The following is a 57,671-nucleotide window of genomic DNA, read 5'->3' as shown; positions in this document are numbered from 1 at the left end:
CGTCTCGGGTGAATTCAGCGACGATCAGGCCTTCGATCATCTGAAACAGACCATCGACACCCTCGATGCCGAACGCGGCACCATGGGAAACTACGCGTTCTACCTCTCGGTGCCGCCGAAGGCTTTCCCCTTGGTCACCGAGCAGCTGCGTCGATCGGGCCTCGCCCACCCTCGAGACGGGCAGTGGCGCCGAGTCGTCATCGAGAAGCCGTTCGGCAGCGACCTGAAGACGGCCCGAGAGCTGAACGACGTCGTCGAGTCCGTCTTCGCCCCCGACTCGGTCTTCCGCATCGACCACTACCTCGGCAAGGAGACGGTCCAGAACATCCTGGCGCTCCGTTTCGCCAACCAGCTCTACGAACCCATCTGGAACGCGAACTACGTCGACCACGTGCAGATCACGATGGCCGAAGACATCGGCGTGGGCGGCCGGGCCGGCTACTACGACGGCATCGGCGCGGCACGCGACGTCATCCAGAATCACCTTCTTCAGCTCCTTGCGCTCACGGCCATGGAAGAGCCCATCTCATTCAACGCGGCCGACTTGCGCGCAGAGAAAGAGAAGGTGCTCGCGGCAATCAGACTGCCGAAAGACCTCGCCAAGCACACCGCTCGCGGACAGTACGCCGGCGGTTGGCAGGGTGGCGAGAAGGTGACCGGCTTCCTCGAAGAAGACGGCATGAATCCCGAGTCCCTCACCGAGACCTATGCGGCGATGCGGCTCGACATCGGCACTCGTCGGTGGGCCGGCGTTCCGTTCTACCTTCGTGCCGGCAAGAGGCTCGGTCGCCGCGTGACAGAGATCGCGGTCGTGTTCAAACGCGCGCCGCAGTACCTGTTCGCCGACAGCCAGACCTCTGCGCTCGGCCAGAACGCGCTCGTGATCCGGGTGCAGCCCGACGAGGGCGTGACGATCCGGTTCGGCTCGAAGGTTCCGGGCGCGGGCATGCAGGTTCGCGACGTGACCATGGACTTCGGCTACGGACACGCCTTCACCGAGGCGAGCCCCGAGGCCTACGAGCGTCTCATCCTCGATGTCCTCCTCGGCGACCCCCCACTGTTTCCTCGCCAGGAGGAGGTCGAGCTCTCTTGGAAGATCCTGGACCCGATCGAGGAGTTCTGGACGACGCAGGGACAGCCCGATCAGTACCGCCCCGGAACCTGGGGCCCCGACTCCGCAGACGAGATGCTCGCCCGCGACGGAAGAACCTGGAGGCGGCCATGATCGTCGATCTGCCCGATACCAACACGAGCAAGGTCTCCAAAGCCCTCGTGAAGATCCGCGAAGAAGGTGGCGCCGTCGCGCTGGGTCGAGTCCTGACCCTCGTCATCCGCACGGCCCTCGGCCAAGAGGAAGACGCCATCGAGGCGGCTAACGACGCGTCGCGCGAGCACCCGATGAGGGTCATCGTCGTGTCGACCGATGCCGACGACGGCGTGAACTCCGGTCGCGGTGCGAGGTTGGATGCGCAGATCCGGGTGGGTGGCGACGCCGGCGCGAGCGAGGTCATCCTGCTTAAGGCCTACGGTGCCGCATCGAGCGACGAGGAGGGCCTGGTCACGGGCCTGCTCCTGCCCGACGCCCCGGTGGTCGTGTGGTGGCCGGGCGACGCGCCCGAATCTCCGTCGACATCCGATCTCGGCCGTATCGCCCAGCGTCGCATCACTGACTCGTCGAACAGCACCAACCCCAACGAGACCCTGCGCACGCTGTCGAAGAACTACTCGCCCGGCGACACGGACTTCGCCTGGACCAGGCTCACGCTGTGGCGTGCCCAGCTCGCCGCAGTGCTCGACCAGCCCCCCTTCGAGCCGGTTATGGCCATCGAGGTCTCTGGCGCGTCGGATTCGCCGTCGACCCTGCTGCTGGCCGCCTGGTTGCGCCATCAGCTCGAGGTGCCCGTCGACTACGGAATCTCCTCGCGGGCCAACGGGTCGAGCGGCATCCACGGGGTCAAGCTCTCCCGGTCGTCGGGTGTCATCGAGCTCGAACGTTCCGTTCCCAATGTGGCGACGCTTGTTCAGCCCAACCAGCCCCTTCACGACCTGGCACTCCCCCGCCGGTCCCTCCGGGACTGCCTCGCAGAAGAATTGCGCCGGCTCGATCCAGACGACCTCTACGGTGAGGTACTCACGCAGGGCGTCCTCGAATTGGGCGAGCCCGATTCGGATTCTGCGCCCGGGGCCCCGCACCCGACAACAGAGGTGCGCTAAGCGATGACGAACGAACGCCGTGTGCTGATCCATCCCGACAAGGCTTCCCTGTCGGGTTCCGTGGCGGCGCGATTCATCACGAAGACCATAGACCTCCTCGAAGATCGGGATGCCGTCAACGTCGTTCTGACGGGTGGCTCTGTCGGAACGGCGGTGCTCGCGGCCATCAATGCCTCGCCGGCCCGCGACAGTGTCGATTGGAACAGGGTGAGCTTCTGGTGGGGGGACGAGCGTTTCGTTGCGAGAAACGATCCCGACCGCAATGAGCTGCAGGCGCGCGAAGCACTCCTCGACCACATCGATGTGCCTGCCGCCCAGGTGCACGCGTTCCCCTCGAGCGACGAGATCGCCGATATCGATGAGGCCGCGGCCGTGTATGTGCGCGCGCTTCGCGAGGCGGGCGACGGCCATGACTACCCCACGTTCGACATCACGTTCTTGGGTGTCGGACCAGACGGTCACATCGCTTCGTTGTTTCCCGGACAGGATGCGGTTCGCGTGAGCGATGCGACCGTGGTGGCCGTGCGGGAGTCCCCCAAGCCGCCGCCGCAGCGACTGAGCCTCACGCTTCCCGTCATCCGTTCCTCCGACCGCATCTGGCTCGTCCTCGCCGGGGCAGACAAGGCATCCGCCCTGGGCTTGGCTCTCGCGGGCGCCAGTATCGACGAGGTTCCGGTTGCCGGAGCCGAAGGTCGACGACGCACGGTCTTCTTCGTCGACAAGGATGCGGCATCAGAGGTGCCGGAATACCTCATCACCCCGACGTATTACTGACCGGCTCGAATACACCAAGAAGCCCCTCGGTCTACTCCCAATCATCTTCTCGATGATCGGAGAGAAGCCGAGGGGCGTCTGTCGTACGAGTGCGGCTGAACTCGAGCTCTAGGCGGTGGCCGTGCCCCGTCGTGCGCGAAGCTGCGTCAGTGCGTCTTCGAGGAGCTGGGCCGCCTCTTCTTCGGTGCGACGCTCTTTGACGTACGCCAGGTGGGTCTTGTAGGGCTCGAGCTTGACAACCGAGGGTGGGTTCTCTTTGTCGCGCCCCGCAGGCAGACCCGACGACGGGCAGTCGATGGTTTCGGGAATCTCATCTTCGGGCAGGGTGGCCGCGAAGTACTTGACTGTCTCGTTGCCCAACGCGTCCCAGTAGGAGACCTTGATGCGATCGGCGTGGAAGCCCCGATCCTGCTCGCCCATCGGGCCTGCGCCGACCCGGGATCCACGAATTGCACTGCCGCCTGAAGCCATGCTGGTTCTCCTAGATTCCGGTGTCGAATTTGGTGATGAGGCCGAGAACGACGATGCAGACGACCCATACGAGTCCGAGGATCACCGTGATCCGGTTGAGGTTGCGTTCTGCGACACCTGAGGCACCGAGGTTGGATGTCACTCCGCCGCCGAACATATCTGACAGGCCTCCGCCGCGACCGCGGTGGAGAAGGATGAGGAGGGTCAGGAGGAGGCTCGTGATACCGAGCAGCACCTGGAGAACGACCTGAAGGATCTGCACGAATTGCCTCTCGAAAATGACGGCCGACCGGTGTGAAGCCAGACCATCGTCAATTATACCTGTACATCGGCGATGTGACGCGCCATGACGAGGAGCGACGCGGGTGGGGGGGCCCCGGGGCGCCCGCCCGGGGGGCCCCCCCGCCCCCCCCCCCCCCCCCCGACGCGCTGTCGTTTAGAAGGCGTGCTTCTGGTACCGGATGATGCTGGCGAACTCGGTCAAGTCGAGGCTTGCGCCGCCGACCAGTGCGCCGTCGACGTTCGGCTGCTTCATGAAGCCTCCGATGTTCGTCGACTTGACCGATCCTCCGTAAAGGATTCGAGTCTTCGCCGCCACGTCGGAGCCGAGTGTGGTCTCGAGCACGGAGCGCAGTGCCGCACAGACGGCCTCGGCCTGCTCTGGTGTCGCCGCCTGCCCCGATCCGATCGCCCAGACGGGCTCATAGGCCACGACGATATCGGATGCCGACTGCACCGACGACAAGGCTGCCGTCAGCTGGGCGACGGGCACGGCGGAAGGTCCGTGCTTCTCGAGGTCGTCGGACGTCTCTCCGACGCAGATGATGGGAACAATGCCGCTCGAGATGGCCGCGGCCGTTTTCGCGGCGACGACTTCGTCGGTCTCGGCGTGCAGCGTACGTCGCTCCGAGTGTCCGATGATGACGTACCGGCAGTCGAGCTGCTTCAGGAAGGAACCCGATATTTCGCCGGTGTAGGCGCCGCTCGAGTGCTGTGACACGTCTTGTGCGCCGTACGCGAGCTCGAGCTTGTCGGCAGAGATGAGCGTCTGCACACTGCGCAGGTCTGTGAAGGGCGGAAAGATCGCCGCTTCGACGTCGGCGTGGTTGTGTGCCGCGTCCTTCAAGCTCCATGCGAGTTTCTGCACGAAAGCGATCGCCTGAAGGTGATCGAGGTTCATCTTCCAGTTGCCCGCGATGAGCGGCGTTCTACCCTGCTTCTGATCGGCACTTACCATCCGAGGACCTCCAGTCCGGGCAGACGCTTGCCCTCGAGGAACTCGAGGCTTGCACCGCCACCTGTTGAAATATGACCGAACTGCTCGTCTGAGAAGCCCAGTGCCCGCACGGCGGCGGCGGAGTCTCCTCCACCGACCACGCCGAGCCCGTCGACGCGGGTCAGGGCGTCGGCCACTGCACGTGTGCCCTCGGCGAACGGCGCGAGTTCGAAGACGCCCATGGGGCCGTTCCAGAACACCGTCTTCGACTCCTCGATGATGCGTGCGAACGTGATGCCCGTCTCGGGGCCGATGTCGAGCCCGAGGCCGCTTTGGCCGAACGGCGTGTCCTCGATCGATTGCGCACTCGTCACGGTGTGCTCGGCGTCTGCACCGAACTTCGATGCCACGACCACATCGGTGGGAAGAACGATGCGGATGCCGCGCTCTTTCGCCTCGGCGAGATAACCCTTGACCGTGTCGATCTGATCGCTTTCGAGCAGGCTGCCACCGACGCGAAAGCCCTGGGCCGCCAGGAAGGTGAAGAGCATGCCGCCACCGATGAGCAGGGTGTCGACCTTGGGAAGCAGATGTCCGATGACGCCGAGTTTGTCGGAAACTTTGGAGCCGCCGAGCACGACAGTGTAGGGCCGTGCCGGACTCTCTGTGAGCTTCTCGAGCACGTCGAGTTCGGCGGCGATGAGCAGGCCTGCTGCGCTCGGAAGCGCGGATGCGAGTTCGTAGACGCTCGCCTGCTTGCGATGCACCACTCCGAATCCGTCGGAGACGAAGGCGTCGCCGAACTCCGCGAGCCGGGCCGCGAACGACGATCGGTCGTCGGGGCTCTTGCTCGTCTCTGCGGCGTTGAACCGCAGGTTCTCGAGCAGTAGGACGTCGCCGTCTTCAAGGGAGTCGACAGCATCCCGAGCACTCGTGCCCACCGTGTCGCCGGCGAAGGCGACGGGTTTGCCGAGCAGTTCGGACAGTCGCTGGGCGACCGGCTGCAGGCTGAACTGGGGATCGGGTGCGCCCTCGGGTCGACCGAGGTGGCTAATGAGGATCACCCGTGCGCCCTGGTTGACCAGGGCGTTGATGGTTGCCAGAGACGCTCGAACGCGTCCGTCGTCGGTGATGACCCCGTCTTTCAACGGAACATTGAGGTCGCACCGAACGAGGACGCGTTTTCCCGCAAGGGAGCCGAGCGAATCCAGAGTGCGCAGAGTCACAGTGGATTCCTCGATTTACAGGCGGTCGGCGACGTACTCGGTGATGTCGACGAGACGGTTGGAGTAGCCCCACTCGTTGTCGTACCACGAAGCGATCTTGACCTGGTTGCCGATCACCTTGGTCAGGCCGGCATCGAAGATCGACGAGTGCGGGTCACCCTGGATGTCGCTCGAGACGATGGGGTCCTCGGTGTACGACAGGATGCCTTTCAGCTCGCCTTCAGCGGCTTTCTTGTACGCCTCGTTGACCTGTTCTACGGTGACCGTGGAGCTGGTCTCGACCGTGAGGTCGGTGATCGAGCCGGTGATGACCGGCACGCGCAGCGCGTAGCCGTCGAGCTTGCCGACGAGCTCGGGGATGACGAGGCCGAGGGCCTTGGCCGCACCGGTCGACGTCGGGATGATGTTGGCGGCGGCGGCGCGGGCGCGGCGCAAGTCGCTGTGCGGGCCGTCCTGGAGGTTTTGGTCTGCGGTGTAGGCGTGAACCGTGGTCATGAGGCCGCGCTCGATGCCGAAGTTGTCCATGAAGACCTTGGCCAGCGGGGCGAGGCAGTTCGTGGTGCACGACGCGTTCGAGATGATGTCGTGGACGGCGGAGTCGTACGTGCCCTCATTGACGCCGAGAACCAGGGTCGCGACGTCTGAACCCGTCGCCGGGGCCGAGACGATGACCTTCTTGGCGCCGGCGGTGATGTGCTTGCGGGCATCGTCGGACTTCGTGAAGCGGCCGGTCGACTCGATGACGATGTCGACGCCCAGTTCTGCCCACGGAAGGTCGGAGGGGTCGCGCTCGGCCAGCACGAGGATCGGCTTGCCGTTGACGATGATGTTGTCTCCATCGAGTTCGACCGTGGCGTCGAGACGACCTGAGATCGTGTCGTACTTGAGGAGGTGCGCGAGGGCCTTGTTGTCGGTGAGGTCATTGACCGCGACGATCTCGAGCTCGCTGCCCTTGGCGAGGGCTGCGCGGAAGTAGTTACGCCCGATACGACCGAAGCCGTTGATACCGATCTTTACAGACACGTGAAGTTCTCCATGAATCGTGTGGCCCCGCGGGGCTGGGTGGCTGAAAATGAGGGCGTGCCGGGCCGCAGGGCCCGACACGCCGTCGTCGCTACGACAGTAGCAGGAGGCCCGAGGTCTTTTCGCGGGCCGTCTGGAAGCGCGTAGCCACGTTCTCCCAGTTGGCGATGTTCCAGAATGCCTTGACGTAGTCGGCACGGACGTTCTTGTAGTCGATGTAGTAGGCGTGCTCCCAGACGTCGAGCATCAGGAGGGGGACGGTGCCGGCTGCGAAGTTGGACTGCTGGTCGAAGAACTGCTGGATGATCAGGCGCTGCCCGATGCTGTCCCAGGCGAGCACCGACCAGCCCGATCCCTGGACTCCGAGAGCCGTGGCGGTGAAGTGGGCCTGGAACTTCTCGAATGAACCGAAGAACTCGTCGATCGCAGCAGCGAGTTCGCCGACCGGCTTGTCTCCGCCGTTCGGCGACAGGTTCGTCCAGAAGATCGAGTGATTGACGTGGCCGCCGAGATTGAAGGCAAGGTCTTTCTCGAGCTTGTTGACCGCGCCGAGGTTGTCGGAGTCGCGAGCCTCCGCAAGCTGCGCCAGGGCGGTGTTGGCCCCGGTCACGTAAGCCTGATGGTGCTTGGAGTGGTGAAGCTCCATGATCGTGCCGCTGATGCTGGGCTCGAGCGCCGAATAGTCGTACGCGAGCTCAGGAAGGGTGTAGTCAGCCATTGATATCTCCTCGAATAAGGCGCCGCTCCGAAAAACTCGGGCGGCTGTGAGTGACCTGATCAGTCTACTGAGGTCAACGGACAGCGCCCTGAAAACTTCCTCGCGCCTCGCGATTGCCCGGGATCTTCAGTTCAGTCGTCGAGATCCGGCGGCAGATTCGCGTCGGTGCCCGGTATTCCCAGGTCGCTCGCCTGTTTGTCGGCCATGGCGAGGAGCCGTCGAATACGCCCGGCGATCGCATCCTTGGTCATCGGCGGGTCTGCGTGGTGACCGAGCTCATCGAGGCTGGAATCGCGGAAGTTCAGCCGCAGATCGCCCGCATACTTCAGGTGGGGCGGCACGTCGGCCCCGAGGATCTCGAGTGCGCGCTCGACCCGGGAGCAGGCGGCGACTGCGGCCTGCGCCGAGCGACGCAGGTTCGCGTCGTCGAAGTTGACGAGCCTGTTCGCCGTGGCCCGAACCTCGCGGCGCTGGCGCAGATCTTCCCACCGCGAGACGGCGTCTGCGGCACCCATGAGCGAGAGCATCCGCGCGATTGCTTCGCCGTCGCGGATGACCACACGGTGCACTCCCCTGACCTCGCGGGCCTTCGCCTGCACGTGGAGGCGGGCAGCGGCACCCACGAGGGCCATGGCGGACTCGTTGCCGGGGCAGGTGATCTCGAGGGCAGCCGACCGTCCAGGATCGGTCAGGGTGCCGCTTGCGAGGAACGCGCCCCGCCAGACGGCGGACAGTTCTTCTTGGGACCCCGTCGTGAGGCGGTTCGGGAGCCCGCGGATCGGGCGGCGCCGCGCATCCAGCAGGCCTGTCTGCCTGGCGAGGGTCTCGCCGCCATCGATGACGCGCACGAGATACGATCCATTGCGCTTGGCGCCTGTGGCCGACACGTGCGACACTTCGCCGCGAATTCCGTAGAGCTCGGCTAGGTCGCGGCGGACTCGCTTCACGAGCTCGGGAGTGTCGAGCTCGGACTCGATCGCGATGCGGTGCGAAATCAGGTGCAGGCCACCGGAAAACCGCAGGATGGTCGCCAGTTCGGCTGCCCGGAGGGTCGTCTTCTTGGCGACGACGCGGGTCAGTTCTTCTTTGACATCGGCGGTGAGGGCCAATCTCTATCCATTCGTTCGTGTGGCCGATCTCGCCAGGATGCTCGTGGCATCCGTAGGCGAGAACGGTCGGTATTATTCGCGACCGAGGTCGCGATGCTTGACGTTGACGACGACGCCGGGGTACGACTCCAGCCGGTCTGCGAGGGCACGGGTGAGGGCGACGGAACGGTGCTTGCCCCCCGTGCATCCGATCGCCATGGTGGCGTGCCGTTTGTTCTCGCGTTGGTATCCGGCGAGGACGGGTTTGAGGGAGGTCGCGTATGACTCGAGGAACTCTGCTGCGCCGTCTTGAGCGAGGACATAGTCGCTGACCTCGCTGTCAAGTCCGGTATGGGCGCGCAGCTCCGGGATCCAGAACGGGTTGGGCAGGAATCGGGCGTCGGCGATCGAGTCGACATCGGTGGGGGTGCCGTACTTGAAGCCGAAGCTCATCAGAGTGACCTGCACACCGGGGGTATCGGTGGTGGAGAACCCCTCGGCGATACGCGTGGCGAGCTGGTGGATGTTGAGATCCGACGTGTCGATGACCATGTCGCTCGACTCGCGGATGGGGTGCAGGCGCACCCGCTCGCGCTCGATGCCGTCGAGAAGTGTTCCGTCGCCCTGCAGGGGGTGCGGGCGCCTCACCTGTTCGAATCGCCGCACCAGGGCCGAGTCGGTCGCTTCGAGAAAGAGAACGCGAAGCTGGCTGCCCGAGCGGAGCGAATGGATGATCTCTTGGAGGTCGCCGAAGAAGTCGCGCCCCCGGACATCGACGACGGCAGCGATGCGGGGAAGCGTCGAACCGGCCTTCTCGGCGAGGTCGACGAGGGGCCGCAGCATCTGCGGCGGCAGGTTGTCGACGACGTACCAACCCAGGTCTTCGAGGGCATTCGCGACGGTCGATCGGCCGGCTCCCGACATTCCCGTGACTATCAGCACTTCTTGGGGAAGTGGAGCGTCAGTCATGGGTTCGCCTTCGTGAAGAGTGCTGCCGGGGGTGAACGTCTAGCCTAGCGGCGAGGCTCGGAGACGAGCGCCGGTCCATCTGGATGGAGGTGTGCGAAAATCGTCTTCGCGAGAATCGGACCGACGCCGGAAACGGATGCGATCGCATCCGGTTGAGCCTGTCGCAGTTGCGACACCGACCCGAAGTGGGTCAGCAAGCGCTTCACCCGACTCGGGCCGAGCCCCGGGATCTCGCCCAGAATCGACGCGATGTCGCGCTTGCGCCGGGTGCGCTGGTGGATGATGGCGAACCGGTGGGCCTCATCGCGCAGCCGCTGCAGCATGAAGAGCGCCTCGCTGCCCCGGGGCAGTATGACCGGAAAATCACTGTCGGGCAGCCAGATCTCTTCGAGCCGCTTGGCGAGCCCGCAGAGAAATATCCCGTCGACGCCGGACTCGCGGAGGGCACGCGCGGCGGCCTGCACCTGCGGCTGGCCGCCATCGACGACGAGGAGGTTCGGCGGGTACGAGAACTTCTTCGACGCCGAATCGGACTCGCTTCTCTCTGTTCCTTCGCGGAGGTACGCGAGACGCCGCGTGACCACCTGGTGGATCGAGTCGGTGTCGTCGGTGGATTCGGCGATCGTGAACCGTCGGTACTGGTCTTTTCGGGGAAGCCCGTCTTCGAAGACGACCATGGATGCGACGATGTTGGTTCCGCCGAGATGGGACACGTCGAAGCACTCCATGCGCAAGGGCGCATCCGGCATGCCGAGCGCCTCTTGGATGTCGGTCATGGCCTGGCTGCGGGCGACGAAATCAGCACTGCGCCTCGTCTTGTAGAGCTGCAGCGCATTCATGGCGTTGATTCTGGCGGTCTGCATCAGCGCCGCCTTCTCGCCGCGTTGGGCCGTGCGGAGGCTCACCTTGCCCTTGTCTCGGCGGCCGCCGAGCCACGTCTCGAGCTCGGCCTTGTCTTCGGGCAGCTCGGGCACGATGATCTCGCGGGGCGGGATCGTGGTGCCGTCGTAGGCGGCCTGCAGGATGGAATCGACGAGTTCGGCGGTGCTGAGATCGAGCTCCTTGTCGACGACCCAGGCGCGCACACCGCGGATGCGGCCGCCCCGAACGATGAACTGCTGCACCGCGGCCGCGAGTTCGTCGTGCTCGACCCCGAAGAGATCGGTGTCGACATTGTCGCTCAGTACGACGGCGCTTTTCTCGAGCACGGCGTCCAAAGCCTGCAACTGATCGCGGTAGGTGGCGGCCGCCTCGTACTGCTGCCCGGCGGCGGCCTCTTTCATCTTGCGGGTCACCTCGGTGACGAAGCGGTTGTCTCCCCCGGCCATGAATGCCACGAAGTCGTCGACGATGGCGCGGTGCTCCTCGACTGTGACCTTGTGCGAGCAGGGTCCGCCGCACCGGCCGATCTGGCCAGGGAAGCACGGTCGCCCGGACTGCATGGCCTTCTTGTAGCTCGAGTCCGAGCAGGTGCGGATCGGGAAGGCCTTGACCATGAGCTCGATAGTCTCGCGCACCGCCCAGATCTTCGGATACGGGCCGAAGTAGCGCGCACCCGGGATGCGGGTGTTGCGCGTCACGATGACACGCGGTGCCTCGTCGGCCAGCGTGATCGCCATGAACGGGTACGTCTTGTCGTCACGGAACTTCACGTTGAACGGCGGATCGAATTCCTTGATCCACGTGTACTCGAGTTGCAATGCCTCGACATCGCTTGCCACGACGGTCCATTCGACCGAGGCCGCCGTCGTCACCATGCGACGCGTTCGTTCGTGCAGGCTGCGCAAAGGCGCGAAGTAGTTGCTCAGCCGGGCGCGCAGGTTCTGCGCCTTGCCTACATAGAGCACCCGAGAGGTTGCGTCACGAAAGCGGTAGACGCCCGGCTGGGTGGGGATCTCCCCCGCCTTGGGGCGGTACGGAACAGTGTCTGGAGAGGTTCGAACCATGTCTACTTCGCCTCGAGGATCTCCTTGAGGAAGAAACCGGTGTGGCTCTTCTTCACCTTCGCCAGCTGCTCGGGCGTGCCGGTCGCCAAGATTCGGCCACCGCCGGCCCCGCCCTCCGGACCGATGTCGATCAGCCAGTCGGCGCTCTTGATGACGTCGAGATTGTGCTCGATCACGATGACGGTGTTGCCCTTGTCGACCAGGCCGTTGAGCACCAGGAGGAGCTTGCGGACGTCTTCGAAATGCAGGCCCGTCGTGGGCTCGTCGAGCACGTAGACCGTGCGGCCGTTGGAGCGCTTCTGCAGCTCGGTCGCGAGCTTCACCCGCTGGGCCTCTCCCCCTGACAGGGTCGTGGCGCTCTGGCCGAGTCGCACGTATCCGAGCCCGACGTCGACGAGCGTCTTCAAGAAGCGGTGGATGGCGCCGATCGGCTCGAAGAACTCTGCGGCCTCGGTGATGGGCATATCGAGAACCTCGGAGATGCTCTTGCCCTTGTAGTGCACGCTCAGAGTGTCGCGGTTGTAGCGCGCCCCTTGGCAGACTTCGCATTTGACGTAGACGTCGGGCAAGAAATTCATCTCGATCTTGATGGTTCCGTCGCCCGAGCACGCCTCACACCGCCCGCCCTTCACGTTGAAGCTGAAACGACCGGCCAGGTAGCCGCGGGCCTTGGCCTCGGCCGTGTCGGCGAACAGGTTGCGAATGCGGTCGAAGACTCCGGTGTAGGTCGCCGGATTGGAGCGCGGAGTGCGACCGATGGGGTTCTGGTCGACGTGCACGACCTTGTCGAGGTTCTCGAGACCCGTGACCCTCTTGTGCTTGCCGGGAATCTTGCGAGCACCATTGAGCTTGTTCGCGAGCACCCGGTAGAGGATGTCGTTCACCAGCGACGATTTGCCGGAACCCGACACTCCGGTGACGGCGACGAAGGTGCCGAGGGGAAAATCGACCGTGACTTTGCGCAGGTTGTTCGCTTCGGCATCGATGACGGTGATCTGACGCTCGGGGTCGAGGGGACGCCGTGTCGCCGGAATCTCGATCTCCTTGCGACCGGAGAGATAGTCGCCGGTGAGCGATCTGGTGTTGGTGAGGAGGTCTGCGTACGACCCGGAGTGGACGACCTCTCCGCCGTTCACGCCCGCCCCCGGACCGATGTCGACGATCCAGTCGGCCGTGCGGATGGTGTCTTCGTCGTGCTCGACGACGATGAGGGTGTTTCCGAGGTCTCGAAGCTTGACCAGCGTCTCGATGAGGCGCCGGTTGTCTCGCTGGTGCAATCCGATCGACGGTTCGTCGAGAACGTAGAGCACCCCCGTGAGCCCCGAGCCGATCTGGGTGGCGAGACGGATGCGCTGGGCCTCGCCCCCGGACAGCGATGCGGCGGCTCGGGCCAGGTTGAGATAATTGAGGCCGACCTGTATCAGAAAGTCGAGGCGCAGTCTGATCTCGCGCAGCACCTGGGCCGCGATCGCCGCTTCTCGATCTGTAAGGACGACGTCGTGCATGAACGTCTGCGCGTCGGTCAGCGAGATGTCGGTGACGTCGGCGATGCTGCGGCCGTTGACTGTGACCGCGAGCACCTCGGGCTTGAGGCGCTTGCCGTTGCAGACAGGGCACGGTATCTCTCGGAGGAACTCCGACCAGCGCGCGCGCTGGGTGTCGGTCTCTGCCTGCAAGAACTGCCGTTCGATGTAGGGAACGACACCCTCGAATCCCGAGGAGTAGCTCACTTCGCGGCCGTAGCGGTTCTTCCAGCGAACCTTGACCTCGAAGTTGTTGCCGCGGAGCACCGCGTTCTGCACTTCGTCGCTCAGTTTGCCCCAGGGGGTCTTCAACGAGAAGTCGAGGTCACGGGAGAGCCCGTGAAGAAGCTTCTCGTAGTAGCTGAAGAGCCCCTTTCCCTGGGTGGTCCACGGAACGATGACTCCCTCGGCGATGCTGAGGTCGTGGTCTCCCAGCAGCAGATCGGAATCGACCGACATGCGGGTGCCGAGGCCCGAGCACTCGGGGCACGCACCGAACGGCGCGTTGAACGAAAAGGTGCGCGGTTCGATTTCGGTGAGGGCGATGGGGTGATTGTTCGGGCACGAGAGCTTCTCGGAGAAGGTCTGCCAGGCATCCGGGCCTTCGGAGTCGACGTAGTTGATCTGCACCAGGCCGTCGGTGAGCCGCAGGGCCGTCTCGAGCGAATCGGTGAGTCGGCTCAGGATGTCGGGCCCCGCGACGAGCCGGTCGACGACGACGGAGATGTCGTGCTTGACCTGCTTCTTGAGCTTGGGCGGATCGTTCAGCTGAACGACCTCGCCGTCGACGAGCGCACGCGAGTAGCCTGCGGCGGCGAGTTCTGAGAACAGGTCGACGAACTCGCCCTTCTTCTGCGAGACCACGGGGCTGGCGACCTGGTAGCGGATGCCGTCTTCGAGCTCCATGAGCTGGTCGGCGATCTGCTGCACGGTCTGCGACTTGATCGGTTCTCCGCAGATCGGACAGTGCGGAATTCCGATGCGTGCCCACAGCAGCCGCATGTAGTCGTAGATCTCGGTGATCGTGCCGACTGTCGAGCGAGGGTTGCGGTTCGTCGATTTCTGGTCGATCGACACGGCGGGGCTGAGCCCCTCGATGAAGTCGACGTCGGGGCGGTCGACCTGCCCGAGAAACTGTCGAGCGTAGGCAGAAAGCGACTCGACGTAGCGACGCTGCCCCTCAGCGAAGATCGTATCGAAGGCGAGGGAAGACTTGCCCGACCCGGAGAGACCCGTGAAGACCACGAGCGAGTCCCGGGGGATCTCGAGATTCACGTCGTGAAGATTGTGGACGCGGGCGCCGTGGACGCTGAGGACGTTGGAGGAATCTACCTTCGAAACTGACACCTCGAAAGTCTATGTGCGGCCACCGACGCTCCGTCCCGGTTCTGCTGACGGCGGAGGCGCGGGAACCAGTGTGCTACACGTCGAAGACGAGCAGGGTGCTCGATGCGGTCGCCACGGTGCGCCCGACGTCGGAATCGAGCGCGGTGCGCATGAAACCGCCATGAACCGCGCCGATGGGGTTGTAAACCGACTCGTCGGGAGAGCAGGTGAAGACGGCCGTTCCGCGGCTCGCAGAGACGAGTTCGAGATTCATGAGCACAGCGATCGGGGGTGGCGGGATGCGGCCCGCGATCATGGCGTTCAGATACTCGAGCCCGCCGAGTGTTCTCGCTTCGGCGGCCCCGATGTGCGGGTCTTGCCACTCGACGACCCGGCGGCGCGACGGCGCGACGGCGTCGGTCACGAGAGATGCCCGGCTGCCGACATCTGCCGCAGGTCTTTCTTCAAATCTCCGAGTTCGTCGCGCAGTCGCGCGGCCAGTTCGAACTTGAGTTCACCGGCCGCCTGGAGCATCTGTTCGTTGAGATCGGCGATGATCGCCTCGAGCTGGTTCGCTCCCTCGGCGGCGATACCCTCCCGGCGCAGGTTGGGAGTGGGCGACTTCTTCTTCGAGTTGTCACGGCCCGCGAGCAGTTGCGCCGTGTCGGCGCCTTCACGGGCGAGCACGTCGGTGATGTCGGCGATGCGCTTGCGCAACGGGGTCGGGTCGATGCCGTGCTCTGAGTTGTAGGCCACCTGCAGTTCGCGCCTGCGCGTCGTCTCGCTGATTGCGAAGGCCATCGAGTCGGTCACCTTGTCGGCGTACATGATGACCTGTCCGGACACATTTCGCGCCGCTCGACCGATCGTCTGGATGAGGGAGGTCGACGACCGCAGGAATCCCTCTTTGTCGGCGTCGAGGATGGCGACGAGCGACACCTCGGGCAAGTCGAGTCCCTCACGAAGCAGGTTGATTCCTACGAGCACGTCGTAGAGCCCCGCCCTGAGCTCGGTGAGCAGTTCGACACGGCGCAGGGTGTCGACGTCTGCGTGCAGGTAGCGAACCCGCACCCCGTGTTCACCCAGGAAGTCGGTGAGCTCTTCTGCCATCTTCTTCGTCAGCGTGGTGACGAGAACGCGCTCGTCTCTGCCGGCACGCACTCGAATCTCTTCGAGCAGGTCGTCGATCTGGCCGGTGGATGTCTTGATCACGATCTCGGGATCGATCAGGCCTGTCGGGCGGATGATCTGCTGCACGACGCCGTCTGCGATCCCCATCTCATATTTACCCGGGGTGGCCGAGAGGTACACCGTCTGGCCGACCCTCTCCTTGAACTCCGGCCACTTGAGCGGACGATTGTCGAGGGCGCTCGGAAGCCTGAATCCATGATCGACGAGGGTGCGCTTGCGCGACGAGTCGCCTTCGTACATCGCGCCGATCTGGGGCACCGTCACGTGGGACTCGTCGATGACCACGAGGAAATCGTCGGGGAAGTAGTCGATGAGGCAGTGCGGGGCCGCCCCCGGCGGCCGCACATCCATGTGCCAGGAGTAGTTCTCGATGCCGGAGCAGAATCCGATCTGCTGCATCATCTCGAGGTCGAAGGTGGTGCGCATGCGCAGCCTCTGCGCCTCGAGGAGCTTGCCCTCTTTCTCGAGTTGGCCGACGCGGAGTTCGAGCTCGTCTTGGATGGTGCCGATCGCGCGCTGCATCACATCGGTGTCGGTGACGTAGTGGGAGCCCGGAAAGACGGAGACGGAGTCGAGCTTGCGCACGATGTCGCCGGTGAGCGGATGCAGGCTGTAGAGGGCTTCGATCTCGTCGCCGAACATCTCGATGCGGATGGCCAGCTCTTCGTACTGGGGAATGATCTCGATCGTGTCGCCGCGCACGCGGAAGTTGCCGCGCGAGAAATCGATGTCGTTGCGGTTGTACTGCATCGAGACGAACTTGCGGATGAGCCAGTCCCTGTCGATGCGCTGGCCGACTTGCAGCGCGATCATGGCGTTCATGTACTGCTCGGGGGTGCCGAGGCCGTAGATGCACGAGACCGTCGATACCACCACGACGTCGCGTCGGCTCAGGAGCGAGTTGGTGGTCGAGTGCCGCAGGCGCTCGACCTCGGAGTTGATTGAACTGTCTTTCTCGATGAAGGTGTCCGTCTGGGGAACGTAGGCCTCTGGCTGGTAGTAGTCGTAGTACGACACGAAGTATTCGACCGCGTTGTTGGGCATGAGCTCTCGAAACTCGTTCGCGAGCTGGGCCGCGAGGGTCTTGTTGTGCGCCAGAACGAGAGTGGGGCGCTGAACCGCTTCTATGAGCCAGGCCGTCGTCGCCGACTTGCCAGTGCCCGTTGCGCCGAGGAGCACCACGTCGGTCTCGCCCGCGTTGATGCGAGCCGTCAACTCGGCGATCGCGGTGGGCTGGTCGCCGCTCGGAGTGTATTCACTGACGACTTCGAAGGGGTGGACGGAGCGGGTGGGTTCCATGCAATAAGTTTAGGTCGGGGTAGTGACACTGGTCCCTGCCTGGCAGCGGAAACGGATTCTTTCGAACAGGAGCGGCGCCATGCGCATCGGCATTCTCACCTCGGGCGGCGACTGTCCCGGACTCAACGCGGTCATCCGCGGCGCAGTTCTGAAAGGCACCGAGATCAACGGCCAGGAGTTCGTCGGGTTCCGCGACGGCTGGAGGGGTGTCGTCAACGCCGACATCATGGAACTCACCCGCCACAACATCCGCGGCATCGCCAAGCAGGGCGGCACCATTCTCGGTACGTCGCGCACCAACCCGTTCGAAGGCGAGAACGGCGGACCGGAGAACATCACCGCCAACATGGAACGCCTGGGAATCGATGCGATCATGGCCATCGGCGGCGAGGGAACCCTCGCGGCGGCGAAGCGGCTCACCGATGCCGGATTGAAGATCGTCGGGGTTCCCAAGACGGTCGACAACGATCTCGATGCCACGGACTACACCTTCGGGTTCGACACGGCGGTGCAGATCGCCACCGACGCCATGGATCGCCTGCGCACGACCGGAGAGTCGCACAGCCGCTGCATGGTCGCCGAGGTGATGGGGCGGCACGTGGGCTGGATCGCCCTGCACTCGGGCATGGCCTCCGGGGCGCACGCGATCCTCATTCCCGAACAGAAGACGAGCGTCGAGCAGATGTGCGAGTGGGTGCAGAGCGCGTACGATCGCGGCCGCGCTCCGCTGGTCGTCGTGGCCGAGGGCTTCATGCCCGACAGCATGGACGACCCGCATTCCGAGCGGGGCCTGGATGCGTTCGGCCGGCCGCGACTCGGGGGCATCGGCGAGCGGATCGCCCCCCTGATCGAATCGATCACCGGCATAGAGACCCGGGCCACGACGCTCGGACACATTCAGCGCGGAGGCGTTCCGAGCGCCTACGACCGCGTGCTCGCGACCCGCCTCGGCATGGCCGCAAGCGACATCATCGGCGACAAGGCCTGGGGGCAGATGGTCGCACTCAAGGGCACGGAGATCGTCACCGTCGGATTCGCCGAGGCCCTCGGCAAGCTCAAGACCGTTCCGCAGCACCGCTACGACGAGGCCGCCCTGCTGTTCGGCTAGTCAGTTCTCATCGACGCGCGCCCTGTCCTCGGCCCGTACGGCCAGGTCGATCCACAGCTCGTCAACTGAGTCGAGGGTGTGCTGCAGCGACGACGAGGTGTCGATGACGACGTCGGCGACGGCGCGCCGCTCGGCGTCGGTGGCCTGCGCCGCGATGCGCCGTTCTGCCTCGCCGCGGGTCATTTTGCGGTGCGCGAGCAGCCGCTCGATGCGCACCTCGGCAGGCGCTTCGCACACGACGATGAGGTCGAACCGGAGCTCCCGGCGGGCCTCGACGAGGAGCGGAACGTCGTAGACGATGACCGCCGCGGCATCTGCGGCCCCGGCCTCGGCGATCAGCTCCGCCGTGCGCGCGTGCACACGCGGGTGCACGATGCCCTCGAGACGGATGCGGGCCTCGGGATCGGCGAAGACGATGCCCCCCAGCGCCGCCCGGTCGAGCGAGCCGTCGGCGGCAAGAACCGAGGTACCGAACTCGCGAACGACCTCCGCCAGTCCGGGGGTGGATTCGTCGACGACCTCGCGGGAGATGGCATCCGCGTCGACGTGCACGGCGCCGTGCTCGACGAGTCGCCGGGCCACAGTAGATTTTCCTGACGCGATTCCGCCGGTGAGGCCCACGATGAACATGATTCAATGCTAGCTGCGAGGTGCCATCGCTTTCCCGTGTGTTCCTTAACGGCGGAACGGCCGCCCCGAAGGACGGCCGTTCTGCGGTGCAACTTAGGAGTTGCTGCTCGACAGCTTCTCGCGAAGCGCGGCGAGGGTCTCGTCGTCGGCAAGCGTGCCGGCTCCGGTCGACTCGCTCGAGAAGGTTGAACCAGCGCTGGCGCCGTCGCCCGTAGCGACCTCGGCGTTGCTCGTGGCAACCTGCTTCTTGTGGGCCTCCCAGCGAGCCTGGGCCGCAGCGTAGTCCTGCTCCCACTTCTCGCGCTGGGTCTCGAAGCCCTCGCGCCACTCGTTCGTCTCCGGGTCGAAGCCCTCGGGGAACTTGTAGTTTCCCTGGTCGTCGTACTCGGTGAGCATGCCGTAGAGGGCCGGGTCGAACTCGGTGCCCTCGGGGTCGACGCCTTCGTTGGCCTGCTTGAGGCTCAGTGAGATGCGGCGACGCTCGAGGTCGATGTCGATGACCTTGACGAAGACCTCGTCGCCGACCGAGACGACCTGTTCGGCGAGTTCGACGTGCTTGCCCGACAGCTCGGAGATGTGCACGAGACCCTCGATGCCCTCGGCGACGCGAACGAATGCGCCGAAGGGAACCAGCTTCGTGACCTTACCCGGGGCAACCTGTCCGATTGCGTGGGTGCGGGCGAAGACCTGCCATGGGTCTTCCTGCGTCGCCTTGAGCGACAGGGAGACACGCTCGCGGTCGAGGTCGACCTCGAGGATCTCGACGGTGACCTCCTGGCCGACCTCGACGACCTCGGATGCGTGCTCGATGTGCTTCCAGCTGAGTTCGGAGACGTGGACCAGTCCGTCGACCCCACCCAGGTCGACGAATGCACCGAAGTTCACGATCGACGAGACGACGCCCTTGCGGACCTGTCCCTTCTGGAGGTTGTTGAGGAACGTGGTGCGACTCTCGGACTGGGTCTGCTCGAGAAGGGCGCGACGCGACAGGACCACGTTGTTGCGGTTCTTGTCGAGCTCGAGGATCTTGGCCTCGATCTCCTGGCCCAGGTAGGGCGTGAGGTCGCGCACGCGGCGAAGCTCGATGAGCGACGCGGGCAGGAAGCCTCGGAGTCCGATGTCGACGATGAGTCCACCCTTGACGACCTCGATGACGCTACCGGTGACGACACCGTCTGCGTCTTTGATCTTCTCGACGTCTCCCCACGCACGCTCGTACTGAGCGCGCTTCTTGGAGAGGATCAGGCGGCCTTCTTTGTCTTCTTTCTGAAGGACGAGGGCCTCGACCAGGTCGCCGACCTTGACGACCTCGGTGGGGTCGACGTCGTGCTTGATGGAGAGTTCGCGCGAGGGAATGACACCCTCGGTCTTGTAGCCCACGTCGAGGAGAACCTCGTCGCGGTCGATCTTTACAACGGTGCCCTCGATGAGGTCTCCGTCGTTGAAGAACTTCAGTGTCTTTTCGACCGCGGCGAGAAAGTCTTCTGCCGAGCCAATGTCGTTGATTGCGACCTGCTTGGCTACTCTGTCGGTCGTTGCGATTGTCATAAAAGTAAATGCTCCAGGATGGACATATATCAGGCCGACGACAGACGAGTTCGAGGATTTCGAGCAGGACTGCTCTGCCGACGGCGAGCGGATGGGATGGCACAAAACGTGCCAAGTCATTCTAGCCCCGTGAATCCGCGCTCAGCAACACGTCGAGGGGCTTCAGCTCTCGCCTCGAAGCACGAAGTCGGCGAACTCCTCAGGATCGTCGAGGCCGCCCAAGTACTGCACGCCGTCGACGATGACGGTGGGCGTGCCGGAGAGCGTGTCGACGTCGGAGTTCGGAAGGGGACCCTTCAGCGCCCGGGCTGTCGCGTCTGTCACCCAGTCGATGAACCGGCCCGTGTCGATGCAGTCGGCGACACCGGTTCCTTCGAGCGCTTCGGCCTCGTCGACGAGACCGATCAGATCGGCGTCACTCAATCCCTCGGTGTTCTCTTCGGGTTGATTTTCGAACAACAACGCGTTGAACGATGCGAATCGATCGGGTGCCGAGTCGGCCACACAGGCGGCAGCATTGGCGGCGCGGGTGGAATACTTCGTTCCGAGCGACGAGCGGTCGAGGATGGCGATCGGATGCACCTCGAGTACGACGTCGCCGCTCTCCACCCAATCCGACAGCTGCCTGGCGTTGGTGGCCTCGAACTGGCCGCAAAATGGACAGAAGTAGTCGATGTAGGTGACGACACGAACGGCATCGTCTCCCCCGGAGCCGAGTACGATCCCGTCGCCCGTCGCTCCGCCGGGCGCCGCCGACGAAGCCGATGACTTTCGGGAAGCGCCGTCATCTTTTGTCGAGGAGCGCACAAGCGAACCGAGAACGCTGGTGAGGATCAGTACCGTCACTACGGCGATCGCCACCACGACTACTGCCGACCCGCCGAGGATCCAGGGCCAGATCGGTCGGGCGGTTCGTGCCGTCGCCGGCGCCGGTGACGGCGCACGATCCTGCGTCTGGTCGGTCCAGGCTCTGCCGTCCCACCAGCGCTCACGCGAGGAATCGGGCTCGGGGTACCAGCCGGCGGGTGTGGAGTCGGTCATGACACGGCTTTTTCGGACGCTTTCGGCGCGTCGACCAGCAGAAACCGCTGCAGGGTGTCGAGCCCGACCCCGCCCAGGTCGAGGGCCCTTCGGTGGAACTCCTTGGCGTCGTACGCGTCGCCCCGCTGCAACCGATAGTCGTCTCGGAGCTGTTCCCAGATGCGCTGGCCGACCTTGTACGACGGCGCCTGTCCGGGCCAGCCGAGGTAGCGATTCACCTCGAAGCGAATGAACGCGTCATCCATGTTGACATTCGCCCGCATGAACTCCAGTGCATAGTCGGCGTCCCACACGCCGCCGCCATCAGGGCGCTCTTTGCCGAGGTGCACGCCGATGTCGAGCACTACCCGGGCCGCCCGCATGCGCTGGCCGTCGAGCATGCCGAGCCTGTCGGCCGGATCGTCGAGGTAGCCCAGTTCGTGCATCAGGCGCTCGGCGTAGAGTGCCCATCCCTCGGCATGCCCGGACGATCCCGCCAGCTGGCGGCGCCAGGTGTTCAACGTGGCCCTGTTGTAGACGGCCTGACCGATCTGCAGGTGGTGTCCGGGAACGCCCTCGTGGTAGACCGTCGTGAGTTCGCGCCAGGTGTCGAACGTGGTGACGCCCGCGGGCACCGACCACCACATGCGCCCGGGACGAGAGAAGTCGTCAGTCGGACCCGTGTAGTAGATGCCGCCTTCGTCTGTGGGCGCGATCATGCACTCCAGGGCGCGGATCTCGTCGGGGATGTCGAAGTGGCTGCGCGAGAGCTCGTCGACCGCGCGGTCGCTCGTCTCCTGCATCCATCGCTTGAGAGCATCGGTGCCGCGAAGTTTTCGCGTGTCGTCGGCGTCGAGGTGCGCGATGGCTTCGTGCACGGATGCGCCGGGCAGGATCTCGTCGGCGATGGCCTCCTGTTCACGCGTCATACGTGCGAGCTCGGTGATCCCCCACTCGTAGGTTTCGTCGAGATCGATCGTGGCGCCCAGGAACTGGCGCGACCGCAGCGCGTAGATCTGCCGGCCCACCGCATCCACGGGCGTTGCCGACGACAGGAGTTCGTTTTCGAGAAAATCTGCGAACTGCGTGTATCCGCCTGCCGCGACGGCAGCCGCATCGATCAGCGAATCCGTCGCGGATTCGGGGGGAGCGCCGGTGGGAAGGGTGGCGAAAAAGCCGTCGTGGGACGCATTTTTGCGCGCCTGCGCCAGAACCTCGATGACCTGACGCCTGGCCGGCACTATGTTCTCGGTGATTCCCTGCCGCAGCGTCTCGACGTAGCCGGCGAGCGCATCGGGCACGGCACGGAGGCGGGTGTCGATGACCTGCCAATCTGCCGCCGTGTCTGTCGGCATCAGATCGAACACCTCACGGATGTCTTGGGAAGGCGAGGCGATGACGTTGAGGTCGCGCAGGTGGAGGCCGACGTCGGCACTCTCGATGGCGAGCTGGAGTGAACTGCCGAGGTCGAGGTGTGTGACCCGATCGACGTCGTCGACCGGTACCGCCTCGGCGAGCCGGGACTGTGTTCGTCGGACCTCGGCCATGAAGAGATCGTGGCCGGACGGCGACAGGTCGCCGATCCGGGAATTCGCTTCGAGGCGGCCGATGTAGGTGCCGAGGGTGGGCTCAAGACGAACAAGCGTGTCGACCCAGGCCTCGGCGATCGCGTCGATCTCTGTGGGTGTGCGCGCGGGAGGCGTGGCGGAAGCGATCATGCCTTCAGCCTAACGATCCCCTCCGACAGGGGCTCGACGTGCGCACGAGCGGTCGCCGGCTCGCGGACCGATCGTCGCCTATCGGGGGACAGTCGCCGAGGGCCCTCGGCGAGCACCGTCGCGAGGCAGAAAGCCTCGATCGAGTGCTGGGCGGCATCCACGCTCGCGGCATGGGCGCCGTACCACCGACCGCAGGTCATCAGGGGCGACCCATCCGGTTCCTGGGCGAACCATCCGTGCGTGCCCGCGTTCGGTCCGTGCACCGATCGGATCTCGAAGTCCTGTCGCGGGAGGCGTGCTGCGAAGACGGCGGCGCGGGCATCGTCGAATGATCGGTAGAGCACGGCACTGCGTGCGAGTTCACGATTGTTGCTTGCGAGGAGGCGCCATACGCACACGGACCCGGACTGCGGATCGGCGAGTCCATCCACGGGTCGCTGATCGGTCGACGTCAGCTGATCGCGAAACCTCGACCACGCCCGGGGCATGGGGTCTGCGGCAGAGGTGAACGATGAGAACACGATGCTCGCCGTCGTCGTCACATCGACAGTCTCGGCCACCGGGGTGTCGTGCGGGCGTACTGAGGGTGTCCGAATGGTGTCGCGACTGCGACCGCGCGGATCAGTGAGCGGCGTCGTTCCAGTTGGCCCCTCGCCCCACCTGCACCTCGAGCGGAACCCTGAGCTCGGCCGCGGTGCTCATGCGTGCGGTCACAATGCCCGACAGGGTCTCCCATTCTCCGTGAGCCACGTCGAAGACGAGCTCGTCGTGCACCTGCAGCAGCATGCGGGAGGCGAGTTGCTGCTCGTTCAGGTCGTGAGCGATGTTGATCATCGCGATCTTGATGATGTCGGCCGCGGTTCCCTGAATGGGCGCGTTCAGGGCTGCGCGTTCATCGTTGTCTCGAAGCACCCTGTTGGCGCTGTTGAGGTTCGCGAAGGGACGCCGCCTGCCGAAGATCGTCTCGGTGTACCCGTCTTCTTTCGCCTGCAGCACGACGTTGCGAAGAAAATCCCGCACGGCGCCGAAACGCTCGAAGTAGTCGGACATGAGCTTCTTGGCTTCGCTCGACTCGATGCGCAGCTGCTTGGAGAGGCCGAACGCACTGAGGCCGTACGCGAGGCCGTACGACATGGCCTTCACCTTCGTGCGCATGGCCGACGTGACGTCTGCAGGCTCGACGCCGAACACGTGTGCCCCGACGAACCGGTGCAGGTCTTCACCTTCGGTGAACGCAGTGATGAGGCCGTCGTCGCCCGAGAGGTGCGCCATGATGCGCATCTCGATCTGCGAGTAGTCGGCGGTGAGAAGCGTCTCGAACCCCTCGCCCACCTGAAAGGCGTGCCGGATGCGACGGCCTTCTTCTGCGCGCACGGGAATGTTCTGCAGGTTCGGGTCTGTCGAGGAGATGCGCCCCGTGCTGGAGCCCGTTTGCACGTAGCGGGTGTGCACCCGGCCATCGGGCGCGATGGCCTTGTCGACGGTCTCGATGATCTGGCGAAGCTTCGTGGCGTCGCGGTGTTGCAGCAGCAGGCCCAAGAAGGGATGCGGGCTGGATGCCTGGAGATCGGCGAGGGCGCCGGCATCTGTGGAGTACCCCGTCTTCGTGGCTCGGGTCTTGGGCATCGAGAGGCGGTCGAACAGCACTTCTTGCACCTGCTTCGGCGATCCGAGGTTGATCTCGCCGCCGATGATCTCATAAGCATCGGTGGCGAGGCCCGTGGCCGTGGCCGCCAGCTCGGTCGAGAGCTCGGAGAGCTCGTCGTGGCTCACGGTGATGCCGAAGAGCTCCATGTCGACGAGCGCCATCAGCGTGGGGATCTCGATGTCTGTGAGCACCCGCATCGTGCGGTCGTCGAGGGAGGCCCTCTGGGCGGCGGCGACGCGGCAGACGTACCATGCCTCGGTGGCTGGTCCGACATCGGAGTCGTCGTCGGGCACGAGCTGATTCGGATCGGGCGAGGGAAGCACTTCGGCCAGGGTTCGGTCGACGAGCTCGGCCAGTGAGCGGTCGGCCGAGGAATCGGGGCGGACGAGCCACGCGGCGATCGTGACATCGAAACGCAGCCCCGACACGGTCAGCCCGGCGCGGCGAAGAGCCTTGATCTGCTCTTTTGCGCCGTGCATGATCTTCGGGGAGTCGCTCGCCAGCCAGGACTCCAGCGCCGTGTAGTCGAGGCTGCCCGCGCTCCAGGGCACAAACAGGCTCTCGGTCGCCGATGCGACTCCGATGCCTATGGGCACTCCTCCCTGCTCTTCGATCGACACGGCCAACCCGTCGGGACTGCTTTTCTGTGCCCGCGTCAGCCAGAGTTCGAGCTCTTCGTCGAGGAGCGCTGCCGGGGTCGGTGCAGTCATCGTAGCGGGAACGGATTGCGGACCCGCCGCCCCGGGGGCGGCCGACGCATCCGGTGCCGCACCCTGGCCGTCGAGTTTGAGCACGCGGTCGAGGAGCGTGCGGAATTCGAGCCGGCCGAAGACCTCTCGCAGGGCCTGCTCGTCGATGGGCTTGCGCTCGAGGTCGGCCGGGCCGACCGGCAGCTCGACATCGGTCAGAAGGTGGTTGAGCTTTCTGTTGCGCACCGCGTTCTCGTACTGCTCACGCAACTTGTCGCCGACGACGCCCTTGATTTCGTCGCGGCGTTCGATGATCGCCTCGAGGCTGCCGTACAGGTTGAGCCACTTGGCGGCTGTCTTCGGGCCGACCTTGTCGACCCCGATCAGGTTGTCGCTCGTCTCGCCCACGAGCGCGGCGATGTCGGGATACTGGTGCGGCTGCACCCCGTATTTCTCGAAGACCTTCTCTGCGTCGTACCGCGTGAGCTGGGAGACGCCCATCGCCGACGGGTAGAGCAGGGTCACATCGGGTCGGATCAGCTGGATGCTGTCTCGGTCGCCGGAGACGACGAAGACGCGGTAACCCTGCTCTTCGCCCTGTCGGGCGAGCGTGGCGAGGATGTCGTCGGCTTCGTAGTCTTCTTTCGAGACCGTGGTGATGTTCATGGCGTGCAGCGCCTCTTCGAGAAGAGGAATCTGACCCTTAAACTCGGGCGGGGTCTCGCCCCGGGTGCCCTTGTAGTCGGGGTACTCACGCGTGCGGAACGAGAACCGCGAGATGTCGAACGCGACGGCGATGTGGGTCGGCTTCTCGGCTTTCAGAAGGTTGATGAGCATGGCGATGAAGCCGTGGATGGCGTTCGTGTGCTGCCCGTCGCGAGTCTGGAAACTGTCGACGGGAAGAGCGTAGAACGCCCGGAAAGCAAGCGAGTGGCCGTCGACGACGAGGAGGGTAGGCTTTTCTGAATCCGACACCACCCCAGCCTACAAGCCGCCTCCGACGGCGGCCGGGCTCCAGCTTTCGAAGGCGATCATGACTGAAGACTCCGTGGATGCGCTCGGCTGGATCCGCGAGAGAGGTGCGGGCGAACTCGCAGCGAAGATGGGCATCGAGTTCGTCGAGTTCTCGCTCGAACGCGCGGTGGCCACGATGCCGGTCGAGGGCAACAGGCAGCCGGCGAATCTGCTTCACGGAGGCGCCTACGTCGTGCTCGGCGAATCGCTCGGCTCGATGTCGGCCAATCTGCACGCGGGCCCCGACCGTCTCGCCGTAGGCATCGAGATCAACGCGTCGCACACCCGATCGGCTCGATCCGGCATCGTGACCGCCGTCTGCACGCCCATCCACCTGGGGCGCACGCTGACAACGCATGAGATCGCGATCGACGACGATCAGGGTCGGCGCTGCTCGACGATCCGGATCACGAACATGATCATCGACACGAAGAGCTGAACTCAGTTCGAGGTCATCGCCCGGTAGAACTGAGCGACGCTGTCGGAAATCCCGTTGCGAACTCGGAACGGTTGGACGACAGGGCCGGCACTATTTCTTGGCGCTGAGCTGCTCGATGATCGCGAGGGCGACATCGTGCATGGTGAGCCGGCGATCCATCGACGCCTTCTGGATCCAGCGGAAAGCCTCGGGCTCGGTCAGGCCCATTTTTTCGTTGAGCAGCCCTTTGGCCCGGTCGACGAGCTTGCGGGTTTCGAACCGCTCGACCAGGTCGGCGACCTCGGCCTCGAGCGTGATGATCTGGGCGTAGCGCGAAAGAGCGATCTCGATCGCGGGAAGCAGGTCGCTCGGCGTGAACGGCTTGACGACGTAGGCGAGGGCGCCGGCCTCGGTGGCCCTCTCGACGAGCTCTTTCTGGCTGAACGCGGTCAGGAGCACCACGGGGGCGATGTGTCCCTTGCTGAGGCGCTCGGCGGCCGAGATGCCATCGAGTTGGGGCATCTTGACATCCATGATGACCAGGTCGGGACGCAGCTCTGTGGCGAGGGCCACGGCGGTTTCGCCGTCACCGGCTTCGCCGACGACCTCGAAACCGTTGTCACGGAGAATCTCGACGATATCGAGACGGATCAGCGATTCGTCTTCTGCAACGACAACGCGACGGGGCGCGACGGGTGTGGTTTCTTGGTCTGACACTCTGCAAGCCTACGGTATTCTGATGCCAGCACGTGAACGAGCCGGTGTGGCGGAATGGCAGACGCGGCGCACTCAAAATGCGCTGTCCGAAAGGGCTTGTGGGTTCGAGTCCCACCACCGGTACTACCTGTGATTGCGTCTCTCGCGCTGTCGAGTCCGATCGCCACAGCACGAGTGCGTTAGTTTCGTCCCTGCGTGTTGACGTCTGCTCGGAGGCGTGACACGGCCCGTGCCACCAACGGTTCTCGGCTGGCTTTCGCCTCGTCGATCATGCGCGTGACCTGACCGTGGTCGGCCTCCGCACGAGAGGGCGAGCCCGAGTCGAACGGCGGGCGGGGGTCGTACTCCAGGGTGAGCTGCACGGCTCGCGCCGTCTGCTCGTCATAGACCTCCGCCGCGACGGTGAGCGCGAAGTCTATTCCGCTTGTCACCCCTCCGGCGGTGATCACGTTGCCGTCGCGAACCACTCGGTCGTGCACCGGTATGGCACCGAACATGTCGAGCATCGAATGTGACGCCCAGTGGGTAGTTGCGCGGCGACCGTCGAGCAACCCCGCGGCGCCCAGCACAAAAGCACCCGTGCAGACACTCGTGACGTAACGGGCGCCCTCGGCCTGGCGACGGATGAAGTCAATCGCCACAGGGTCGTCCATCAACTCGAACGCGCCTTGGCCGCCCGGAATCATGAGGATGTCGGCTTGGGGCGCTTCGCCGAATGTAGTGGTCGGCATGATCGAGAATCCGGCATCGGTTTCTACGGGTTCGATCCGGTGCCACGCGAGATCGATCGTCGCGTTCGGCAATCCGGCGAACACTTGAACCGGGCCGGTCAGATCGAGCTGAGTCACGTTCGGAAACAGTAAGGCGACAAATCGCATCGGAGTACTCACCAGAATTTCTTTCGCCCTTCAGAGTTCGTAAATCACGCCCGACTCTCCCACCGGGCCTCGACAGGAAGGAGAGTCGACACTGCACGCGGCGTTACTGCTAGTTCTCGATGACCTCGGGCTTGGTCGGGTTGTGGGCCGATCCGACGACATGGATGCGCATGTCGTTCGTCGTGCCCGACTTTCCGGGGGGCGATCCGCTGATCACGACCACCTTGTCGCCGATGTCTGCAAGCTCTCTTCCGAGAAGCACGTCGTCGACCTGCACCATGAGCTGATCGGTGTGCTTGACACGCTCGGTGAGATACGACTCGACACCCCAGGTGAGGGCCATGCGGTCGCGGATTCCGTCTTCGGGAGTGAGGCCGATCATGGGAATCTTCGACCGCAGGCGCGACATACGACGCACGGAGTCGCCCGATTCGGTGAAGACGACCACGAACTTCGCCTCGACGAAGTTGGCGACCTCTTCTGCTGCGAGCGTGACGGCGCCGCCCTGGGTTCGCGGCTTCGTGCCGAGCGCCGGGATGCGGTCGAGGCCGTGGATCTCGGTGGATTCGACGATCCGCGCCATGGTCTGCACCGTGATGACCGGGTACTCGCCGACACTCGTCTCGCCGCTCAGCATCACGGCGTCGGCACCGTCGAGGACGGCGTTGGCGACGTCTGAGGTCTCGGCGCGGGTCGGGATCGGGCTGGAGATCATCGACTCGAGCATTTGCGTGGCCACGATGACCGGCTTGGCCATGCGTCGTGACAGCTCGATCGCTCGCTTCTGAACAATCGGAACCGCCTCGAGGGGAAGCTCGACGCCCAGGTCTCCGCGGGCGACCATGATGCTGTCGAATGCATCGATGATCTCTTCGAGGTTGTCGACCGCCTGCGGCTTCTCGATCTTGGCGATGACGGGAACGCGGCGGTTCTCTTCGGCCATGATCTCGTGTACCCGCTCGACGTCTTTCGCGTCGCGAACGAAGGAGAGGGCGATGAGGTCGGCGCCGAGCTTCAGGCCCCAGCGCAGGTCGGCCTCGTCTTTCGACGACAGGGCCGGCACGTTGACCGCGACCCCGGGCAGGTTGATGCCCTTGTTGTTCGAGACATTGCCGGCGACGATCACCTTCGTGGTGACCGTGCGGTCATCGGAGGCGACGACCTCGACCTTGACCTTGCCGTCGTCGATGAGCAGAAAGTCGCCGGGCTTGACGTCTTGCGGAAGGCCCTTGAACGTCGTACCCGAGAGCTCTTTCGTTCCGAGGACGTCGTCGATCGTGATGGTGAAGATGTCGCCTTCATTGAGATAGTAGGGGCCGCCCTCGAACTTGCCGAGGCGGATCTTGGGACCCTGCAGGTCGACCAGCACGGCGACGGCCCGGCCCGAGTCGGCCGCTGCCTGACGCACCGTGGCGTAGATGCCCTCGTGCACGTCGTAGGTTCCATGGCTCAGGTTCATGCGGCAGACATCGACACCGGCGTCGATGATCGCCCGGATGTCGGTGTAACTGGAGGTTGCCGGGCCGAGGGTGGCCACGATTTTTGCGCGTCTCATCGTGTGGTGGTACTCCGTGTTCTCCGCGCCCGTCTGGGCGCAATAGGGATCAGTGGCTGAATCGGATGAAGGATGGAACAGGACTGGGGAGGAACTAGATGGAGATAGAGCGATCGGTCGGCTTGACGGGGAAGGGAAGTTCTGTCGCACCTTCAAGGTACTCGTCCACGGCGGATGCCGCAGCACGTCCCTCGGCGATCGCCCAGACGATGAGCGACTGGCCGCGGCCAGCGTCACCGGCAGCGAACACGCCGGACACGCTCGTCTGGTAGTCGTTCGCTCGGTCAACAGTGCCCCGGGCATCGAAGCGCGCACCCAGCTGGTCTGTGAGATCGGTGTGCTCGGCGCCCGTGAATCCCAATGCAAGAAGCACGAGGTCGGCGGGAATCTCGCGCTCGGAGCCGGCCTTCGGCACGCGACGACCGTCGATGAACTCGGTCTCGGCGACGCGGATGGCCCGCACCTCACCGGACTCGTTCGACAGGAACTCGACCGTCGAGGCGAGGTACTGCCTTTCTCCACCCTCTTCATGAGCGCTCGCGACCTCGAAGAGCGTCGGGAAGGTCGGCCAGGGCTGGTCGTCGCGTCGTTCGCTCGGGGGCTGCGCGCCGATGGCCAAGTTGGTGACGGAGCGCGCTCCCTGACGGTGCGCCGTTCCGATGCAGTCGGCACCGGTGTCGCCGCCACCCAGAACGACGACGTGCTTGTCTTCCGCAGTGATCTGGTCGGCGATCGTGTCGCCCGCGCCCAACCTGTTCTGCTGCACGAGGTAGTCCATGGCGAAGTGCACGCCGGAGAGGTCGCGGCCCGGGATGGGGAGGTCTCGCGGAACGGTTGCGCCGGTGCAGACGATGACGGCGTCGTAGCGGGCCCTGAGGTCGGCCCAGCCGATGTCGACGCCGATGGTGATCCCGGCGCGGAAGCGGGTTCCCTCCGCCATCATCTGGTTCAGACGCTGCTCGAGCTGCTTCTTCTCCATTTTGAAATCCGGGATGCCATAGCGGAGCAGACCTCCGATGCGGTCGTCGCGCTCGTACACGGCCACCGTGTGCCCCGCACGGGTCAGCTGCTGTGCCGCGGCGAGCCCGGCGGGCCCCGACCCGACCACGGCGACCGTCTTGCCGCTGAGACGCTCGGGCGGGTGCGGCTGCACCCATCCGTTGGCGAACGCCTGGTCGATGATCGACACCTCGACCTGTTTGATGGTGACCGCCGGCTGGTTGATGCCGAGCACGCACGAGCTCTCACAGGGTGCCGGGCACAGTCGGCCGGTGAACTCCGGGAAGTTGTTGGTGGCGTGCAGCCGTTCGATCGCCTGTCGGCCTTCCCCGCGGAACATGAGGTCGTTCCACTCGGGAATCAGGTTGCCGAGGGGGCATCCCTGGTGACAGAACGGGATGCCGCAGTCCATGCAGCGACCGGCCTGGCGGCGGAGTTCAGATGGGTCGCCCTGCTCGTAGACCTCTTTCCAGTCCATGAGTCGCACCGAGACCGGTCGTCTCTTGGGCAGCTCACGCTCCTGGACCTTCAGGAATCCCTTGGGATCAGCCACCGGTTACCTCCAATATGCGTCCCCAGACGATGTCGCCATCGGGATCGAGTCCTTCATCGACGGCCGTCCGCCTGGTCTCCAGCACCGCGGCATAGTCGCGCGGCAGAACCTTGACGAACTCCGTCACGGTTGTGTCGAAGTCGCACAGCATCGCCGCGGCGAGCGTCGATCCCGTTTCGAGTTCGTGACGCGTGAGCAGATCGCGCACGATCTCCGCGTCGGCGCTTCCCAGAGGAAGCAGGCTGAGCTCGCCGCTCGCGAGCGAGTCGCGGTTGACACTCTCGGTGCGCAAGCGGTGCACGTAGGCCGTGCCCCCCGACATGCCGGCGCCGAGGTTGCGGCCCGTGGCACCCAGGATGAGTGCGAGCCCACCGGTCATGTACTCGAGGGCGTGGTCGCCGACGCCCTCGACGACGGCGGTCGCACCCGAGTTGCGCACCAGGAAGCGCTCCCCCACGATTCCCCGGATGAACATGCTGCCCCGGGTCGCCCCGTAGCCGATGACGTTGCCCGCGATCACATTGTCTTCGGCCGTGAACAGGCTTCGGCGGTCAGGGCGCACGATGATCTGGCCGCCCGAGAGGCCCTTGCCCACGTAGTCGTTGGAGTCGCCCTCGAGCCGAAGCGTGATCCCTGATGGCAGGAACGCGCCCAACGACTGGCCGGCGGAACCGAGCAGCGTGACCTGGATCGTTCCCTCGGGAAGCCCGGCCTCGCCGTGCTGCAGGGTGACCCGGTTGCCGAGCATCGTTCCGACCGCGCGTTCCGTGTTGCGGATCGGAAGCGTGATCGCGACGGGTTCGCCGAAGTCGAGTGCCGACTGCGCCTCCCGGATGAGCCGGATGTCGAAGTGCTTCTCGAGCTCGTGGTCTTGCGCGCGACGGTTCGAGCGGGGCTCGTCGTCGGCGAATTCCGGTCCGACGAGGATCGGGCTCAGGTCGAGGCCGTCTGCCTTCCAGTGCTCGATCGCGCCGTTCATGTCGATGAGCTCGTGGTGCCCGATCGCCTCTTCGAGGGAGCGGAAGCCGAGCTCGGCGAGGTACTCGCGCACCTCCTGGGCCAGGAATTCGAAGAAGTTCACGACGAACTCCGGCTTGCCGGTGAACCGGGCGCGTAGTTCGGGGTTCTGCGTCGCAACGCCCACCGGGCACGTGTCGAGGTGGCATACGCGCATCAGGATGCAGCCCTCCACCACGAGGGGTGCCGTGGCGAAGCCGTACTCCTCCGCGCCGAGCAGCGCACCGATGATGACGTCGCGGCCGGTCTTCATCTGGCCGTCGACCTGCACCACGACGCGGTCGCGCATGCCGTTCAGCATCAGCGTCTGCTGCGTCTCCGCCAGCCCGATCTCCCAGGGGGTTCCGGCGTGCTTGAGCGAATTCAACGGGCTCGCGCCGGTGCCGCCGTCGTGTCCTGAGACGAGCACGACATCGGCCAAGGCCTTCGTCACTCCGGCGGCCACCGCGCCGATGCCCGACTGGCTGACCAACTTGACGTGGACGCGGGCCAGCGGGTTGGCGCGCTTGACATCGAAGATGAGCTGCTTGAGGTCTTCGATCGAATAGATGTCGTGGTGCGGCGGCGGCGAGATCAGTCCGACGCCGGCAGTCGCGTGACGCGTGCGTGCGACCCAGGGATAGACCTTCGTGGGCGGAAGTTGGCCGCCTTCTCCGGGCTTCGCTCCCTGAGCCATCTTCAACTGGATGTCGGTGGCGTGCGTCAGATACATGCTCGTGACGCCGAACCGACCGGATGCGACCTGCTTGATCGCGCTACGACGGCGCGGGTCGAGGAGACGGTCGGTGTCCTCTCCGCCCTCACCCGTGTTCGATTTCGCTCCGATCGAGTTCATGGCGATGGCCAGGGTCTCGTGGGCCTCCTGCGAGATGGAGCCGTAGCTCATCGCACCGGTCGAGAAACGCGCGACGATCGACTCGATCGGTTCGACCTCGTCGAGGGGTATCGGAGGGCGGGCGTCGTGGCGAAGCTTGAACAGCCCCCGGAGTGTCATCAGGTTCTCGGCCTGCTCGTCGACCAGCCGCGTGTAGTCGCGGAAGATGTCGTAGCGGCGGTTGCGTGTCGAGTGCTGGAGCCGGAAGACGGTCTCGGGGTTGAACAGGTGAGGCGGGCCCTCGCGACGCCACTGGTACTCGCCTCCCGTCGCAAGGGGTTCGTGGGCCGACGCGGCCTCGTCTTCGGGGTAGGCGGCGCGGTGCCTGCTGGCGCTTTCGGATGCGACGACGTCGATCCCGATTCCGCCCAGCTTGGTGGTGGTGCCGGTGAAATACTCGCGCACGAAGTCGGAGCCGAGGCCGACGGCCTCGAACGCCTGCGCGCCCGCGTAGCTCGACACGGTCGAGATGCCCATCTTCGACATGATCTTGAGCACACCCTTGCCGAGTGCCTTGATGACGTTCTTGACGGCCTTCTCGGGGGTCAGGCCCGTCAGCCGTCCGCTCCGCACCAGATTCTCGCAGGTCTCCATGGCCAGGTACGGGTTGACGGCGGATGCGCCGTAGCCGATCAGGAGCGCGACGTGGTGAACCTCGCGTACGTCGCCTGCCTCGACGATGAGCCCGACCTTCATTCGGGTCTCCTGGCGGATGAGATGGTGGTGCACGGCCGAGAGCATCAGAAGCGAGGGTACGGGCGCCAGGTCTTTGTTCGAGTCCCTGTCGGACAGCACGAGGAAGGAGGCTCCATCGTCGATCGCGTCGTCGGCTTCGCGACACATCTCGGCGATGCGCTCCTGCATGGCGAGAGGCCCGTCTTCGACGCGGTACAGGCCACGGATCGTGGTCGTGATGCGGCTGCCGGAGCGAGGATCGATGTGCTGGATCTTTGCGAGTTCGTCGTTGTCGATGACCGGAAAATCGAGGATGACCTGGCGCGTGTGCTCAGCCGTGGCCGCGAGTAGGTTGCGCTCCGGGCCGAGGCCGAGGCGCATCGAGGTGACGACCTCTTCTCGGATCGAGTCGAGCGGCGGGTTGGTCACCTGGGCGAACTGCTGGGTGAAGTAGTCGAAGAGCAGTCGCGGTCGCTCAGAGAGGACGGCGATCGGGGTATCGGACCCCATGGCTCCCAGAGGTTCGGCGCCGTTCTTGGCCATGGGCATGAGGAGGATGCGGATCTCCTCTTCCGTGTATCCGAAGGTACGCTGACGGCGCGTCACCGACGCAGGAGTGTGCACGATGTGCTCCCGCTCGGGAAGGTCGCGGAGGTTGATGCGCCCCTCATCGAGCCACTCGGCGTAGGGCCCCGTGGCGGCGAGCGAGTCCTTGATCTCGTCGTCTTCGATGATGCGACCCGCGTCGGTGTCGACGAGGAACATGTTGCCGGGACGGAGACGGCCTTTTCGAACCACCCGGGAGGGATCGACGTCGATGACTCCGATCTCACTGGCCAGCACGACGAGGTCGTCGTCGGTGACGATGTAGCGTCCGGGGCGCAGTCCGTTGCGGTCGAGCGTCGCCCCCACGAGGTCGCCGTCTGTGAAGACGAGTGCAGCCGGTCCGTCCCACGGCTCCATCAGCATGGAGTGGTACTCGTAGAAGGCGCGATGTTCCGGATCGAAATCGGACTGGTTCTCCCACGCCTCCGGAACCATCATCAGGATGGCGTGCGGCAGTGAGCGGCCGGCCAGGGTCAGCAATTCGACGACCTCGTCGAACGACGCGGAATCGCTGGCACCGGGCGTGACGATCGGCAGCAGCGGAGCCAGGTCTCCCATGAGCTCCGACTCGAGCTGGGACTGGCGGGCGCGCATCCAGTTGCGGTTGCCCTGCACCGTGTTGATCTCACCGTTGTGCGCCATCATGCGCAGGGGCTGGGCGAGTGGCCACGACGGGAACGTGTTCGTCGAGTAGCGCGAATGAACGAGTGCGAGCTTCGAGGCGAAGCGCTCATCGGACAGGTCGGGATAGAACGGCTCGAGCTGAAGCGTGGTGACCATGCCCTTGTACGTGAGAGTGCGTGACGACAGCGACATGAAGTACACCTCGAGCTCGCGCTCCGCACGCTTGCGCAGGCGATACGTGAGCCGATCGAGGACGAGTCCGCTGAGGGGGGCGCCCTCGGCGTCATGGTTGGTGCTGGTCACGAAGAGCTGCCAGATCGCCGGCATCGCCGCACGGGCGAGTCGCCCGAGTTCGTCGGGCCGGGTGGGGACTTCACGCCACCCGAGAATGCGCAGGCCCTCGAACTCGGCGATCTCCGCGATGCGCGCGACGATGGCCTCGCGGTCTGCATAGTCGGTCGGCAGGAATGCATTGCCGACGGCGTAGTGGCCGACGGGGGGCAGCTCGGCCGGGCCGACGGCACGGAGGAATTCATCCGGGATCTGCGTGAGGATGCCGGCGCCGTCGCCCGTTCCGGCGTCAGAACCGATAGCGCCACGGTGCTCGAGGTTGCGGAGCGCACCGAGCGCCGTATCGATGATGTCGTGACCGGCGGTGCCCCGCAGGGTGGCGACCATCGCGAGGCCGCACGCGTCTTTCTCGGCCGCGGGATCGTACAACCCCTGCGCTGCCGGGAGGGAATTGAAACGGGGTTGTACGGGCTGCTCGAACCGTGGCTGATGGGACAAGGGAGTGCCGTCCTCTACGTGAATTACTGAAGGATCTGGGACGCCGCTGGCCCATGGGGGGAGATGCCGTGATGCCCTGTCGGGTCGGCAATCAGGATGTTCGGAAGCTGAGTACGTGAGTGACGTGACTGTCGTGTTCAGTTCGTGGATTTCGTACCGAGAACGCTTGTGGCGTCTGGTGCGACGGGTTCTTTCTCGCGAGAATCGGTGGCCCCATCGCCCCTGAGCTCGTCATCCGAGTAAGTATCGCTCGATTCTACCCCAGCACCCGCGGGGAGCCACTCCGCGCCGGGCCGGTACGGTCCGGGCTCGGCACCGGGGTGCTCGCGGTTCTGGATGAGGATGATGAGGAGGCCGATGACGATGGCGATCCAGGCGCCCCAGACGTTCGTGCGTACGCCCAGGAAGATCTCGCTCGGGTCGACGCGCATCGTCTCGAACATGGTGCGACCGATGCCGTACCAGATCAGGTAGACGCCGAAGACCTTGCCCCACTGGAGGTGGAGCTTGCGCTCGAGCAACAGGATGACCGCGACCCCGGCCAGGTTCCAGATGACCTCGTAGAGGAAGGTGGGATGAAACAGCGTTCCGTCGGCGAGACCGACCGGAATCGCCGCATTCGGCTGGGGGATCTCGAGGCCCCACGGAAGATCGGTCGGCGTGCCGAAGAGTTCATGGTTGAAGTAGTTGCCGAAGCGACCCGCGGCCTGGGCGAGGAGCATGCCCGGAGCGAGGGCGTCGGCGAACGTCCAGAATCGGATGCCGCTCAGTCGGCAGCCGATGTACGCGCCGACGGCGCCGCCGATCAGCGAGCCGAAGATGGCGATGCCGCCCTCCCAGATGGCGAAGACCCTCCACCACTCGATGCCTTCGCCGAAGTAGTCGCCCGGGTGCGTGAGTACATGGTAGATGCGGGCTCCGACGATTCCGAAGGGTATGGCCCACAGGATGATGTCGAGCACGACGCCTGGCTCGGCGCCGCGAGCCGTGAGACGGCGCGACGTGAGAATGGTGGCGAGCACGATGCCCGCGAGGATGCACAGCGCGTAGGCACGGATCTCGATGTGGCTCGGTGTGACCAGGAACGTCAGTCCGATGTCACTGAACCATTGGGTGAGGTCGAATGACTGCCACGTGGGGCTCGGGATGCTGGTGGGGGCGAAGACCAACGGTTTCGACCTTTCATCGTGTTGTGCTCATGCGGGCGCCTGTTGCTCGCCAAACGGCGTGAACAGGCGTGGAGGGACTGTTGCTTATTGTAGGACGGCCGAGCCGACGCTCAGCGCGCGGTGCCGGACGCCAGCTGGGCGGCCAGGCGAGCGACGCCCTCGACGCCGTCTTCTGCCAGGGCGCGCACGAGCGCGGATCCGACGATCGCACCGTCGGCGTAGCCGAGGATCTCGGCGATCTGGTCGGCGGTGGAGACGCCGATGCCGACGCAGGCGCTGGTGGATCCGACGGAGCGCAGCCGGCCGACGAGCTTCTCTGCGGCTGCGCCGAGTTCGGCCCGTGCGCCGGTCGTTCCCATCGTCGAGACCGTGTAGACGAATCCCCGGCTGTTCTCGACGGCGAGTTCGAGGCGTTCATCGGTCGAGGTGGGCGCTGCCAGAAAAACCCTGTCGAGGCCGGTGCGGTCGCTCTCGCACAGCCAGTCGGCGCCGGAGTCGACGGTGAGGTCGGGCGTGATGAGCCCGGCTCCCCCGGCGGACAGGAGATCGTCGGCGAATCGCGCGACGCCGTACTGTACGACGGGATTCCAGTAGGTCATCAGAAGGATGGGCGCGTCGACCCGGGCCCGGATCTTCTCGACCGCCGTGAACGCGTCGCGCAGCCGGAAGCCGCCGTCGAGAGACGCCTGCGCCGCCCTCTGGATGACCGGGCCGTCCATCACCGGATCTGAGTACGGGATGCCGAGCTCGAGAACGTCGACGCCGTTCTCGACGAGGACCACGGCGGCGTCGATGCTGTCATCGAGGTTGGGGTAGCCGATGGGAAGGTAGCCGATGAAGGCACCTGCGCGAGCCGTGCGGCTGGCCTCGATAGCGGATGCGACGGGAGATTTTACGACGCTCGCGGCGGTCATGCGCCGGCCCCGGCATCCAGAACGCCGAAGTAGGCGCCCGCGGTCTCGACGTCTTTGTCGCCCCGGCCGGACAGGTTGACGAGGATGGTCGCATTCTCGCCCAGGGTGCGGCCGAGCTCGAGAGCGCCGGCCAGGGCGTGCGCCGACTCGATGGCGGGGATGATGCCCTCGGTCTGGCACAGCAGCCGGAACGCCTGCATGGCGGCTGCATCGGTGACCGGTGTGTAGGTGGCGCGACCGATGGAGGCGAGCCAGGCGTGCTCAGGGCCCACGCCCGGGTAGTCGAGACCTGCGGAGATGGAGTGCGAGTCGATGGTCTGGCCATCGGCGTCTTGAAGCATGATGCTTCGAGATCCGTGCAGCACTCCGGGCCTGCCCTTGGTGATCGTCGCCGCGTGCCGCACGGTTTCGACGCCGTCGCCTCCGGCCTCGAACCCGTGCAGCGCCACGTCGGGGTCGTCGAGGAACGCGTGGAAGATTCCGATCGCGTTCGATCCGCCGCCCACGCAGGCCACGACGGCATCCGGCAGCGAGCCTGTGAGGTCGATGACCTGCTGCCGCGCCTCTTCGCCGATGACCTTCACGAAGTCGCGCACCATCACGGGAAACGGATGGGGGCCGGCGACCGTGCCCAGGAGATAGTGGGTGTTCTCGACGTTGGCGACCCAGTCTCGGAACGCCTCGTTCAGGGCGTCTTTGAGCGTGCGTGTGCCGGTGGTCACGGGAATGACCTCGGCGCCGAGGAGGCGCATCCGCGCCACGTTCAGCGCCTGGCGCTCGGTGTCGACCTCGCCCATGTAGACGACGCAGTCCATGCCGAAGAGGGCGGCCGCGGTCGCGGTGGCGACGCCGTGCTGGCCCGCGCCGGTCTCGGCGATGAGTCGCGTCTTTCCGATGCGCTTGGCGATCAGCGCCTGCCCCAGTACGTTGCAGATCTTGTGCGAACCCGTGTGGTTCAGATCTTCTCGCTTGAGGAGGATGCGTGCACCGCCGGCGTGCGCGGCGAAACGGGGAACCTCTGTGATGATCGACGGGCGCCCCGTGTAGGTGCGATGCAACTCTGCGAGCTCGCGGCCGAACTCGGGGTCTGCCCTGGCGAGGTCGTAGGCTGCGGAGAGTTCGTCGAGCGCGGCTATGAGGGACTCCGGCATGAACCGGCCCCCGAACTCGCCGAAGAACGGGCCCTGCTCGTCGCGCAGGTGGGTGCGGATCGCTTCTGTCGTCATGGGGTCACGCTCAGGAATTCTGTGAGGGTCTGGCGCGGGCTGCCGTGGGTGACGAGGGCTTCTCCCACAAGCACGACGTCTGCGCCGGCACGGCGATAGTGGGCCACGTCGTCGGCGGTCTTCACCGCGGATTCCGCGATGCGTACTGTGCCGTCGGGAATGCCGCCCGCGAGACGGCCGAACAGGTCGGGGTCGAGCTCGAACGAGCTCAGGTCGCGCGCGTTGACCCCGATGACGCGAGAACCGAGATCGATCGCCCGGCTGACCTCGTCAGCCGAGTGCGTCTCGACCAGCGCGGTCATGCCGAGCTCGGTGATCAGCGCGTGCAACCGCATCAGCGTCTTCTGCTCGAGGGCCGCCACGATGAGCAGAACGAGATCGGCACCGGCGGCGCGGGCCTCGAACACCTGGTACTCAAGACCGATGAAGTCTTTGCGCAGCACCGGGATGGTGACCGCGGCACGCACGGCGCGAAGGTCGTCGAGGGAACCGCCGAAGCGACGACCCTCGGTGAGCACGCTCACCGCGCTCGCGCCCCCGGCCTCGTACTCACGCGCGAGGGCCTGCGGGTCGACGATGTCGGCGAGGGCGCCCTTGGACGGGCTGGATCGCTTGATCTCGGCGATCACCTTGACGTGATCTGCCGGCGCCAGGAAGGAGAGCGCATCGAGGGGCGCGGGAGCCGCGAGCGCTGCTGCCTCGACGACCGACAGGCTCGCGGCCTGCTGTCGCGTCGCGGCGTCGTCGACTGCCCCGGCGAGGAGCTGGTCGAGCACCCTCTAGTGTCCCTTGCCGGCGTACCGCGGGCTGTAGGCGCCGTACCCGGCGACCGACAGGATCTTGCCGAGGATCGCGCCCACGATCACGAGCCCTGCGGATGCCCAGACGAGCCACTGCACGTCGAAGAAGAACGCTACGGTGCCGATGCTGAAGGCGATCAACATGACGATCACGGCCGTCCAGGCCGCCGGCGAATGGCCGTGGCCCGGTTCTTCAGAAACGCTGCTCATGGAACTCCTCTTGTTCGAAGGTCAATAGTAGTCGAAAACGGATGCCCGGCCCGGCGTCCAGAGGCCTACGCGGTCGGGTCGGTTCCGCGGCTCAGGCTGTCCCAGTTGTCGACCGATGCGGCTTTGCGGCGTACCGCGGCGTCGTCCGGACTCTCCGCGACGCCGGGCGTAGTCTCGTCGGGATCGGTTTCATCGTCGACGAGGTCGAGTAGGTCGTCTGCGCCCCGCACACGGCCGTCTTCAGACGCGAATCGCGCGGACTGATATCTGCGGCCCGAAGTCGGCCACCGGGTCGTCGTGACGGCCACGGCGACGCCCAGAGCAGCGAGCAGGGCGCCCAGCACGATGGCGACGACGGGCCAGGCGGTGACAGCCTCGCTCTCGGCGATCGCCCGGATCGATTCTTTCCCGGCCACGCCGGTCGCCGCGGTCACGACCGGGGCGCCCGCGGTCACGGGGTCGATGAGCGGCCCGGCACCCGAGAGGGCGATGCTCGCCCCGAGCAGAACCTGGAGCACGCCGAGCACGATGCGGATGACCGGGCCCGCGATCGCGAGCGCCGCGGCGCTCGCGAGCCCCGCGAGTCCAAGCGCCGCCAGCGCGGGTGCCGCGGTGGCCCCGGGCACGTCGAGGGTGCGACCGGATGCTCCGTCGCCCGTCACGCCGACGGTTCCCCACGACTGCGACCACGCCAGGAATACGAGTGCACTCACGACGACGACGCCGAGGATCATCAGGCCTTTGAGGCGGTTCGATCCCTGTCGCGGCTCTGCGGTGGTGCCCCCGTGGTCGGTCGTCATACGACGCGCCGCATGGCGTTCGCGATCGCGACGGCCCGAAGAGGCGCAGCTGCTTTGTTCTGCGACTCGATGAACTCGGAGTCGGGGTCTGAGTCGGCGACCAGTCCCCCGCCGGCCTGCACGTGCGCCACGCCCGATTCGATCGTGGCAGTGCGGATGGCGATGGCCAGGTCTGCGTCGCCCGCGAATCCGAAGTAGCCCACGACGCCGCCGTAGGCCCCGCGCTGGGCGGGTTCGAGGTCGTCGATGATCTGCAGGGCTCGCGGCTTGGGTGCGCCGGAGAGGGTTCCGGCCGGGAAGGTCGCGCTGAAGACGTCGATCGCCGTGACCCCCGGCCTGATCGCCCCCTCTACCGACGAGACGATGTGCATGATGTGGCTGAACCGCTCGACACGCATGAACTCGGTGACCTCGACGGTTCCCGGCACGCACACTTTGAGCAGATCGTTGCGGGCGAGGTCGACGAGCATCAGGTGCTCGGACTTCTCTTTCTCGTCGCCGAGGAGTTCGTGCTCCAGCTCGAGGTCGTGCTCGACACTTGCTCCGCGGGGGCGGGATCCGGCGATCGGGTGGGTGAAGGCCCGACCGTTCTCGACCTTGACCAGAGCTTCGGGGCTGGAACCGACGATCGTGTAGGGCGTCTTGTCCGGGCGCTCGAGGGCCAGCAGGTAGAGGTACGGGCTGGGGTTCAGGGTGCGCAGCACGCGATAGACGTCGATCGGCTCCGCCCGGGACTCGAGGTCGAAGCGTTGCGAGATGACGACCTGAAAGACGTCGCCGTCGCGGATGTGCACCTTGGCGCGCTCGATCGCGTCGAGGAAGTCGCCGCGATCCGTGCGTGCCACGGGCTCGCCCACCGTGTCGAAGTCGGCCTCGTCGAGCCGCGTCTCCGTCGGCTTCGCCAGCTCCGCCTGCAGGGCGTCGAGACGCTCCTGCGAATCGAGCCAGTGCGCATCCGCGTCACCCGACGGGTCGGCGAGCACCGTCGTGATCAGCTGCACGGTGCCCGTGAGGTGGTCGATCACGACCAGGTCGCGCACGAATCCCATGGCCTGGCTCGGAAGCGCGTAGTCGGCCGGTGGACGATCGGGAAGGTGCTCGATCTGTCGGATGGTCTCCCAGCCGATGAAGCCGACGAGCCCGCCGGTCAGCGGAGGATGACCCGGGATGACCGGCGTCTGCCAGATGTGGAAGAGAGCCGAGAGGGCCGCGAGCGGCTGCGCGGGCAATCCGTCGGGAAACGCGTCGGACTCGGACAGTCCGAGATCGACCCACACGGCACCGTCGGCCTCGCTGGTGAGCACGCCGTAGCTCGACACCCCGATGAACGAGAATCTCGACCACACGCCTCCCTGGCCTGCGGACTCGAGCAGAAACGACCCTGCTCGACCCTGGGCGAGTTTGCGATAGACGCCTACGGGCGTCTCGCCGTCTGCGAAGAGCGTGCGAAGAACGGGCAGCACCCGGTGGGTGCCGAGGAGGCCGTCGAACTCCGTTCGTGTGGTCGAGGACACGCGCCCGCCGATCACGCCGACTCCCCCGCTGAGCCGAGCACGGGTTCGAGGGGATCGACGTCGAAACACGCCCTGGCGCCCGTGTGGCAGGCGGCACCGACCTGTTCGACCTGCACCAGGAGCGTGTCGTCGTCGCAGTCGAGTGCCGCCCCGCGCACGTACTGCGCGTGGCCCGACGTGTCGCCCTTTCTCCAGAACTCCTGGCGGGACCGCGACCAGAAGGTGACACGGCCCTCGGTGAGGGTGCGACGCAGCGCTTCGGCGTTCATGTAGCCCAGCATAAGAACTTCTTTCGTGTCCCACTGCTGGATGATCGCGGGCAGGAGTCCGTCGGCCGCGAATTGTGCGCGCGCGAGGATCGCGGCGACATCGTCTGCTGGCTGGGTCGTCGAATCTGGCTGGGTCGTCGAATCTGGCTGGGTCATCGGATCAGGGCTCCGTCTCGTCTGAGTTCGTCTTTGACCTGGCCGATGGTCAGTTCACGGTTGTGGAAGACGGATGCGGCGAGCACGGCGTCGGCGCCGGCTCGCACCGCCTCGGCAAAGTGCTCGAGCCTGCCGGCGCCGCCTGATGCGATCACGGGCACGCGGCTGATCGACCGCAGCACGCCGATGAGCTCGAGGTCGAAGCCGTCTTTGGTGCCGTCGGCATCGATTGAATTGACCAGCAGCTCGCCCGCGCCGCGCCTGATCGCCTCGGCAGCCCAGTCGAGGGCGTCGAGTTTCGACTCGCGGCGGCCGCCGTGCGTCGTGACGACGAAGCCCGAGGGCACCGTGTCGCTGCGTTTGATGTCGAGCGAGAGCACGATGACCTGGGCACCGAACCTGTCGGCGATCTCGTCGATCAGTGCGGGCCTGGCGATGGCCGCGCTGTTCACGCCGATCTTGTCGGCCCCGGATGCGAGGAGCCGGGCCACGTCGTCGGCCGATCGCACTCCCCCGCCGACCGTGAGGGGGATGAAGACCTGTTCCGCGGTCTTGCGAACCACGTCGTAGGTCGTCGAGCGGTCGTCGACCGTTGCCGTCACGTCGAGAAAGGTGAGTTCGTCGGCGCCCTGCTCGGCATAGCTTCGGGCGAGTTCGACGGGATCCCCGGCGTCTCGCAGATTCTCGAACTTGACGCCCTTCACCACGCGGCCCGCGGCCACGTCGAGACAGGGAATCACACGAACGGCGACGCCCATGGTCAGATGCGAGCGGCGTGGATCGGACTGACGAGGATCGCGCGTGCTCCGACGTCGTACAGGGCGTCCATCACCTGGTTGGTGTCTGCCAGCGGAACCATGGACCTCACGGCGACCCAGTCGGGATCGCGGAGGGGTGAGATCGTGGGCGACTCGAGTCCGGGCGTGATCGCGGCGGCGACGTCTAGCTCCGAAAGCGGAACGTCGTAGTCCATCAGCACGTACTGGCGCGCGACCAGAACGCCCTGCAGTCGACGCAGCAACGTGTCGGCGCCGGGCTTGTCGACTCCCGACGAGATCACGACGGCGGAGGATTCGAGGATGATGGGGCCGAAGATGGTGAGACCGGCCTTCTTCAGCGTCGATCCGGTCGACACCACGTCGGCCACGGCGTCCGCGACTCCGAGGCGCACGGCCGACTCGACGGCGCCATCGAGACGCACGAGTGTGGCAGAGACGGAGTGCCCGGCCAGGAAGGCTTTCACCAGGCCCGGGTAGCTGGTCGCGACCCGCCGGCCCTCGAGTTCGGACACCTCGCTGAAGTCGCCATCCGGACCCGCGAAGCGGAATGTCGACTCGCCGAATTGAAGTGAGGCGATCTCGCGGGCGGGCGACTCGGAGTCGAGGAGCAGGTCGCGCCCCGTGATGCCGATGTCGAGGGCACCGCTGCCGACGTAGGTGGCGATGTCGCGGGGGCGGAGATAGAAGAACTCCACGCCGTTGCGTTCATCGACGAGGTGCAGTTCTCGTGTGTCGCGTCGGGTCTGGTACCCCGACTCGGCAAGCATCTGCACGGCGGTTTCGGACAGGGAGCCCTTGTTGGGCACCGCGATCTTGAGCATAGGAGTCTTTCGAGGTTTCGGCAGGCGAAGAGCACGCACTGTCTGGGCAGCTATGAGAACGAACGGGTGGGAGCCGTGCTCACAGATGTCGGTACACGTCGGCCGGCGTCAGTCCTTTTGCCAGGAGCAGCACGTGCAGGTGATACAGCAGCTGCGAGATCTCGGCGGCCAGCTCGTCGTCGGATTCGTATTCCGCGGCCATCCAGACCTCTGCGGCTTCTTCGACGATCTTCTTGCCGATGAAATGCACACCGGCGTCGAGTTCGCGCACGGTGCCCGAGCCGTCTGGACGCTCGAGCGCCTTCGCGCTCAGCTCGGAGAACAGCTCATCGAAAGTCTTCACGTCAGCAGTTTAGGCGACGTGCGTGTGCTGGAGTGCCGTGTCGCGAAGCAGCTGAACCTGGGCGCCCGCGTCGTCGGCGCCGAACACGCTCGAGCCCGCGACGAAGGTGTCGGCTCCCGCACGGGCAGCGACCTCGATTGTCTCGTCGTTGATGCCGCCGTCGACCTGCAGCCAGATGTCGAGCCCCGTACGCGACGCGACCTCGCGTGCGGTGACCAGCTTGTTCATCGTCTCGGGCATGAACGATTGCCCGCCGAAGCCCGGCTCGACCGTCATGACCAGAAGCTGGTCGAACTCGCCGAGCACGTCGAGGTAGGGCTCGACCGGGGTGCCGGGTTTGATGGCGAGCCCGGCACGTGCGCCGATCTGCCGGAGGCGACGAGCCAATGTGACCGGCTCGTCTGTGGCCTCGGCATGGAAGGTGACCGAGAAGACGCCGAGCTCGGCGAACGTCGGCGCCCAGCGATCGACGTCGGTGATCATCAGGTGCATGTCGAGCGGAAGCTCGGTCACCTGGAGAAGCCGCTCGACCACGGGGACGCCGAACGTCAGATTCGGCACGAAATGGTTGTCCATGACATCGACGTGCACCGCATCCGCAGACGCGATTCGGTCGAGTTCCGTCGCGAGATGGGCGAAGTCGGCGGCCAGGATGCTGGGATTGATACGCACGGGCATACCGATCAGCCTAGCCAGTGCGCCGAGGCGCATGGGTTCGGCTCACCGCCGGTCGGCCGCCTTGCGAAAGAGTGCGATGAACATCGCATCGGTCTCGTCGATGTGAGGCCAGAGCTGCACCTGCGATGCTTCGGCGGCCTGGGCCTCGCTGCCCGAGATCGCCTCGATGACGGCTCGGGTGTCGAGTGCGGTGAGGCGGTCACCCCAGCGGGACAACGCGCCGACCACCTGCCCGCGGGTTTCGGCCACATGCGGCGAGCAGGTGACATAGGCCAGGATGCCGCCGGGACGCAGCGCCTCGACCGCCGAGTCGATGAGTCGCTGCTGCAGCTCGACGAGGTCGGCCACGTCGCGCGGACTCTTGCGCCAGCGTGCCTCGGGCCGTCGTCGCAGTGCGCCCAACCCGGTGCAGGGCGCATCGACGAGGATGCGATCGAACGACTCCGGTTGCACGGCACCGATGGTCGTGCCGTCGAGTTGCCAGACCTCAGGCGGATCGTCGATGGCCTCGAGGGCATTTCTCACCAGCTGGGCTCGCGCCGGGACGGGTTCGTTGGCGGTGAGGACCGCTGCGCCCAGGCGCGCCTCGGCGGCCAACACGGCGGACTTGCCTCCTGGCCCGGCGCAGAGGTCGAGCCACTTCTCACCCGGGGCGATGTCGGCGGCACGGCTGAGCGCGAGGGCTGCGAGCTGCGACCCCTCGTCTTGCACGCGCACGGTTCCCGCGCGCACCTCGGCGATGTCGCTGGGGTCTCCCCCGGTGGCGGAGAAGCCGATAGGAGAGCGGCGGGTCGTGCGCCCCGGAACCGTGATCTCCGATCGATCGGCCAGTCCGGGCAACGCCACGAGCCCCAGGCGCGGAGGAACGTTATCCGCCTCGAGCAGATCGCGAAGCTCGTTCTCGAGATCGCCTGATGAAACTCCCGACGCCGTCAGCGAACGGCGGAACGCGCGGATGATCCAGGTCGGGTGCGAGTACTCTGCGGCGAGGCGTGTGTCGTCGTCTTTCGCATCGGCGATCACCCGGTCACGCCACGCGTCGGGTTCGGTGCGGGTGATGGTGCGCAGCACGCCGTTGACGAATCCCGTGGCCGAGCGCGAGCTCACGAGGCGGGCGAGCTCGACTGACTCGTTGACCGCGGCGTGGCGCGCCACGCGCATGCCGAGCAGCTGGTGAACGGCCAGTTCGAGTACGTCGAGCACGACCGGGTCGATCTTGTCGACCGGGCGCGCGGCCGCGAGGGCGATGACCCTGTCGTAGTAGCCGCGCATGCGCAGCGTGCCGTAGGTGAGTTCGGTCGCGAGGGCCGCGTCATTGGTCTGAAGCCTGGCCCTGGCCAGTTTGGTGGGGAGCAACAGGTTGGCGTAGGCGTCGTCGACGCGCACGGCGGTGATCACCTCGAGCGCGATGCGACGCGCGGGCTGCACTATCGAAGACGGGGTGGGTCGCGAGCTCATGGGGTGCCGAATCTGTCGGTGATTGCGGTGCCGGTGCCTGAGGCGCCGGTGATGGTGGCGCCGGACGCGGAACTGTCGGCGCTGTGCGACTGCGCGGCGTCGAGACCCCGCCACCAAGCGGTCGCCGGCATGGGCTTCTTGCCCGCGGGTTGCACTCGGAGCAGTTCGATGGGTGTGCTGGCCGTGCCGATCAGCACTCGGGCTCCGTCGCCCCCGAGCACGCCGGGGCGCAGCGCCGCGGTCTCGTAGGCGGGAGCGGCCTCGAGGATTTTGACCCGGAGCCCGTCGATGATCGAGAAGGCACCCGGCTCGGGCGTGGTGGCCCGGATGCGACGGAACACGGCGTCGGCGTCGTGGGCCCAGTCGATGCGGGCGTGTTCGAGGGTGATCTTCGGGGCCAGGGTGACGTCGCCGTGCTGCTCGAGCGCGCGAGCGGTACCGGCCTGCAGGTCATCGACGACCTTCAGGGTGAGCGCCGCCCCGTCATGGGACAGCGCCTCGAGAAGATGGCCCGACGTCTCGTGGGCGCCGATGGGTCGAACGACGCGCGCGAACTCCGGCCCCGCGTCGAGCGCGGCCACGAGCTGGAACACGGTGGCTCCTCCGTCGGTGTCCCCGCTCAGAATCGACCACTGCACCGGCGCTGCTCCGCGCCAGCGGGGAAGAAGCGAGAAGTGCAGGTTGATCCAGCCGAGGCGGGGTGTCTCGAGCAGCGGACTGCGCACAAGGCCCCCGTAGGCCACGATCACGCCGAGGTCGGGCTGCAGGTCGGCCACCCGTTCCGTGACGATGTCGTCGAGTCTGTTCGCCCGGATGCTCGGGATGCCGAGCTCGACCGCCCGGGCCGCGACCGGAGACGGGGTGAGCACGCGCTTTCGCCCCTGAAGCGCGTCTTCGCGCGTGATGACCGACGCGATCTCGTGACCGCGCGCGAGCAGCTCGAGTGTCGGAAGGGCGACGGCGGGAGTGCCCGCGAAGACGATTTTCATTCCAGGACCTCCGTGTCGTCGAATCGAACCCTCAGCACAGGCGGGGGCCTGAAGCTGGTCTTGGTGCCGGTCGCCTTGCTCGTCTGGCGCTTCGTTCGACCGGTCGCATTGCGGATGATCGACGAGCGAAGACTGCGCGCGACCTCGGCACCGAACGCGTAGTCGAACCGAATCGTGGCCCGAACGAGGCCGTCGCCGGCATCGACGGGGCCCAACACGTCAATTGTCGCCGTTTCATGATCGGGTACCGAATCGGGCAGTGTTGAGATCGCCTGCTCGACGGTCTCTGCGCGGCCGGTGACCGTGGCGAGGCGAACCATGGGCGGAAACCGAAGCGCGCGCCTGTCGGGGAGCTCGGCGGCGGTGAATCGATGCTGGCTCCATGTGACGAGAGCTCGGGCCAGTGCTCCCCCGACGCCCACGATGACCGCCGGTGCGCGCGGTGCCGCCAGGGCGATGGCGTTCGACCACCACCGGAGGCAGTCCTCGGCGACGGTCAGCGACTCGCGTGCGAGCATGCGCTCGCCGTCGAGCAGCAGGATGGCCCGGTATCCGCCATTGGCGACCGGCTCCGCGCCCCGGGTGGCGACGACGAGTGCAGGCCGGGCATCGACGGTGAGCTGCGGCCTCTCGCCGTCGGAGACGATGACCCGAATTCCCGGAAAAGCCCGGCCCAGCTCTTCTGCCGTGCGAGACGTTCCCGCGGTGACGAGACGGATGCGTGTGGACTCGCAGTGTCGGCAGTGCCAGTCGGCGGCGATCGCACCGCACAGTTCGCACGACGGCGTCTGACCGGCGCCGCCGAGTCGGAGGGTGCCTTCGCAGACTCGGCAGCGCGCCGGAGTTCGACAGTCTTGGCACGCCAGTACGGGGACGTAGCCCGGGCGGGCCACCTGAACGAGTACGGGGCCGTCTTCGAGCGCGCGCCGGGCCGTGTTGTACGCGGCAGACGGGATGCGCGCGTGCGCTGCAGCCTCGGAGCCCGGCTGGTCGGCCGTGGGAACGACGTGGGGAAGCACCGCCGGGTCGGGGGCGAACGGTGTCACGTACCCGATCTCGACCAGACGTTCGAGCCAGGTGCTGCGCGAATGGGAGGCGAAGAGCAGCGCACAGCCGGACTGCTCCTGGCGCACGAGCGCCACGTCGCGGGTCGACGCGTAGGGGCTGAGGGGCTCGTTGTGGAGGGGGTCGGCGTCGTCCCAGACGGCGATGAGTCCGAGCCTCTCCGCGGGAGCGTAGACGACCGAGCGGTTGCCCACGATGACCCGGGGCGCCTCTTCGAGGCACCGAAGAAAGGCCCGGTACCGGTCGGCGTTCGACTGGCGGGCGTCGAGTTGGGAGACCCTGTCGAGGGGCACGAGTACGGCGAGGGCTTGCATGATCTGATGCTGATCGCGATAGTCGGGCACGGCCAGGATGGCGCTGCGGCCGGATGCGAGCGTTCGAGCGGCCGCCTCGGCGAGGGTGACGGCCCAGCGACCGATCCAGACGCCCGGCGACACCTCGTGTACGGCGGGAATGGCCGCCACGGCGACGCGTCTGCCCTCTTCGAGCGCGCGGTCGAGCACCTGGGCGCCGTATCCGGTCACCGTCGGGTTGGCCCGGTATTCGGTCGAAGGATTCACGCCCTGCTGCTCGAGTTGCCACGCCTTCTCGACCCGCACCTGCCGGGGAGGTACGGCCAGCCGCACGACGTCGCTCGCGCTGCCCGCCGCGCGCTCCGACACCCGCCGGGCGAGATTCCAGACGTCGTTCGTCAGAACGGGCACCGGCGAAATGACTTCGTCGATCTCGCTGAGCGCGCCGGGGTACTCGACCGCTTCGGTGGTCTCGACGATATAGCCGCGCGCTATGCGGCCTGCGGAACGGAGCGGGACCTTGACGCGGACGCCGGGTCTCGCCTGCTCGAGCAGTGCGCTCGGCACGGCGTAGTCGAAGAGCCGGTCGAGCTGCGGCAGGGTGGATTCGAGCATCACCCGGGCTATGAGCTGCGGCTCGTGCGCGGTCTGCGCTGCCATCACCTAGATGCGTGCTGCGGCCTGCAGGTCGGCGACACGATCGAGCCTCTCCCACGTGAAATCGGCACGTTCGCGACCGAAGTGCCCGTACGTGGCGGTGGCTCCGTAGATCGGCCGAAGCAGGTCGAGGTGCTGGATGATGGCCGCCGGGCGCAGGTCGAAGACCTCGGTGATCGCGTCGATGATGCGGTCGTCGGGTAGCTTTCCGGTTCCGAAGGTCTCGACGTAGAGGCCGACGGGTGCGGCCTTTCCGATGGCGTAGGCGACCTGCACCTCGAGCCTGTCGGCGAAACCGGCGGCGACTGCGTTCTTGGCGACCCATCGCATGGCATAGGCGGCCGACCGGTCGACCTTCGACGGGTCTTTGCCGCTGAAGGCGCCACCGCCGTGGCGGGACGCGCCCCCGTAGGTGTCGACGATGATCTTGCGGCCGGTGAGCCCGGCGTCGCCCTGCGGACCGCCCACGACGAACCTGCCGGTCGGATTGATGAGGAAGTCGGCCGACCGGGAATCGAGGTTGCTGTCGGCGAGCACCGGCTTGATGACGAGCTCTTCGATGTCGTGGAAGAGGTCGGCGTTGGTCACAGACTCGGTGTGCTGGGTCGAGAGCACGACCGTCTCGATGGTCTTCGGCACGATGCCGTCGTAGCCGATGGTGACCTGGGTCTTGCCGTCGGGTCGCAGGTAGTCGAGCTGGCCGGTCTTGCGCACGTCGGCCAGGCGCTCGGCCAGTCGGTGCGCGAGCCAGATGGGCAGCGGCATGAGCTGAGGTGTCTCGGTGGTGGCGAAACCGAACATGATTCCCTGGTCGCCGGCACCCTGCAGGTCGAACGGATCGGTGCGCGACTCGCCCTGGCGGTTCTCCCACGCGTTGTCGACGCCGGCGGCGATCTCGGGCGACTGGGCGCCAATCGAGACCGAGACTCCGCAACTGGCGCCGTCGAATCCGACGTCGCTCGACGTGTAGCCGATCGACGACACCTTCTCGCGCACGATAGTGGGGATGTCGACGTAGCCAGACGTCGTGACCTCGCCGGCGACGTGCACGAGGCCGGTGGTGACGAGCGTCTCGACGGCGACGCGACTGAACGGGTCTACCTCGAGCAGGGCATCGAGGATGCTGTCGGAGATCTGGTCGCAGATCTTGTCGGGGTGTCCTTCGGTGACGGACTCGGACGTGAAGAGGCGAAGGCTCGTCATGGTGCTCCAGGGAGTTCTGAGGGATTGCGGTGCCTGTCTTCGAGCAGTCGCTCGGCAAGCACAGACAGGATCTCATCGGCCACCGACAGCTTGCTGCCCCGGGCCTCGATCACTATAGACCCGGCGCGGTCGAGGACCGTCACGGCGTTTCCCTCCGTGGCGAAACCCTCCGTCCAGCCGACCCGGTTCACGACGAGCAAGTCACAGCCCTTGCGCGCGATCTTGGATCGGCCGAGTGCGAGGAGATCCTCGTCTGTGTCGGCGGTCTCGGCCGCGAAACCGATCACGAGCTGGTCGGCGCGGGCTGCGGCTGCGGCGGCGGCGAGGATGTCGGGATTCTTCACCAGCTCGAGCGTCAAGATGTCGCCGACCGCGTCTTTCTTGATCTTCGCGTTCGAGACGGTGGCCGGCCGGTAATCTGCCACCGCGGCCGCCATGATGATGGCGTCGTGCGCGGGCGCCTCGGCCTCGACGGCGTCGGCCAACTGGGCCGTGGTCTCGACCGAGACGACGGTGACGGTCTCGGGAAGCGGCACCTCGACATGGGCGGCGATGAGGGTGACGCTCGCCCCGCGCGCGGCGGCGGCCTGGGCCAGGGCCGTGCCCTGCCTGCCGCTCGAACGGTTGCCGAGAAAACGCACGGGGTCGAGCGGCTCCCGGGTTCCGCCGGCGGTCACGAGGATACGAACGCCGTGCAGGTCGTGGCGTACGGCCTCATTCGCGGCCGCGACGGCCAGGGATGCGGCGACGATGTCGTCGACCTCGGCCATCCGCCCGGCGCCCGAATCCGTGCCGGTGAGCTGGCCGCTCGCCGGGCCGACGAAATGGAAGCTGCGCGCGGCGAGCATGGCCGCGTTCGCGACCGTGGCCGCGTTCTGCCACATCTCCGTGTGCATGGCGGGGGCGACGACGATGGGCGCCTTCGACGCGAGGACGGTGTTGCCGAGCAGATCGTCGGCGAGGCCCGCCGCCAGCTTGGCGAGGGAATTGGCCGTGGCGGGGGCGATGACGATGAGGTCGGCCGACTGCCCGATCGAGACGTGTCGCACCTCGGCGACCGCCTCGTAGAGGTCTGTGTGCACGACGTTGCGCGAGATGGCCTCGAGCGTGGGCTTGCCGACGAATCGGAGGGCGTGTTCTGTGGCGACGACCTGCACCTCGTGGCCCGCCAGCACGAACGCGCGCACGACGCCCACGGCCTTGTATGCCGCGATGCCGCCCGTGATGCCCACCACGATGCGCAGTCTCTTCTGCGGTTGTGTCATCTCAGTTGTGTCATGTCAGTTGTGCCCCTGTGCCGAAACCCGCGTCATTAACGAAAGAATCCGCTCCCCCGGCTGTGCGGGTCTGAACCCGACCACAGCCCGGGAAACGGACCTGCATTCGCTGCTGCTACTCGGTCGCCGCGACGGGCTTGACCGTGAGCTTGTCTTCGTTGATCTCGTGCATGGCGACCGAGAGGGGCTTGTCATCGATGGTCGAATCGACCAGCGGTCCGACGTTGTCGAAGAGGCTTCCCTCGTGCAGGTCTGCGTAGTAGTCGTTGATCTGGCGGGCGCGCTTGGATGCGAAGATCACGAGCGCGTACTTGGATTCGACCTTCGACAGCAGTTCGTCGATGGGGGGATCGATGATGCCCTGTGCCCTGTTGACCATGGTCATGCTCCTTGAGTGGCCTCGCCGGCCGGGTAGAGAAAAACGGTGTGCATCGAGGTGCGGACTTCTGTGCACAAGTACACGAGTCTACTGCATGAGTTCCACGACGTCACGTGCGGCCGTCTCGACGTCGTTGTTCACGATGAGATAGTCGAATTCGTTCTGCGCGGCCAACTCGACCTCGGCGGTCGCCAGTCGACGCTCCTGCTCCTCGTTCGTCTCCGTGCCGCGTCCGGTGAGCCGGCGAACGAGTTCGGCCCAACTGGGAGGCAGCAGGAAGACGAGTCGTGCCTCGCGCATGGCCTCGCGAACCTGTCGGGCGCCCTGGATGTCGATCTCGAGCAGCACGCTCCGGCCCTCGGACAGCGCTTTCTCGATCGGCGCGCGGGGCGTGCCGTACCGCGACGAGTTGTGCACGACGGCCCATTCGAGGAATTCGCCGGCCGCGATCATCCGGTCGAACTCGGCGTCATCGACGAAGAAGTAGCTGATGCCGTCGACCTCGCCCGGGCGGGGGGCCCGCGTCGTGGCCGAGACCGAGAGCAGCACTCCGGGCACGTTCTCTCTGATCCAGGTCGACACGGTTCCCTTGCCCACCGCGGTGGGGCCGGCGAGCACCACGAGCCGCGAGGCGGTCTCGTCGCCCGAGAACGGAGCCCGCTTCACCAGGTACTCCCGCAGTCTGTCGCGCTGCAGCGCCCCGAGACCGCCCAGACGCTTGCTGGGCGAGATCGAGAGGCGCTCGATGACCCGCTCGATACGCACGCGTCCCAGCCCGGGGATGCCCTGCAGCAGATCGGTCACGCGCATGCCCGCTTCAAGGCTGTGCGGATGCGACGTCGCACGGTCGAGAACGCCCGTCGCGCTGCGACGCTGCTCGGTCACGGCCTTCTTGATGGCTGCTCGGGCGCGCCGGGCGGCGATGGCCGCCCGGGATCCCGCGGCTCGGTCGACATCGGGAACGGTCATGACAGGGCTCCGGCTAGTTGGTCCGCCTGGTCGGCGAGCGTCTTTCTGAGGTCGGATGGTCCTGAAGACAGGGCCGATCTCGACGTGCTGACGATGGTGCCGGCCGCGAGCGGGCCGTAGATCGGGCGGAGACGAGCGAACTGCGCTCCCTGGTGGCCGAAGCCGGGGGCGAGCACGGGCATCCTCGGTGCGGTGTCTCCGAGGTTGCGCACATCGACGCCGTAGTCGAGAAGGTTCTTCGTTGCGCCGAGCACGACTCCGATGCTACCGAGAGCGCTGCTTTCTCCGGTGTCGGCGCCGGGTCGGGTTCTGTTCCACTCGTCGATCTCGGTGGCGACGAGGCCCGCGACGGTTGATCCCCGGCGGTCGCCGGCAGATATCGTCGCCGACTGCACGCCGTGCGACTCCGGATTCGACGTGGCCGCGAGCACGAACGCCCCTTTGCCGTGCAGCCGGGCGAGCTCGAACACCCCCGTGAGGGAACCCGTGCCCGCGTACGCCGCGAGGGTCACCGCGTCGGCTTCGAGCGGAGATCCGGGCTTCAGCCAGGCCTCACCGTACGCCTCGACGCTCGAGCCGATATCGCCGCGTTTCGCATCGGCGATCACGAGGAGCCCGGCGCTCCTCGCCGTAGCGATGATCTCTTCGAGGGCGGCGAACCCGGCCGAGCCGAAGGCCTCGAAGAACGCCACCTGCGGTTTGACGATGCCGAGCGTGCCGTGCGCGGCATCCACCACCCTCAGCCCGAACTCGCGCAGGCCGGCCACCGTGCGGGGCAGGCCCCACGCATCCAGCAGAAAATCATGCGGATCGATGCCGACGCACAGCTGCCCGAACCGCGCGATGCTCGTCTGCAGGCGCTGCCCGAACGACCGGGTCACAGGCGGCCCGCCCTCGCGATGGCGTACTCCTGCAGGCTCGAGACGTCGAAACCTTCGCGGGTGGCCTCGAATGAGGCCACCGCGGCCCCCAGCTGAGCAATCGTGGTGAAGAGGGGCTTGTCGGCCGCGACGGCCGCGGCGCGGATCTCGTAGCCGTCGGCGCGGGCGCTCGAACCGCTCGGCGTGTTCACGACGATGTCGACCTCATCGCGGTTGATGAGGTCGACGACGGTGGGCTCCAGGGAGTCGGACGACCCGCCCTCGCTGAACTTGCGCACGATGCGGGCCGTGATTCCGTTGCGGTTCAACACCTCGGCTGTGCCCCCGGTCGCGAGAATGTCGAAGCCCAGCTCGAGCAGGCGCAGAACCGGCAGCACGATGGCGCGTTTGTCGCGATCGGACACCGAGACGAAGACGGTGCCCGAGGTGGGCAGGCCGCCGTACGCGGCCTCCTGGCTCTTGGCGAACGCGCGCGGGAAGTCGCGGTCGATGCCCATGACCTCGCCGGTCGATCGCATCTCGGGGCCCAGCAGCGAGTCGACGATGAGACCGTCTTTCGTGCGGAAGCGCTTGAACGGCAGCACGGCCTCCTTGACGGCGATCGGCGAGTCGAGCGGAACGATCGAGCCGTCGACGACGGGCAGCATGCCCTCGGCCTTCAGTTCGGCGATCGTCGTGCCGACCATGATGCGCGACGCGGCCTTGGCCAGCGGGATGCCCAGGGCCTTCGCCACGAACGGCACCGTGCGTGAGGCGCGCGGGTTGGCTTCGAGAACGTAGAGGATGCCCTGGCCGATGGCGAACTGCACGTTGAGGAGGCCCTGCACGCCGATGCCCTCGGCGATGGCGAGCGTCGCGGTTCGCACCCTGTCGATGACCTCGCGGCCGAGGGTGACCGGGGGAAGCGTGCAACTCGAGTCACCCGAGTGGATGCCCGCCTCCTCGATGTGCTCCATGATGCCGCCGACGTAGAGTTCGTGGCCGTCGTAGAGGGCGTCGACGTCGATCTCGATCGCGTCGTCGAGGAAGCGGTCGACGAGCAGCGGGTGGGCCGGATCGATGATGCCCTGGCCTGCCATGCGCGAGAAGTAGTCCTCGAGCGACGGGGAGTCGTAGACGATCTCCATGCCGCGCCCCCCGAGAACATAGGAGGGGCGCACGAGCACCGGGTATCCGATGTCTTCGGCGATGGTGACTGCGCCTCTGAAGTCGCTCGCGGTTCCGTTCTTCGGGGCGAGCAGCTTCGCGTCATCGAGGATCTTCGAGAAGAGGCCGCGCTCCTCTGCGAGGTCGATGGCCTCGGGCGTGGTTCCGAGGATCGGCACGCCCGCCGCCTTGAGGCCCTTGGCGAGGCCGAGAGCGGTCTGGCCGCCGAGCTGCACGACCACTCCCACGAGCTCACCCGATGAGCTCTCGGCGTGGATGACCTCGAGCACGTCTTCGAGGGTCAGCGGCTCGAAGTAGAGGCGGTCGCTGGTGTCGTAGTCGGTCGACACGGTCTCGGGGTTGCAGTTGATCATGATCGTCTCGAAGCCCGCGTCGCTCAGGGCGAACGACGCGTGCACGCAGGAGTAGTCGAACTCGACCCCCTGGCCGATGCGGTTCGGGCCCGAGCCGAGGATGACGACCTTGCGGCGGTCCGACGGCTCGACCTCGGTCTCGAAGTCGTAGCTCGAGTAGTGGTACGGCGTGAGCGCCGGGAACTCGCCCGCGCAGGTGTCGACGGTCTTGAAGACGGGGCGCACGCCCAGGATGTGGCGCACCTCGCGCACCTCGTTCTCGCCAAAGCCGCGGAGCGCCCCGATCTGCGCGTCGGAGAATCCGTGCTCCTTCGCCAGCACGAACATGTTCGTGTCGGCGTTCTCGCTCGAGGCGATGGCCTCGGCGACCTCGTTGATCAGCACGATCTGGTCGATGAACCAGGGGTCGATCTTGGTGCACTCGAAGACCTCTTCGGCGGTGGCACCGGCGCGCAGCGCCTGCTGCACGGTGACGATGCGGCCGTCGGTGGGCACGCCGGCCAGGGCCAGCAATTCGTCTTTGGATGCGTCGAGCGGCTCCCAGTGGAACGACGAGCCGCGCTTCTCCAGCGACCGCAGGGCCTTCTGCAGGGCCTGGCTGTAATTGCGGCCGATGGCCATCGCCTCGCCGACCGACTTCATGGTGGTCGTGAGGGTGGTGTCGGCCGCCGGGAACTTCTCGAACGCGAAGCGGGGAACCTTCACGACCACGTAGTCGAGCGTCGGCTCGAACGAGGCGGGAGTGACCTTGGTGATGTCGTTCGGAATCTCGTCGAGGTGGTAGCCGATGGCCAGCTTCGCCGCGATCTTCGCGATCGGGAACCCGGTCGCCTTCGACGCCAGTGCGCTCGAGCGCGACACACGCGGGTTCATCTCGATCACGATGACGCGGCCGTTCGCGGGGTCGATCGCGAACTGGATGTTGCAGCCGCCGGTGTCGACGCCGACGGCCCGGATGATGTCGATGCCGATGTTGCGGAGGTTCTGGTACTCGCGGTCGGTCAGCGTGAGTGCCGGGGCGACGGTGATCGAGTCGCCGGTGTGCACACCGACGGGGTCGACGTTCTCGATCGAGCACACCACGACCGTGTTGTCGGCCGTGTCGCGCATGAGCTCGAGCTCGTACTCCTTCCAGCCGAGGATCGATTCCTCGAGGAGCACCTCGGTGGTCGGCGAGTCGCGAAGGCCCGCACCGCCGATGCGGCGCAGGTCCGTCTCGTTGTAGGCGAAGCCCGAC

General features: G+C 66.1%; 49 protein-coding genes and 1 tRNA gene (1 of these 50 running past the window's edge). 6 read left to right on the top strand and 44 right to left on the bottom strand.

The window, feature by feature from the left end; genetic code table 11:
* The 3 genes in view from zwf to pgl are tightly spaced (at most 3 nt apart) and all read left to right on the top strand, a layout consistent with a single transcriptional unit that may run on beyond the window.
* Nucleotides 1-1,225: the 3' portion of a glucose-6-phosphate dehydrogenase gene (zwf, locus tag ACE5CZ_RS08825; RefSeq protein ID WP_374946955.1), read on the top strand. 317 nt of this gene lie to the left of the window's left edge; 1,225 of the gene's 1,542 nt are visible here — the last part of the coding sequence; the start codon falls outside the window, past its left edge; the stop codon is at nucleotides 1,223-1,225.
* A complete protein-coding gene (locus tag ACE5CZ_RS08820) occupies nucleotides 1,222-2,214 on the top strand; it encodes a glucose-6-phosphate dehydrogenase assembly protein OpcA (protein WP_374946954.1) in 993 nt (330 codons plus the stop codon). The genes zwf and ACE5CZ_RS08820 overlap by 4 nt, the downstream gene beginning before the upstream one ends.
* Nucleotides 2,215-2,217: 3 nt before the next feature.
* On the top strand, nucleotides 2,218-2,988 hold the full coding sequence (pgl, locus tag ACE5CZ_RS08815) for a 6-phosphogluconolactonase (protein ID WP_374946953.1): 771 nt from the start codon (nucleotides 2,218-2,220) through the stop codon (nucleotides 2,986-2,988).
* 108 nt (nucleotides 2,989-3,096) lie between these two features.
* On the opposite strand, the gene ACE5CZ_RS08810 is transcribed toward pgl, so the two are convergent.
* From ACE5CZ_RS08810 to uvrB, 12 genes are all read right to left on the bottom strand, one after another.
* Nucleotides 3,097-3,459, bottom strand: coding sequence for an RNA polymerase-binding protein RbpA (locus ACE5CZ_RS08810; RefSeq protein ID WP_301214066.1), 363 nt, complete (start codon nucleotides 3,457-3,459; stop codon nucleotides 3,097-3,099).
* A 10-nt stretch (nucleotides 3,460-3,469) separates the two neighbouring features.
* Nucleotides 3,470-3,721 (bottom strand): preprotein translocase subunit SecG, encoded by a 252-nt coding sequence (gene secG / locus ACE5CZ_RS08805; protein WP_055928680.1) that lies wholly within the window; start codon nucleotides 3,719-3,721, stop codon nucleotides 3,470-3,472.
* Nucleotides 3,722-3,895: 174 nt separating this feature from the next.
* On the bottom strand, nucleotides 3,896-4,696 hold the full coding sequence (gene tpiA / locus ACE5CZ_RS08800; protein WP_374946952.1) for a triose-phosphate isomerase: 801 nt from the start codon (nucleotides 4,694-4,696) through the stop codon (nucleotides 3,896-3,898).
* Nucleotides 4,690-5,901 (bottom strand): phosphoglycerate kinase, encoded by a 1,212-nt coding sequence (locus tag ACE5CZ_RS08795; RefSeq protein WP_374946951.1) that lies wholly within the window; start codon nucleotides 5,899-5,901, stop codon nucleotides 4,690-4,692. The genes tpiA and ACE5CZ_RS08795 overlap by 7 nt, the downstream gene beginning before the upstream one ends.
* A gap of 15 nt (nucleotides 5,902-5,916) precedes the next feature.
* A complete protein-coding gene (gene gap / locus ACE5CZ_RS08790; protein WP_374946950.1) occupies nucleotides 5,917-6,924 on the bottom strand; it encodes a type I glyceraldehyde-3-phosphate dehydrogenase in 1,008 nt (335 codons plus the stop codon).
* Nucleotides 6,925-7,015: 91 nt separating this feature from the next.
* Entirely contained in the window at nucleotides 7,016-7,642 is a 627-nt protein-coding gene (locus ACE5CZ_RS08785) for a superoxide dismutase (RefSeq protein ID WP_374946949.1), read from the bottom strand.
* Nucleotides 7,643-7,773: 131 nt separating this feature from the next.
* Nucleotides 7,774-8,751, bottom strand: coding sequence for a DNA-binding protein WhiA (gene whiA, locus ACE5CZ_RS08780; RefSeq protein WP_374946948.1), 978 nt, complete (start codon nucleotides 8,749-8,751; stop codon nucleotides 7,774-7,776).
* 72 nt (nucleotides 8,752-8,823) lie between these two features.
* Nucleotides 8,824-9,699, bottom strand: coding sequence for an RNase adapter RapZ (gene rapZ, locus ACE5CZ_RS08775; RefSeq protein WP_374946947.1), 876 nt, complete (start codon nucleotides 9,697-9,699; stop codon nucleotides 8,824-8,826).
* A 44-nt stretch (nucleotides 9,700-9,743) separates the two neighbouring features.
* The gene (gene uvrC / locus ACE5CZ_RS08770; RefSeq protein WP_374946946.1) at nucleotides 9,744-11,645 is read right to left on the bottom strand and encodes an excinuclease ABC subunit UvrC; all 1,902 of its coding nucleotides are present in this window, start codon (nucleotides 11,643-11,645) and stop codon (nucleotides 9,744-9,746) included.
* Nucleotides 11,646-11,647: 2 nt separating this feature from the next.
* Entirely contained in the window at nucleotides 11,648-14,515 is a 2,868-nt protein-coding gene (gene uvrA / locus ACE5CZ_RS08765; RefSeq protein ID WP_374946945.1) for an excinuclease ABC subunit UvrA, read from the bottom strand.
* Nucleotides 14,516-14,588: 73 nt separating this feature from the next.
* Nucleotides 14,589-14,918 (bottom strand): PaaI family thioesterase, encoded by a 330-nt coding sequence (locus ACE5CZ_RS08760; protein WP_374946944.1) that lies wholly within the window; start codon nucleotides 14,916-14,918, stop codon nucleotides 14,589-14,591.
* Entirely contained in the window at nucleotides 14,915-16,984 is a 2,070-nt protein-coding gene (gene uvrB / locus ACE5CZ_RS08755; protein ID WP_374946943.1) for an excinuclease ABC subunit UvrB, read from the bottom strand. The genes ACE5CZ_RS08760 and uvrB overlap by 4 nt, the downstream gene beginning before the upstream one ends.
* 79 nt (nucleotides 16,985-17,063) lie before the next feature.
* Here uvrB and ACE5CZ_RS08750 point away from each other — a divergent pair, with 79 nt between their 5' ends.
* Entirely contained in the window at nucleotides 17,064-18,092 is a 1,029-nt protein-coding gene (locus ACE5CZ_RS08750) for a 6-phosphofructokinase (protein WP_374946942.1), read from the top strand.
* On the opposite strand, the gene coaE is transcribed toward ACE5CZ_RS08750, so the two are convergent.
* From coaE to polA, 6 genes are all read right to left on the bottom strand, one after another.
* Nucleotides 18,093-18,722: a dephospho-CoA kinase gene (coaE, locus tag ACE5CZ_RS08745; RefSeq protein WP_374946941.1), complete on the bottom strand. Its 630-nt coding sequence runs from the start codon at nucleotides 18,720-18,722 to the stop codon at nucleotides 18,093-18,095.
* A 93-nt stretch (nucleotides 18,723-18,815) separates the two neighbouring features.
* Complete coding sequence (rpsA, locus tag ACE5CZ_RS08740; protein WP_374946940.1) at nucleotides 18,816-20,270, bottom strand: 30S ribosomal protein S1; 1,455 nt, start codon at nucleotides 20,268-20,270, stop codon at nucleotides 18,816-18,818.
* Nucleotides 20,271-20,432: 162 nt separating this feature from the next.
* Complete coding sequence (locus tag ACE5CZ_RS08735) at nucleotides 20,433-21,311, bottom strand: thioredoxin domain-containing protein (RefSeq protein WP_374946939.1); 879 nt, start codon at nucleotides 21,309-21,311, stop codon at nucleotides 20,433-20,435.
* Nucleotides 21,308-23,008: a DUF885 domain-containing protein gene (locus tag ACE5CZ_RS08730; protein WP_374946938.1), complete on the bottom strand. Its 1,701-nt coding sequence runs from the start codon at nucleotides 23,006-23,008 to the stop codon at nucleotides 21,308-21,310. Before ACE5CZ_RS08730 ends, ACE5CZ_RS08735 begins: the two co-directional genes overlap by 4 nt.
* Complete coding sequence (locus tag ACE5CZ_RS08725; protein WP_374946937.1) at nucleotides 23,005-23,568, bottom strand: hypothetical protein; 564 nt, start codon at nucleotides 23,566-23,568, stop codon at nucleotides 23,005-23,007. Before ACE5CZ_RS08725 ends, ACE5CZ_RS08730 begins: the two co-directional genes overlap by 4 nt.
* Before the next feature lie 61 nt (nucleotides 23,569-23,629).
* Nucleotides 23,630-26,320, bottom strand: a complete 2,691-nt coding sequence (gene polA, locus ACE5CZ_RS08720) for a DNA polymerase I (RefSeq protein ID WP_374946936.1) — start codon at nucleotides 26,318-26,320, stop codon at nucleotides 23,630-23,632.
* A gap of 58 nt (nucleotides 26,321-26,378) precedes the next feature.
* On the opposite strand from polA, the gene ACE5CZ_RS08715 reads away from it, so the two are divergent.
* Nucleotides 26,379-26,798 carry a PaaI family thioesterase gene (locus ACE5CZ_RS08715; protein ID WP_374946935.1) on the top strand — a complete coding sequence of 140 codons (420 nt, stop codon included), beginning with the start codon at nucleotides 26,379-26,381 and terminating at the stop codon, nucleotides 26,796-26,798.
* A 90-nt stretch (nucleotides 26,799-26,888) separates the two neighbouring features.
* Here the strand turns inward: ACE5CZ_RS08715 and ACE5CZ_RS08710 are convergent, their stop codons facing one another.
* Nucleotides 26,889-27,494, bottom strand: a complete 606-nt coding sequence (locus ACE5CZ_RS08710; RefSeq protein WP_374946934.1) for an ANTAR domain-containing response regulator — start codon at nucleotides 27,492-27,494, stop codon at nucleotides 26,889-26,891.
* A 40-nt stretch (nucleotides 27,495-27,534) separates the two neighbouring features.
* Here ACE5CZ_RS08710 and ACE5CZ_RS08705 point away from each other — a divergent pair.
* Nucleotides 27,535-27,617, top strand: a tRNA-Leu gene (locus tag ACE5CZ_RS08705).
* Nucleotides 27,618-27,673: 56 nt separating this feature from the next.
* On the opposite strand, the gene ACE5CZ_RS08700 is transcribed toward ACE5CZ_RS08705, so the two are convergent.
* The 25 genes from ACE5CZ_RS08700 to carB all read right to left on the bottom strand — a co-directional run.
* Nucleotides 27,674-28,372, bottom strand: coding sequence for a DJ-1/PfpI family protein (locus ACE5CZ_RS08700; protein ID WP_374946972.1), 699 nt, complete (start codon nucleotides 28,370-28,372; stop codon nucleotides 27,674-27,676).
* A gap of 109 nt (nucleotides 28,373-28,481) precedes the next feature.
* Nucleotides 28,482-29,927, bottom strand: coding sequence for a pyruvate kinase (pyk, locus tag ACE5CZ_RS08695; protein ID WP_374946933.1), 1,446 nt, complete (start codon nucleotides 29,925-29,927; stop codon nucleotides 28,482-28,484).
* 94 nt (nucleotides 29,928-30,021) lie between these two features.
* The gene (locus ACE5CZ_RS08690; protein ID WP_374946932.1) at nucleotides 30,022-31,479 is read right to left on the bottom strand and encodes a glutamate synthase subunit beta; all 1,458 of its coding nucleotides are present in this window, start codon (nucleotides 31,477-31,479) and stop codon (nucleotides 30,022-30,024) included.
* The gene (gene gltB, locus ACE5CZ_RS08685) at nucleotides 31,472-36,064 is read right to left on the bottom strand and encodes a glutamate synthase large subunit (protein ID WP_374946931.1); all 4,593 of its coding nucleotides are present in this window, start codon (nucleotides 36,062-36,064) and stop codon (nucleotides 31,472-31,474) included. Before gltB ends, ACE5CZ_RS08690 begins: the two co-directional genes overlap by 8 nt.
* Before the next feature lie 137 nt (nucleotides 36,065-36,201).
* On the bottom strand, nucleotides 36,202-37,233 hold the full coding sequence (lgt, locus tag ACE5CZ_RS08680) for a prolipoprotein diacylglyceryl transferase (RefSeq protein WP_374946930.1): 1,032 nt from the start codon (nucleotides 37,231-37,233) through the stop codon (nucleotides 36,202-36,204).
* Nucleotides 37,234-37,343: 110 nt separating this feature from the next.
* Nucleotides 37,344-38,147 (bottom strand): tryptophan synthase subunit alpha, encoded by an 804-nt coding sequence (gene trpA, locus ACE5CZ_RS08675; protein WP_374946929.1) that lies wholly within the window; start codon nucleotides 38,145-38,147, stop codon nucleotides 37,344-37,346.
* Entirely contained in the window at nucleotides 38,144-39,373 is a 1,230-nt protein-coding gene (trpB, locus tag ACE5CZ_RS08670; protein ID WP_374946928.1) for a tryptophan synthase subunit beta, read from the bottom strand. The genes trpA and trpB overlap by 4 nt, the downstream gene beginning before the upstream one ends.
* Entirely contained in the window at nucleotides 39,370-40,149 is a 780-nt protein-coding gene (trpC, locus tag ACE5CZ_RS08665) for an indole-3-glycerol phosphate synthase TrpC (RefSeq protein ID WP_374946927.1), read from the bottom strand. The genes trpB and trpC overlap by 4 nt, the downstream gene beginning before the upstream one ends.
* 3 nt (nucleotides 40,150-40,152) lie before the next feature.
* Nucleotides 40,153-40,383, bottom strand: coding sequence for a DUF6704 family protein (locus ACE5CZ_RS08660; protein ID WP_374946926.1), 231 nt, complete (start codon nucleotides 40,381-40,383; stop codon nucleotides 40,153-40,155).
* Between the two features lie 65 nt (nucleotides 40,384-40,448).
* Nucleotides 40,449-41,183 (bottom strand): Trp biosynthesis-associated membrane protein, encoded by a 735-nt coding sequence (locus ACE5CZ_RS08655; protein WP_374946925.1) that lies wholly within the window; start codon nucleotides 41,181-41,183, stop codon nucleotides 40,449-40,451.
* Nucleotides 41,180-42,697, bottom strand: a complete 1,518-nt coding sequence (locus ACE5CZ_RS08650; RefSeq protein ID WP_374946924.1) for an anthranilate synthase component I — start codon at nucleotides 42,695-42,697, stop codon at nucleotides 41,180-41,182. The genes ACE5CZ_RS08655 and ACE5CZ_RS08650 overlap by 4 nt, the downstream gene beginning before the upstream one ends.
* Before the next feature lie 11 nt (nucleotides 42,698-42,708).
* The gene (hisI, locus tag ACE5CZ_RS08645; RefSeq protein WP_374946923.1) at nucleotides 42,709-43,122 is read right to left on the bottom strand and encodes a phosphoribosyl-AMP cyclohydrolase; all 414 of its coding nucleotides are present in this window, start codon (nucleotides 43,120-43,122) and stop codon (nucleotides 42,709-42,711) included.
* On the bottom strand, nucleotides 43,119-43,880 hold the full coding sequence (hisF, locus tag ACE5CZ_RS08640) for an imidazole glycerol phosphate synthase subunit HisF (RefSeq protein WP_374946922.1): 762 nt from the start codon (nucleotides 43,878-43,880) through the stop codon (nucleotides 43,119-43,121). The genes hisI and hisF overlap by 4 nt, the downstream gene beginning before the upstream one ends.
* Nucleotides 43,881-43,882: 2 nt before the next feature.
* Nucleotides 43,883-44,722, bottom strand: a complete 840-nt coding sequence (gene hisG / locus ACE5CZ_RS08635) for an ATP phosphoribosyltransferase (RefSeq protein ID WP_374946921.1) — start codon at nucleotides 44,720-44,722, stop codon at nucleotides 43,883-43,885.
* Nucleotides 44,723-44,801: 79 nt separating this feature from the next.
* Nucleotides 44,802-45,065 carry a phosphoribosyl-ATP diphosphatase gene (locus ACE5CZ_RS08630; protein ID WP_374946920.1) on the bottom strand — a complete coding sequence of 88 codons (264 nt, stop codon included), beginning with the start codon at nucleotides 45,063-45,065 and terminating at the stop codon, nucleotides 44,802-44,804.
* Nucleotides 45,066-45,074: 9 nt separating this feature from the next.
* The gene (gene rpe / locus ACE5CZ_RS08625; protein WP_374946919.1) at nucleotides 45,075-45,743 is read right to left on the bottom strand and encodes a ribulose-phosphate 3-epimerase; all 669 of its coding nucleotides are present in this window, start codon (nucleotides 45,741-45,743) and stop codon (nucleotides 45,075-45,077) included.
* A gap of 42 nt (nucleotides 45,744-45,785) precedes the next feature.
* The gene (locus tag ACE5CZ_RS08620) at nucleotides 45,786-47,201 is read right to left on the bottom strand and encodes an RsmB/NOP family class I SAM-dependent RNA methyltransferase (protein ID WP_374946918.1); all 1,416 of its coding nucleotides are present in this window, start codon (nucleotides 47,199-47,201) and stop codon (nucleotides 45,786-45,788) included.
* Nucleotides 47,198-48,190, bottom strand: coding sequence for a methionyl-tRNA formyltransferase (gene fmt, locus ACE5CZ_RS08615; RefSeq protein ID WP_374946917.1), 993 nt, complete (start codon nucleotides 48,188-48,190; stop codon nucleotides 47,198-47,200). Before fmt ends, ACE5CZ_RS08620 begins: the two co-directional genes overlap by 4 nt.
* Nucleotides 48,187-50,208, bottom strand: coding sequence for a primosomal protein N' (locus tag ACE5CZ_RS08610; protein WP_374946916.1), 2,022 nt, complete (start codon nucleotides 50,206-50,208; stop codon nucleotides 48,187-48,189). Before ACE5CZ_RS08610 ends, fmt begins: the two co-directional genes overlap by 4 nt.
* Nucleotides 50,209-50,211: 3 nt before the next feature.
* Nucleotides 50,212-51,408: a methionine adenosyltransferase gene (metK, locus tag ACE5CZ_RS08605; RefSeq protein ID WP_374946915.1), complete on the bottom strand. Its 1,197-nt coding sequence runs from the start codon at nucleotides 51,406-51,408 to the stop codon at nucleotides 50,212-50,214.
* A complete protein-coding gene (gene coaBC / locus ACE5CZ_RS08600) occupies nucleotides 51,405-52,673 on the bottom strand; it encodes a bifunctional phosphopantothenoylcysteine decarboxylase/phosphopantothenate--cysteine ligase CoaBC (RefSeq protein ID WP_374946914.1) in 1,269 nt (422 codons plus the stop codon). Before coaBC ends, metK begins: the two co-directional genes overlap by 4 nt.
* Nucleotides 52,674-52,800: 127 nt before the next feature.
* Complete coding sequence (gene rpoZ, locus ACE5CZ_RS08595; protein ID WP_374946913.1) at nucleotides 52,801-53,064, bottom strand: DNA-directed RNA polymerase subunit omega; 264 nt, start codon at nucleotides 53,062-53,064, stop codon at nucleotides 52,801-52,803.
* Between the two features lie 87 nt (nucleotides 53,065-53,151).
* Nucleotides 53,152-54,033: a guanylate kinase gene (gmk, locus tag ACE5CZ_RS08590; protein ID WP_374946912.1), complete on the bottom strand. Its 882-nt coding sequence runs from the start codon at nucleotides 54,031-54,033 to the stop codon at nucleotides 53,152-53,154.
* A complete protein-coding gene (gene pyrF / locus ACE5CZ_RS08585; protein ID WP_374946911.1) occupies nucleotides 54,030-54,914 on the bottom strand; it encodes an orotidine-5'-phosphate decarboxylase in 885 nt (294 codons plus the stop codon). The genes gmk and pyrF overlap by 4 nt, the downstream gene beginning before the upstream one ends.
* The coding region (carB, locus tag ACE5CZ_RS08580) for a carbamoyl-phosphate synthase large subunit (protein ID WP_374946910.1) at nucleotides 54,911-57,671 on the bottom strand (2,761 nt) is incomplete at its 5' end. The genes carB and pyrF, both read right to left, overlap by 4 nt.

Origin of the sequence: Agreia sp. (assembly GCF_964263775.1) — a bacterium.
Taxonomy (GTDB): domain Bacteria; phylum Actinomycetota; class Actinomycetes; order Actinomycetales; family Microbacteriaceae; genus Agreia.
This window is presented reverse-complemented; position numbering and strand designations above follow the sequence as displayed.

Coding starts and splice junctions, on each gene's coding strand:
- rpoZ (WP_374946913.1), bottom strand. CDS start 53,064: ATGGTCAACAGGGCACAGGGCATCATCGATCCCCCCATCGACGAACTG.
- ACE5CZ_RS08700 (WP_374946972.1), bottom strand. CDS start 28,372: ATGCGATTTGTCGCCTTACTGTTTCCGAACGTGACTCAGCTCGATCTG.
- ACE5CZ_RS08655 (WP_374946925.1), bottom strand. CDS start 41,183: ATGACGACCGACCACGGGGGCACCACCGCAGAGCCGCGACAGGGATCG.
- ACE5CZ_RS08715 (WP_374946935.1), top strand. CDS start 26,379: ATGACTGAAGACTCCGTGGATGCGCTCGGCTGGATCCGCGAGAGAGGT.
- rpsA (WP_374946940.1), bottom strand. CDS start 20,270: ATGACAATCGCAACGACCGACAGAGTAGCCAAGCAGGTCGCAATCAAC.
- gmk (WP_374946912.1), bottom strand. CDS start 54,033: ATGACCGTTCCCGATGTCGACCGAGCCGCGGGATCCCGGGCGGCCATC.
- ACE5CZ_RS08785 (WP_374946949.1), bottom strand. CDS start 7,642: ATGGCTGACTACACCCTTCCTGAGCTCGCGTACGACTATTCGGCGCTC.
- metK (WP_374946915.1), bottom strand. CDS start 51,408: ATGACGAGCCTTCGCCTCTTCACGTCCGAGTCCGTCACCGAAGGACAC.
- ACE5CZ_RS08735 (WP_374946939.1), bottom strand. CDS start 21,311: ATGACCGACTCCACACCCGCCGGCTGGTACCCCGAGCCCGATTCCTCG.
- pgl (WP_374946953.1), top strand. CDS start 2,218: ATGACGAACGAACGCCGTGTGCTGATCCATCCCGACAAGGCTTCCCTG.
- rpe (WP_374946919.1), bottom strand. CDS start 45,743: ATGCCCGTGCGTATCAATCCCAGCATCCTGGCCGCCGACTTCGCCCAT.
- hisG (WP_374946921.1), bottom strand. CDS start 44,722: ATGCTCAAGATCGCGGTGCCCAACAAGGGCTCCCTGTCCGAAACCGCC.
- ACE5CZ_RS08610 (WP_374946916.1), bottom strand. CDS start 50,208: ATGGCAGCGCAGACCGCGCACGAGCCGCAGCTCATAGCCCGGGTGATG.
- ACE5CZ_RS08820 (WP_374946954.1), top strand. CDS start 1,222: ATGATCGTCGATCTGCCCGATACCAACACGAGCAAGGTCTCCAAAGCC.
- uvrB (WP_374946943.1), bottom strand. CDS start 16,984: ATGGAACCCACCCGCTCCGTCCACCCCTTCGAAGTCGTCAGTGAATAC.
- ACE5CZ_RS08660 (WP_374946926.1), bottom strand. CDS start 40,383: ATGAGCAGCGTTTCTGAAGAACCGGGCCACGGCCATTCGCCGGCGGCC.
- pyk (WP_374946933.1), bottom strand. CDS start 29,927: ATGAGACGCGCAAAAATCGTGGCCACCCTCGGCCCGGCAACCTCCAGT.
- fmt (WP_374946917.1), bottom strand. CDS start 48,190: ATGAAAATCGTCTTCGCGGGCACTCCCGCCGTCGCCCTTCCGACACTC.
- tpiA (WP_374946952.1), bottom strand. CDS start 4,696: ATGGTAAGTGCCGATCAGAAGCAGGGTAGAACGCCGCTCATCGCGGGC.
- coaBC (WP_374946914.1), bottom strand. CDS start 52,673: ATGACACAACCGCAGAAGAGACTGCGCATCGTGGTGGGCATCACGGGC.
- trpA (WP_374946929.1), bottom strand. CDS start 38,147: ATGACCGCCGCGAGCGTCGTAAAATCTCCCGTCGCATCCGCTATCGAG.
- ACE5CZ_RS08750 (WP_374946942.1), top strand. CDS start 17,064: ATGCGCATCGGCATTCTCACCTCGGGCGGCGACTGTCCCGGACTCAAC.
- hisF (WP_374946922.1), bottom strand. CDS start 43,880: ATGGGCGTCGCCGTTCGTGTGATTCCCTGTCTCGACGTGGCCGCGGGC.
- ACE5CZ_RS08810 (WP_301214066.1), bottom strand. CDS start 3,459: ATGGCTTCAGGCGGCAGTGCAATTCGTGGATCCCGGGTCGGCGCAGGC.
- rapZ (WP_374946947.1), bottom strand. CDS start 9,699: ATGACTGACGCTCCACTTCCCCAAGAAGTGCTGATAGTCACGGGAATG.
- trpB (WP_374946928.1), bottom strand. CDS start 39,373: ATGACGACAGAAGCGATCCGCACCCACCTGCGCGACGAGCAGGGCCCG.
- ACE5CZ_RS08620 (WP_374946918.1), bottom strand. CDS start 47,201: ATGAGCTCGCGACCCACCCCGTCTTCGATAGTGCAGCCCGCGCGTCGC.
- ACE5CZ_RS08730 (WP_374946938.1), bottom strand. CDS start 23,008: ATGATCGCTTCCGCCACGCCTCCCGCGCGCACACCCACAGAGATCGAC.
- hisI (WP_374946923.1), bottom strand. CDS start 43,122: ATGACCCAGCCAGATTCGACGACCCAGCCAGATTCGACGACCCAGCCA.
- coaE (WP_374946941.1), bottom strand. CDS start 18,722: ATGTTCATCGTGGGCCTCACCGGCGGAATCGCGTCAGGAAAATCTACT.
- uvrC (WP_374946946.1), bottom strand. CDS start 11,645: ATGGTTCGAACCTCTCCAGACACTGTTCCGTACCGCCCCAAGGCGGGG.